The sequence below is a fragment of the Natronorubrum marinum genome (assembly GCF_052040125.1).
Lineage (GTDB): Archaea > Halobacteriota > Halobacteria > Halobacteriales > Natrialbaceae > Natronorubrum.
Genome location: NZ_JBPPFV010000006.1, coordinates 1 through 56,627 on the forward strand (window position 1 = coordinate 1; position 56,627 = coordinate 56,627).

Here is a 56,627-nt window from a genome sequence, read left to right on the forward strand (position 1 = left end):
GCGAGCGTCTGTGCCTCAGTAGAGAACGGCTCCGAATCAACACTGATCAGTTGAACGTCATCGTGGGTGCTAGTAGCGATATCTAAATGATATCGCTCGTTAGAGATCGCCGCAAACAGGGCTACTACTCCTCCACCGAGTGCTCCGAGAATTACAAGCAGTTCGGGGTTGATTACAGCTTCTCCGCCAATTTGCTCAGCACGAATGTATCCAAAGAGAGGCAGTGCTGCAACAACTGCTCCGAGAACACACCACTTTGCGATATCCCACCCATCTTCCTGGGGAACGTGGTTCGCTGCGATCCAATACCCACCATACACAATTGCCGCCGACGGTATACTGACAAGCGCGAGTTCCGTTACCCAGACGATCGCAGGCTCTGGGTGCGTAACAATGTATGCAACCCCGGAGATTCCTAGTAGTGCACCAACGGCCGATATAAGCCACGATGCTGAATCGTACTGTACAGCTGGATTCTCGTATGTGCTATTAGCTCCCATGACTCTTCCACTCATAGTCCGTTATCGTCAGTTATAACTCTTCTATGAAACCCTATGATAACGTTGGGGTATAATTCAACACGGACATTGATATGCTCTATTGCAATCGGTCTACCTCACTACTATATGTAGTATCTATACCATACTGAACCGACTGATTATCTTGGCGTGATCGTCGCTGATTCTGCAGCCACTGTAAGCACCGTCTCGACGACCACCAGGAGCGCGTTACCGATCGTCGGGAGCCACGTGATCGTCGGTATCGAACGATCTAATCGGTGCCACACCCGATCGGTCCAGCCGGCGTCTTCGGTGATCTCGAGTGACTCCAGTTCGCCGTTGCCGTCCGTGTAGGTCATCAACAGGTGTTTCTCGCCGTCGTTTCGCGTGAGCACTTCGCCGTAGCGTGTGTCACCGTCGACGGTGATTGCATCACTGTTTCGCCAATGAACCGCCGAGTCGGGGTCGTAGTTCTCGAGATGGACCGTCACGGCCACGTTGCTGTTGACCGGCATCTCGTCTGGCCCTTCGACGATCGAGATATCGAACTCGTGGTCGTTCCCCGAAAGCACCGGGTCGGGCTGGACGTGCAGCTCACCGAGATTCTCGTCGGGGTCGATGACGGCTGTCACGTCGATACTGTCCCCGTCAGTCTTGAGTCGGGCGTCCGTGAGCGTATCGCCCGTGACTGCGTAGTCGCCCACGGCGGACGTACCCGCTCGGACGGTCGCGTGATCGGGGAGTGCGCGGTCGGACGCGTGTAGGCGTTCGGTGACCGTGAACTCGTGGCCGCTCGCGCTCTCGAGTGTGAGTCGGACGTGATGGACGCCGTCGCCTGTGGCTTCGAACGCAACGCGATCGTCGGTGGCGTCGATCTCCGCGGTGATCGTCTCGTCGTCAGGACCGATCACGTCGGCGTCGATCACGTCGGCCGTGCTATCCGCTGCAGTCCGAACGTCCAGCGAGACGCGTTCGCCCGCTGCGGGGGAGAGCGTCGAAAACGAGAGCGTTTCGAGGTCTGGAATCTCACCGTCGAACGCTGGATTCGGCGCGGAGACGCTGTCCGACCCATAGGACACACCGTCTGCGATATGAATTTCGTAGTTGGCGACTGCCGTCTGGTCATCGAACGGGTGTTCCTCGAGCGTGACTGTCGGATCGTCGAAGAGCCCGCCCGACTCGAGTGTCCAGTACTCGTCGTCGACGGTGTGGGTCTCGCCTGCGTCCGTGTGGGCGACGATGGTCACCTCGTCGGTGATATCATCGGGGAGCGTCCACGAGATATCGAACTCCTGGTCTGACTCGTCGATCACGCCCCCGCCAACGTCGATCGTGTTCTCGAGGTCGTCCAGGCGGTCCAGAATCGTCTCGAGGTCCGGATCATCTCCATTCTCGAGTTCGTCCTCGCTGCCTTCGAGGAGGTCACCGAAGGCGTCCTCGAGTTCCCCACGCCGCTCGTGATCCATCTCCGCGAGATGTTCGTCCCAACCGTCCAGTTCGGAGAGGTTCTGGTTCAGCAGGGCGTCCTCGAGTTCTGCGTGGAGGTCCTCGTACGCCTCGAGTTCGGCGAACGGGAGATCGGGCGTCCGATAGACAGTGAGTTCGAGGTCGTCCTCGGGTGGGGCGTACGTCTGTGCGGTGGGTGTCGGGAGGTAGAAGGCCCCATCGTGGTCCAGTGCTTGGAGATCGGCTACCGTCGGCTCCTCGAGTGTCTCCAACGTTTGGAGTGTGTCACCCGGCGTGCCGAGTGGCTGGACCGTGGCCGTCGCGACCGTTTCGTCTATCTCGAGTTCGAACTCGCCGTTGGCGTCGGCCTGGGTGGTCTCGCGAACCAGCGTCTCGTCGGCTTCGAGGTCGGCGATCCGTTCCGCTCGTTCGGTTAACTGATCGGCGTCGTCCCGAAGGTCGTCTGCGAACCCGCTCGCGATTTCGTCGGGTGACCCAACTGTGAACGGGTAGCCGCCCGCGTCGTTGTCCTCCGGGAAGGCCCGGTAGACGCCCGGCGGCAAGGTGGTTCGGACGCCGTGATGTTCGGTCGTCGAGAGTGGGTTCGCGCCGGTCGTCGACGCGATTGGTTCGGTCTCGAGCGTGCGCGTGTCCGTGATTTCGCCGGTCGGCGACAGTTGCTCGATGACGACCGTTCCCTCGGTGGTCGCCCCGTAGAAACTCTGGTCGACCTGATTTTCGATCCAGCCGCCGTCTTCGGCGGGATCCCACAGCGAGATGACGACCTGCTGATTGTCGTCGACGGTCACGCGTGGGTCGTCGATACTCGACTCGATGATCGTATTCGTCCCGACGCCCCAATCGTTGCTCTCGTGGATCAGCGCGTAGGTGCTGTCGGTGTCCGTGTGGGCGTCGAGATCGTAGCTTTCGTCGAAGGCGTCGGGCAGTGGATCCTCGAGTTCTGCGAGGAGGTCGTCGGCTTCGGACTCCAGGGCGGTGCCATCGAGATCGGGGAACGCTGTCTCCGAAATCCCGTGTGCGGTGACCGTTGCATTCGGGACCGGCTCTCCGCGCTGGTCGGTGACGACCCCCGAGAGCGTGGCAGACGTGGACTCTTCGACCGTGGCGGGGAACCGATACAGGTTCGAATCGAGATCGGAGGGATGGACGTACCAGTCGCCGCCGAGTAGCATTAGCCCCTTCGTCGACTCGTCGTACGTGTCGCCGTAGTCCGGTGGGGCGTCGTACGTGGCGACTTCGTTCCCATCGAGATCGTACTCGTAGACGGTCGGGTCCGTATCGCTGTCCATGAGGAAGAGCCGATCGTCGATTGCATGGAGTCCTTTCGCCGTCTCGAGGTCGGTCTGGATCCGGTCGGTGACCTCGTAGTCGGCGTCGAAGGCGACGATCTCCTCGTGATCGGTGACGTAGAGTTGGCCGTCGGAGCTATCGATGTTCCACGGTGTCGTCGACACTCCGCCCACGTCGTGATCGGCGAGGTCGACCGTCTCGGGGTCTTCGAAGGCGTCGTCATCATAGATATAGAGCTGGTCGGTGTCCCAACTCGAGATCACCCACTGTCCGTCGAAGCGGGTTATTCCGGCGGGATCGTACTCGAGGGCGTGGGTCTCGAGGAGGGTGAAATCCTCGTCGTAGACGTAGACCTGTTCGTTCAGATCACCGATCAGGTAGTAGAGGTCGCCGTGTTCTTCGCCGTCGTAGTGGAAGTATTCCGTGTCGTCAACGTCGAGTTCGACGGGGTCGCCGTCGCCCTCGAAATCGTCGATGTCTTCGTCTGTGTCGGTGGTCGTGATCGACGACTCGAGCGCGGCAGTGGTGGCGCTCTGGTCGGTATCGATGCTGGTTGGTTCGGCCCCAAGGCCGGTTGGAACGACTGTGAGTGCGAACAGTGAGACGACGAGCATGGCCGCGAGCGCGAGTGCTCGAGACTGTGCCCGCCGCTGCGGTGACATGTACATTGCTGGCGGTGCAGGGGTGTTGATTTACGACGTACGGTACACCGCCGGCAGATCCGACGGTCGCTGTCCGATTCGTGAGGACAGTTATTACGATTGTCACAACCAGCGGTAATTAATCTGTCGAACGTCTAAGAAATTGGTTAGGTTATCGGGTGCTACTCGCCTTCGCCGCCCATCACGATATCGTCGATCGTCCGTTCGATCTCCGCGACGGCCGCCGAGACCGTCTCGGCGTCGAAGTGGTCACCGAGTTTGGTCTGTGCGTGTTCGCGAAGCGCGTAATCGTACTCGCCGCGTTCGACCGTCTCGATGAATCCAGCGTCTTCGAGGGCGTTGTTTTTCTTGTTCCGAGCACTCGAGGTCGGCGACCCACCTGCGTACTTGTACGCCTCGGTGCTCGAGTCCGGCCCTTCGATCATGTAGTAGCGCAGCATCCCTCGCTGATAGTCGTCCAGATCATCGACTCGAGATTGCATCTCTCGGACGTAGCGTTTCACCTTCGGATTTTCGAGGGTGTTTGTCTCGAGGCTCTTTGGCTTCGTACGGGCGTTCTCGAGATCGTCGATCCGCTCCCGTGCTTGCTCGTACTTCCGCCGCCACTTCTCGCCGTCGTCGTCCTCGGAGATCCCGAACGCATCGGCGAGTCGTTCGGTCGCTTCGCGAGCCATTTCGGGATCGTCGACGGTCGGTCGGTCCTCGAGTTCGGACTGTAGCTGTTCGACCTGCGCTTCGAGATCCCCGATTCGACTTTCGCGTTCGGAGAGCTCGCGCTCGAGGCGGTTCTTTTCCTCGATCGTCTCCGAGACGGGTTCGGTTGCTCCACTGTCCCCGCCATGTTGGGCCAGTGCGTCGGCCATTTGTGTTGCGGCGTCTGCGATATCGTCTTGATTCTCGAGGCGCTGTTCCAGTTCCTCGATTCGTTCGTCTTTAGCGTTGACCGTCCGCTCGAGTTGGGTGACCCGATCCTGTCGGCGCTGTTCGCGATCACTTATTTCCTCGAGATCGTCCACGAGGTCCTCCGAGACGGATTTGAGATCCGGGCGTTCGAACTCCTCGAGTCCCGGTGTCGCACCCGCGTCGAACGTGCGCTTGCGTGTGAACTGGACCCGATCGATCGACGCGTTCCAGTCGGCCTGGACGAACGCCTCTCCATCTTGGAGATCGGCAACGCGGTCGCGATACTCGGTGTCGGCGACCCGACCGACGACTTTGGTGTCGTTCTCCCACGTCAGTCGATGCCAGACGAGCCAGTTGGCCTGCGTGATGAAATCCTTCTTGACATCGGCCGGTCGCTGTGAGATCCCGACGATACCGAGTCCGTGTTTGCGTCCACGCTTGCCGATCTTGACGAGCATTTGTCCGGTGTCGTCGAGGCCACTGCTCTCGGGAACGTACTCGTGGATCTCTTCGACGACCAGGAGGAACGGCTTCTTGAGTTTCTTCTCTTTGGTGAATAGGTGGCGGGCCGTCTCCCGGACCAAGGCGTTGGCATCGTCAGTGTTGAGATACCCCGAGACGTCGAGGATGATCGGGATGTTCTGCTCGAGTGCGAGTTCGGCTAGTTTCTCGGCGTGCTCCGGGCCGACCTGCAGGTCACACTCTTCGTCGGCCCCGACGTGGAGCATTTCGAAGCGTTCCTTGAGCCCGTAGTACTCGCCGTCCGTATCGACGATCAGGCAGGGAAAGCCGTTCTCGAGGAGCTGTTCGATTACGACGCTCGCGGTGTTTGACTTCCCGGAGCCGGATTTGCCGGTGATGAATCCCCGGCCCGTGAGTACGTCGACGACCGGGAGATCGTAGCCGTCGACGCCGACCGTGATCCGTTCGGCTTGGTCGTCTGGATTCGGTTCGGTATCCGTACTGCCGGGAGAGGGGTGTGTGCTGTCGCTCATACCTGTAGGCAGACAGTCCGTCGCCAAAGGAGTTCGCTACGCCAACCGCTCGAGGGTCCGGCGAGCGGAGCGAGAGGGGGTTCGGACCCGAAGATTCTTTGGTTAGCACTAAGTGCTAACGTCATGGCGAACCAGATCAAGTCCTCCGGCGCTGACGGTCTCGCGTTGCAGATCACGAAGCCCGCTCGAGCGTCGGGGCTCGTCGAAGAGGACGCCGATGGGGAGGCAACCGCGCTAGCCGACGTTCGCGTGTACGCGTTCGATCACCTCCTACTCGTAGTGGCTCTCGATACGGTGTCGGTCGAAGAGAGAGCAGAACTCGTCGTCGCCGCAGCGGAGGACACTAACAGCGTGTATCGAGCGATGGATGCGACCGTCCGAATCGCCGGCCACGGGTATCAGGTCCAACTGCCGCCTGCGGAGGACGCCGGCTTCAACGAAGGCGATCGAGCGCCCTGTCATCCAGCGCCTGGCATGATCGCGATCTCGAGAGACGACGGCACGTCTGCGGGGGCTAATGCTAGCCGATTGGCTGGTGATCTGGTTGCGATTCGGAAAGAGCAGCAAATCTCGTAATCAGTCGTAGGTTGTTCGACTAAATACCGCGGCCTCGTATGTAATCGTCAGTGTCGTCGATGAGTTTCCGAACCTTGTGTTTGTTCGGTTGCTGTTGATTCGCGTGAGCGCAATCATTTCTGATTTGGCCCAATGTTTCCAGATTACTCAAGGTGGTTTTGGCGATTTCATCACCCTCGTATAATGTTTGAGCGAGGCTGGCAATCCCGTCATTGTGATTATACTTAAGGTCCGATTCATCGCATTCAAGTTGAAGATGGCGTTCTATCGCTACTCCTGCAAGGACTCCTGCTGCTCGGGCAAGACCTTCATCAAGAAGCTCTCGAGCTTGTAATAACTCATCTTTGGAGAAAGTGTCCGAGATTTGGCGTCGGAGGCTCAATTTTTCCGCTTTAATCTTCCCCGGAATCGCTTTGACGAGATTTCGCTGTTCTGAGAAGTGTTCTGTTGCGCTATTAACGTATCTTTCCGGCTTGAATTTTGCATTCACGTCCAATCGAATGTATTCTTTTACTTTTGTCCGCTTCTTTTCGAACTCGTCAAGTCGCTGCGGGAGGTGCGTCGAAACAAGTTCCTCAGCCCTAGCGTACCACGATTCATATTCTTGTTTCAGATTATCTTGGAGTTCTTTGTTTTTTCCTTTTGGATCTTCCCACATTGGTTTTGTGCGGCCTCTGTCTGCTGCTCCCACTGGAAGAGAGTTGCCTACGACTTTGTGACCTTTCTCTGCGTCATTGTAGAGTTGATCTATCTTAGATACAATTTTGTCTGCATCTTCATCTAGTTGTTCGATGTATTTCTCAGTGGTATCAACGGAAGCTGTCATTCAATAACGAGCGTTGCTTCTGTGAACATAAATAGGCTCGTAGGTATTTATCGCTCGAGATCACGCTCCGCCATACGGATCCGTTCGAAGTGGCCGGCGTCACGTTCGGAGTATCGGCTCCCGTACGCTAGCTCGACGTTCTCCCGGCCTTCGAACTCGATTAGTGACTCGACGTCTTCGCCTTCCCGCGCTTCGACGAGCAGTCGGTCCGCGTCGCGAGCGACCAGAGAGACCAGAGACGCTCGTCGAACGGCGAGTATCGAGTCGTCCATATCCTCGGGAGAAATCCAGAGAAAGACCGTCGACTCGAGGTCGTCGGCTGGGTTCTCGAGAACGTCTTCGAGTGTGCGCTCGCGTTCTCGGTCGTCGTTTTCACTACTCGGCATGTTCAGCTACCTCCGGGTCTGGCTCTGGCTCTTGCTCCTGTCGGTCGAGCCGATTCAGCGTCGTGTTCGTGACGTGGTGGGCGTACTGCAGTTGGTTCGCGTCGTGCTCGAGCGCCTCGCCCTCCTCGTCGAAGCCGACGTAGATCGGGTACTGATCATCAGACCCGCCCTCGAGCGCCCCGACCTGTCGGTAGTCCTCGCCGTACCAGGGCATACTCGAGACCGACACCTCATCGAGATGGTTCATCAGCATGTATCGGTAGGCCGCCTCGGTCGCGAACGAGCGCGTTTCGTACAGCAGCGTCCAGCCGACGTGTTCCTCGTCGCTGCTTTTGTCGGTGATCCGGGCTCGCCACAGGGCGTCGTTCGTCATCGGTTCGCGAGTCTTCCGGCGGGCGAACACCTCGAACGCGCCCTCTGAGTTGGTGTGCCGGGAGAGTATCGCCGCGTGGCCGACAGCGTCGTGACGGGTGTCGAAGGTCGTCTCGCCGAACGAATCCGGTCGGTGGGCGACGTACTCGTATCCGCGGTCGCTCATCGCTCACCCTCGTGCGTACCGATTCCGGCTTCGTTCTCCAGCTCGTCGAGGACGTTATCGAACTGAACTTCGATCTCTTCGTCGCAGTGGATCCAGGTCTCGCCTCGAGAGTGAATCCCTGCGACTTTCGTCAGTGAGACACAGACGACGGCACGCCCGGAATGGACGTCCTCGAGATCACGGTCGTTCGCGGCGATTCCGCCCTCGGACGCACCGTGGGCTGTTTCCTTCGGGAGTAGCGGTTCCCCGTCCACAACCCACGCCGTTCGCTGACTCGGACTGGGCCACGGATTCAGCATGATCGTCCACTTGTGTTCGTCGTCGGCATCCGGTCGCAACGGGGCTTCGTGACGGGTGTGGAGTACGTACGGCTCGTCATCGGACGGGATTCGGTGACCGCCGTCGAACTCCGATTTGTCTTCGGTCGCTTCGAAGAGTTCGACGATTCGCTGATAGCGGTCGTTCCAGTCCTCTCGAGTTGTTTTCGCATTGACGATCTGTTCGGCGTCTGCGTTCGGGTCACTCGTCGCCATGATCGTCACCTCCGGGCGTGGACCTGTGCTCCGGGTGGAGCGGTCCGAGTGCGGTGAACTTCTTGCAGAAGTCCGACCGGCGCACGTAGTTGCCAGCGCCTTCGTGATCAGTGAACTGTCGTGCAGTGACGACGTGTTCATAACAGCCGACGCAGTCCTCGAACAGCGCGAACTCGTCGTCGGTGAGTTTCTCGAGGCTCAGGAACCGGACGACGTTCTCGTCTGCTCGGTCGTCATTTTCGTCGAAGATATCGCCCCACGTTTTCTCGGGAACGTCGGTGATCACGACCCACGACCAGTCGTCGACTTCGTACTCGCAGATCGTCCCCATCGTCGCGCCGTTCTTGAGTGCTGTGTACTTACTCGCGCGGGCTTCCTCGGGTGGAAGCCGGTCGCGTCGATCGGCGTCGGGGCGGGTGATCTGTTTATTCATCGAGATCACCGTCCGGCTGCTCCATGTCCGCGTGTAGTGAACGCCCCTCGAGTTCGTTAGCAGCGATTTCTAACGCTGCTTTCGCCACCTCCTCGTTTTGGTCGTGGAGGGCGTCAACAGCCACGGAAAGGCCGATAGCCACGGTTTCATTGGTCCGCTTCGGGAGTAGGTCAACCACTGCGCCCCCACGAGCATCCTCTACCAGATCCTCCATCCCTTCGATTATCTGCTGTTCCGGATTGCTCGACGACATCACGAATCGCCTCCGTCGCCGTCAGTAGCCGCCTGTAGTGAGTGATCGTCGCACTCCTCTACCTCGCCGTTCCAGCACTCGTCGAACGACTCGACGTTGTGCTTCTCGGCGATCTCGTTGAACGTCTCGATGATCTCGTTCAGAACCTCTTTCTCGGTGCTGTCGATGTCTGCACCGAGCCTTTGGAGAACATCGTTCGAATCTACATCTGCGTGAAGGGCGGCGTTGAACTCTCCCCACGCGCGTTCCCACTTGCACTTGTCGTAGTTCCGGTCGTCGCGATAGATATCGCTCGAGGCGTTGCCGCTCGAGTCACTCATCGTCGTGCACACCTCGTTCAAGCCGGAACGACGCCAACTCCGCGGCGAGTAGGGCCTCGAGATATCCCTCGTTCGCGACCGCGGCCGTCTTGAGCGCGTCCGCGAGCGACGCGTCGACGTTCTCGTCGATTTCGAGTTCGTAGCCCGGCTTGCCGGGGACATCCTCGCGAGACATCCGCTCGGTGTGCTGGTTGCGCTCGAGAATCGACGTGATCTGTTCCTGGTCGATCCACTCGGTCTCGTCGGCCCAGTTGATCAGGAGTTGGTGGCCGTCGATCTCCGTGATCCGACCGCGGTTGGGGCTTGTCGAATCTGCCGTCTGGAACTCGACACGGACGCCCTCCGAGAGCCGGTGGTCAGCTGATCCCGAACTCATGGTTCGGCCTCCGTGTCTGCGTCTGTGTCTGGATCCTCGAAGCCGGCACAGACTCGGCACCGATCATTGCCCGATGCTGGATTGTAGCAGACCGATTTCCGCTCTTCGCACTCGTCACACGCCCAGTCGTCGATCGTCGATCGGAGGTCCTCGAGTTCCTGTCGGAGTTCTTTTGCCTCCTGGTAGGAGAGATTCCGTTCGACCTCCTCCGGTTCGACGTGTTCGTAGGGCCACTCTTCCTCGAGCAGTCGGGCCTCGGAGTCAGAGTCAGTGGTCGTCGTCACCGCCGACGGTGACCGTGACCCGGATTCGATCTCCCCAACTGCGTAGCCGAGCGCGTTCGCGAGCGCCCGCACTTTGTCGCGACGGTCACGGGTGGAGTGATCCAACAGTTCGTCGGCGCTGAGTCCGAGTTGCAGTGACCGACACAGGGTGCGTGCGGTGTCCGTTCCGTAGGCAAACGACATGATCGCACCGTCGTCGATCTGTGCGGCGAACGTGATACCCTCTTCGCCGATATTTCGCGTTTGCTGCTCACTCTGCATCGGACTCACCTTGCTCGCTTTCCGCGTGTAGTGAACACTCAGCCCACTCCGAAGGAGTCTCGAACTCACCGTCGCAGAGAGCCTTCCGTTCGGCGTGCTCTTTATCGCGCGGAACCAGCTTATGGATGTCCGAATCGTCGTCGGCGAAAGACTCGAGAGCGGTACGAGAGCCGTCGTAGTCGTAGCCACGAGTCCCTCCGACGAGGAAACAGAGTTCGTCCTTCTCTGGTTCGTGCTCGAACGTGTGAATGGAGTAATCCTCGTCGATGTACATCAGAACTTCATCTGGATGCTCTTCGAGATACTGCTCCCACTCGTCGGCTGTTCGTTCAGTTCCGCTCGAGCGAGGTTCGCTATCGGACATCGATACCAGCCTCCGCGAGCCATTCGTCTGCGCGTGTGTCCGAGACGATCTGATCTCCCTCTGGGTCACGTTCGGCTTTGACCGGGAAAATCGTCGATCCAGCGTTGGTCGTAAAACTCGAGACGGACTTCTCGGTGTGTTTCTTCCCTGGATCCACGACGCCGCCGTACTCGGTTCCGTAGCCCGACAGCGTGTATCGCCAGTAGCCGCTTTCTCTGTCGTCCCACTCTCGAGATTCGACAGTGAACGGCCTGTCGCGTCCGTTGATGTAGACTTCGTCGCCCTCGCGAAGCGAGAGAAGTACGTCTGCAATCCACTCTTCGGGCTGAATGTCGTCGACTGCTGATTTGCACTCCGACATGGTCAGTCCTCCGAGCTGATACGCGGTGCGAGCATTTGCGTGACTTCGCCGTGGAACGCGTCGTCTTTCTCTTCGTCGTCGTCCTCGACATGTTCGAACTGGATGAACACCGGCATCTCGTTGCCGAGTTCGAGGGTTACCTCTGCGTTCGCGGGGATCTCTTTCGAGAGATCCTTGAGGTAGTCCAGCAAGAACAGCGCGTCACCGTCGCCCATCTCGAGGTCGATCACGTCCTCGCGCGTGAGATCAAGGACGACGTCGTCGGTGTCGCCTTGGGCGCTGACGACAAATGCGTCCTCCCCAGCGTCGTTCTGCCGGGTCTCGAATCGCATGTGATCGGAGACCATATCGGCGGCTTTGACCGCCCGGTGGATGTCCTTGCCCTCGAGTGTCACCGACGCGGGCAACTCGAGATCCGGGATGTCCGGTTCCTGCCGGATGCTATCGGGGTCGATCAGCGCGAGCGTGTACTCGAGCCCGTCGATTACGATCTCGAGTTTGCGCGTCTCCTGGTCGAGTTCCAGCGACACCGGGTCGCTGGCCTCGCCGAGACTCAGGATGTCCGTGATCCGGGAGAGATCCAGCCCGATCAGTCCGCCCGTACTCGAGTAGTGGTCGAACGCGGCCGCGTCGAGTTGTTGGTCGACCATCCCGACGTTCGCCGGATCGACGCCACGCCCTTCCAGGCCGTCGGACTCGAGATGGAGTTTCATCTCGTCGAGAATCGGCGTGTACTGCTCGAAAAACGCGAGCAGGTCGCCGGCAGTTGCCTTGCACGCGAACCCGCCACTCTCGGTTGCGAGATCCGGCGTTGGGTCGGCTTCCTCTTCGTTTTCTTTTTCTTCAGCTTCCGGCTGCGGTTCTGGTTCTGACTCAGGCTCTGGCTCGTCGACGGACTGCGTCTCGTCGGCTTTGGACTCGGTACTCATTCGAGATCGACCTCCTCGATCTCGACTCCGTTGTCGAGCCCTTCGATTTCGACCGACTCGTCTGTGAGGTCGGTCTCGGTCCAGTCTTCGGGCAGCTCGAGCGGCTCGATCGCCTCGTCAATCTCGTCGACGGCGAACCGGTCGCCCTCGGAGGAGACGTTCTGCAGGTCGGTTGGCTGGTCGCTACTATCACTGTTCATCTCGGTCGTACAGTCGCCGATCGCTCGGTCGACTGCTGCCTGTGTTGCGTCCATAGCAGGGGTGTTGTGCCGTTTGGCACGATGGTACGCCGCGGAATCGAACCGCGTCACACTGTCATGTGAGACCGTCGCGCACGTTGCGTCGACTGTTCGGACTCCTAACCTATCAACCTTCGTTGGGCAACGTCGATCGGCGCGAGACTTCGTCGGCGTATCGCTCGAGGAGATCGTCTAGTGGAGTCTCGAGCATCGAGTCGCCGTTTTCGCGTGCTAACTCGCCCAGTAGGACCATCGGTGACGCCCCGGTGTGTCCAGAGCGGCTCAGGAGTGTGCCAGCCGGCGCTTTCAGGCCGTGTTCGACGAGCCAGTGACGAATCGTCTCGCCGGACACCTCGCCGTCGAAGACCTCGCGAGCGATACGCTCGGCAGCCATCCCGCGCTCGTTGTGGAAGTAATCGAGGACGCCCGAATGCTGGTAGTCCTCATTGTCGGCCGAGAGCTTGTCGGGGTCGTACGACCGCGTTTCGGCGTCGTCCACGCCGAAGCTATCGAAATCCGCCTGGACGGACATCTAGGCCACCTCGTATAGATCGACGACGGCATTCGCGTCGGCTTCGATCCACGCAGCACCGTCGTGGCCGGCTTCGGCCAGACACAGCGCGTTCGCGTCCGGGTGCTCGAGTGTGAGTGTCTCGAGTGCCGGGCGCTGGTCGAACTCGTCGCTCGAGTCCGAGTCGGCGTCAGCGAGTTGTTCGTCCGCCCGATTCGCCCGTTTGACCGTTTCCGGTAGTGGGTTTCTCGGCATAGGTGGTCACCGTTGCGCCGTTTTCCCGGCGCATACTACTCCATTCGTCGGGGGCTACTTAGTAGTTACTATTATATATGCACATCTCACAAATTGATACTCGAGGCGACGACCGGGACAGTGTTGTCACTTCGGAAAAATGAACTCCGGTTGTTCTATCTTTAAACAGCGAGGGAATCTTGCTCTTTAGAGCGGGCGTGGATCGCGTCAATCGACCACGCAGCCACCGTTAATCGGCTGAACTGGATTCCATACGTTCGTCGATACAGCCTCTTACGAGGCTGGATAGGTTGATGTGATTTTCGTCGATCCATTCGACCTGATCCTCTCGAATCGTTATCTGCTTCCGTTGCATCACGTCATGCTACAACTCCGCAATGTATAAGTGTGGTGAATGTGTATAAATGTGTATGGCAGAGGAGGTGACGAAAACACTCGAGGCAACGCTTGCCCCACCGACACAAGGGAAAGCGGTGCGAATCCGTCGTCTTCTCTCCACCTACCGCGAGGCGTTGCACGATGCGTTCAACTCCGGTGCCGATACGATGAACGGCGTATCCGACGTAGTAACGCCGTTCGACCTACCGTATCAGGCGAAGGCCGCACTGTGTAGCTACGTCCCAAAGCTCCGGAAAACGTACAACGCCCGCGAACTCGACGACGAACACCCGCTCAGGCTCACGAACCAAGCCGCGAAGTTCGACCGGGACGAATCTCGACACCACGAGATTTGCTGGAACGTTCCCTTACCGGGCTACGGAACGAACTTTTGGATTCCGCTTCGGATCAACCCCGAGCAGGAACCGCTGTGGCACGACCTCCTCGGCGAGGATGCCAAGGTCGGACAGATTCGGCTTCACCAGAACCGGAGTAGCTGGCTGTTGCACGTCACCGTCACGTACTCGGTCGAAGAACCAGGGGCGGACGGCGACGAGACATACATCGGCTTCGATATCGGCGAATCCGCGTTGATTACGGGCTGTGCCCTCAAGCGCAACACGCCGACGAAACCGATGCTCGAAAGCGGCAGTCGTGCGCGAAATCTCCGCAAAGAGATGTTTACGACCCTGAAGCGCCTTCAGGAACGAAACGCCGCCGAATGGCGTGTTGACGAACGCTTCAACCATTACCAGAACGCCTTAACAGATATCGTTGAGAAGGCGTCTCGAAAGGCGGTCGAATATGTCGAGTCTTTTGACGACCCGGTAATCGTAATGGAGGACTTGTCGTACATCCGTGAGAACTTGGACTACGGCAAGTACATGAACCGACGCCTGCACTCGTGGGCGTTCGCCCGTCTTCAGGGTCGAATCGAAGACAAGGCCACCGAAGCCGGTATTCTGGTCGAGTTCGTGAACCCGCGCTACACATCCCAAACTTGCCACGCCTGCGGTCACATCGGGCGTCGTGGATCGCAAGCGGAGTTCAAGTGTACGAACGACGACTGTCACATCACAAAGTTTCAAGCAGATATCAACGCGGCCGCGAATATCGCCGGTCGCGTAGATCCATGGGGAGAGAGCGTTCCTTGGGAACCGGAATGCGATGACTCACCACGGAACGGGAGCGCCAGTGACAGCGCCACAGTCCACCGCGAGACGAGCGAGAAAACCTCGCAGATGACGCTCGCGGCCTACTCGGACTGAAACCTACGGCACAGCCGGAATCCCACTGTTGTGGGAAGCCTCGCCGTAAACGGCGAGGAGGATGTCACGCGACGGGCTTTACTCACCGACGGCGAGCGGGCCGCAATCCGCGGCGACGAGAGCGTCGACGACGATACGCGCTCTACGCACCGATCTCGAGTCAAACAAAAACTAGAGCGACGAATGCGGGAAGACGCCCGATTGCTCCGCGAGCACGACCCTGAACTCTTCGATATTCTCCAGACCGAAGTCTGCGAAGAATCGCTGGTCGAGCGTGTCGATCGCCTCGAGCGCGAACTCGAGGGCATGAAAGAACAGTTGGACGACTCGGAGTGACTTCTAATCGGGCAGCTCGTCCGGCCCGATCTCGCCGTCGACGTACTCGATTCCGGTCTCGGAGATTCGATATTCGCCGCGCTCGAGTTTCTCGAGTAGATCAACGTCGGCGAGCGTCAGCATCCGCTGGTTGATGTAATCGCCATTGTAGGAATCGCCGTCCGTTCGTCGGATGTTCTTCGCGACCGTAGACGGACCATATATGTCCGGATTGCGGTTGTAGTAGTACGCGAGAATTTTCAAATCAACGGCCGCCATCCAGTCGGCACGCTCTATATCCGCAGCATCCATGTATTTCGTCAGTCTCACCGAACGGCTATAATCCTTATTGCATACAGAGACGATGCAACAGAAATGCAACGAACCCAGCGTCTCCTACTATTGGAATGTAGATAGGAATCTAAGTGAGTCTTGAGAAAACTATAAGTGCCAAGGGTTGTATGCCTAGCCTAACGACTGCTCAACACGTTGCCCTCCGAAAAACCCGAACTGGGCCTAACAGTCCGGGACCCCTTACGAATGTCACACGAGAACACGCAGACGCCGACGGACGGAACGCCCATCGTGAATGTCGCGTGTCCAGTTCATTCTACCGGCGCAACCGCCAAAAACCTTAGTGTCGCCAACCCTCGCGGCGGTTCTGGTCTGGTTGACTCGAGTAACCTTCGCCTACACAATACGGTTCAATCTGGCGACAGACCTAAATATCAGTGGGCCTGTGGTTCTGGGTATACGAAATACGTACGTCGCCCAACCGGTTTCGGTTGCGCTCGAGAACGCCTCCGCTCGTCGGTCTTCTGTTGCAGCGCAGAAGTCGACCACGCCGGGCCGATCCCGAGCGTTCGACCGGTTGTCAGACAACACCCCTTAACGATGACAGACACATGCCTGCCACCAAGTGAGTCTCACAACGACGTTCATACGTACGCGTCCGTGTGGCATAAGTTTTGTGCTCTAGACAGGTTCCAATCCCTGTGTAGTCATGCGGTTCTGTCATCGATCGGCCTCCAAAGCCGACAGGTGTTCCGACCGACGTGGACCGTTGGGCGAGCTGGTCCACCGCCACCGCCCACCTGACGTTTTTCACGTCACAAATCGTCGCTCGCTCATCAAAAACTAACGCACAACACCCCTTCGGAACATGTCGACCTCAAACATAAAATCGCAGTCACCGAACGCAGACACGACGAATCGCTCACCCGATCACAGCCAACAGACGAACGCAGTTCCCCTCGAGATCGAATCCAACCTTGACATCGGCTTCGGCGACGACGGCTCGACGAAAGTCTCCGTCGGGACGGATCCACTCGAGAAACAGATCATCGAGGCGCTGTGCTACGAATTTTTGGACACCTCGCAGTCGGCTGGCCTCAAACACGCGGCGTTCCAAGCGTACTTCGAGAACGCAGGGAACATCCACCCCGGCGCAATCCTGTCGGATGAACTCGAGGAAATTTCCGCCGACGCGATTTTGGCCGGCGAGATCGCTGCCGACGATCTCCCCGACGAGTACACGCTCGAGGGCGAGACTGACGCCTTCGATCTCGACGACCAGGACAACCGCGGGCGGGCGAACAGCTACACGCCGACGTTCACGCCAGACGATCTGGCAAACGAAGGCCGCTCGCTGACCTGGTCCGAACTCAAAGATGCTGTTGACCGCCACTGGGGGCCGGATCTCGAGATTCACCCTGACCGCGTCAAGGCCGAACGACTCAAACGAAATCGGAAGTTCAACGCGAAAGTCATTGCTGGCGTGCTCCGATCACAGGTCGACGTCGTCCCACACGCGTTGATTGACGACCGTATCGAGGAGTACCTCGGTCACCAGATCGAACGTGCTGACTACGACGATGGTCTTCGGTACAAGATCAGCAAGCACAAAGACCTCGTGATCGACCACCTCGAAGCCCACCCGAACGTCACGATCGAGTCCTATTACGCGTCTCAGGACGCCCTCGAGACTGAACTGCCCAGCTATTTCGATCAGGTTCTCGAGGACCTAGAAGAGAGCTACGCACCGACTCCCGAAGCATGGCGAAAGCGCAACCTCGTCATGGAGGGGTCGCTCACCAACGAGTTCGAACCGATGGACGACTGGTTGACGGCGCTTGCTGAGTTCCGGAAGAACCTCGCAAAGCTGCCCGCGTTTATCGGCCACGGCAAGTACATGCCCGTTCTCGAGGACCACATCGAGTACGACGAAGAGCAATTCGAAGATGTCGGCCGGTACATCCACCACGTCTTCGAGCGTATGAAGGGCATCTACGCGAGTGCGCCCGAGCACGCCCGCTACGTTGTCTGGAACGAGTACATCGATTACGACGGTGCTGCTGAACTCTCGTTTGATCAGACCACGCAGTCCGTCTTGGACTTCAAGCCATACGAGAACGACGACGGGCGGATGCCTCTCGAGGACCGATTCAAGGTCGTCGCGAAGAATCTCGACGGCTAACGCGTGAGAGATCCAGTGGTAGCCCTGCGGTGTAGTGTCAACTCTCTCCTTTCCTGTTTGTTCCACAGTCTATTCCCACGTATTCATCGCCCAGGAGTGACGACATCCCGATTACTCTGTTTTGGACGCCGATCGATCACCGTCAACACGACGGACACGTCGTGACGATCGTCGTGACGAGCTGGCTAGCCGAGATTGGACCGCGTACAGCCGCCTCGAGCGACGGGATCGAGTTGTCTGTAGAACAGTGAACCCGACGCCTGCTTGCGATTAATAACAATCGAGATGGTCGACTGCGCATTAATCAGTGGCATTTCTTCTTGGAGAGCGCCGTCGAAAACGTATCTGAGGCGATTCTGTCGATGGAGGGATCGGATAATGAGGACTGCTGAGGCGCGAAAACCGAAGATCCGGAGAACTCCACGGAGAGCAGCCGCCGAGACCGGCTGCGGTATCACTCCGTTCTACCTTGCCTCAAAGAACGTATTGCGGATTAGTAGGATAGTATAGGTTAAAAGTGTTCTGGTAGAACACGGCTCTTGGTATGTCACGACATCCCTAGTAACGCTCGAGTCGGTCCGGCCATCTATCCTTCCCGGTGTCTTCTCCGTTCTCGGCGTTCTCACGCCGTTCTCTCTACGTCCCTCTCCGTTTCCGTATCGTTCCGTCCCGTGGCTGTTCTCACCCCGTCCCCGACGCTCGAGCACCCGATTAGGAAGAAATAATCTTTCCCTCAGTCTTGCGCAGTCACTTCGATCCATCACTCGTCGGCTGTAGTCCCTCTCGACCAAGGCCGATCGTCCACAGCTCACCCACCACAGCAACGCCTCTCTACCGCCCGATAACTGACGTTCACACGCAAATATCGTTCAAGAGACTAAAATCTCAGCATTTACTTAGATTATCCCACAGGATAGACAAACTTAACACAGTCCTTCTCATTCGTACAGGTACGCCCACCCGAGATAGCCCTCAGGTTAGAGCGACGTACACACTTAAGGGGTGTTGTGCTGACCTTTCCTGGGGGCCTTGTAAGGTTGCCCCGTCGTGGTCAGGTGTGTCAACCGCGGGCTTCAGGGCGTTTCACACCGTTTCCAGTGTCACACCGATCAGCCCCATCTCTACCAAACCCCGCTGATCGGATAAAGAACGGATCGCGAAGTCCGTGTTCCGATAGTTGCGCGTCCCACAAAGCCCGATTCCGACACCATTCAGTGTTCCCAGACAGCCTGTACACCGTTTGCAGCCAATCCAACACTGTTTGCACCCGTTCCGTTACAGAGTTTCCAACCCAACCAACAACGACTGCAGAGACCCACCAACGCCTCCAAACAACCGCTACAGCGACAACGAGGAAGACAACCCAACCAGGTTCCGTTAGTTCGGTAGACCGTCCTCGAGCGCGGACGCGTAGGTCCGCCCGCACTTTTGGCTGTGTCGCTCGACGAGATCGTAGTCGGCCATTCCCGTGGACTGTATCTGTTCATAGCTAGCGATACCACACTGGTCTCTTTGCACACCAGTGTATATCGGGCTGATGATGTAAACTCGACATTCTTATATGATGATAGAACAACGTACCGATATGTACGATTTAACTGCCTTTCAGCGTGATTTGCTGTACACAATCGCCGGCAAAGAAGACCCGCACGGCCTTGCAATCAAAGACGAACTCGAGAATTATTACGAGAACGAGATCCATCACGGACGGCTCTATCCCAATCTCGACACGATCGTTGACAAGGGCCTTGTCGAAAAAGGCGAAGCAGATCGACGAACGAATTTCTATACACTGACCGCTCGTGGAAAGCGTGAACTCAAGGCGCGTCGAGAGTGGGAAAATCAGTATGTCGACGAGTTGCTGACAGAGTAACTGCGGAAAACCACTTCTCATGTAGAGAGACAATTTGCTGAACGTGATGGCCACTTGAAACTGTGACTGAGTGTTTCACTAACACGGCAAAACTGCACTAGAACTGCCTACAACGGCCAGCAGGCTTAATCCGAACTGCTCGAATGGTATACTCGACGGGGGTAAGGGGTACTGTCATTGCTGACAGGTTCCGTTCGACGTGAGACATCTGAAACCCACCGTCATCGATCGAGATCGTTCCAACGTCACCAGCCACCGACGCCTGATCTCAGATCGCCCCGTCCGATTCCGAAACCACCAGCGGATGGGGAGCTTGGATGTCGGCCTATCACCGGCATCTTTTGATGCAGAAACACGTTGATTTTGTTGAAACCTCTGTAGATGAGTCTGGAACCCCATAGCGACACGAGTAGGTAGCAATTCGGGTGGCGTTTCTATCTCACACAGAAGTCAGCTTCTGGCAGCAAGAAACGGACTCTGTTTCCGTGAGGCGAATTCTCCTCAAAGAGGAGTTCTCCGCCGAGAGAATCAACACACCACTGCATCACCCATAGACCAACACCCGACCCGTGATAGGTAGTACTCGCCATTGCATCGTCTTTGAGAACGTCAATTTCGACCTCTGGAATGACTGAATTTGTATCGATTATCTCAATCACCCCTCGTCCAGTGTCAGTCGCCTTGGTGACTACTATCTCAACAGCAGGAGTCTGATCATCGCTGTGAACGATTGCATTTTCGAGAGCGTGTTTAGTAGCGTACTGGAGGCCCTTATCGGCGTTTACAGAAACGTCCGTCTGTATATCGACAGTTAGTTCAACTTCTGGAAACTCGCATCGGATCTCCGTGGCGACTTCTTTGACCAACTTTCCGAGTTTTGTCGGAGATCGTTCTGTTGCGTCGGGTTCTGCAATCTCCTCGACCTGGCGAATCGAGTCACTCAATGTTCCAATCTCTGTGGCGATATCCAAAATGGTTTCAACTTCTTTCTCCAGTGTCTCCTCTTCAACAGCACTTCGAAGACGATCGGCATATCCAATGAGTATGTTTGTCTCATTTCGGAGGTTGTGTCGGATAACCCGATTAAGAAGGCGTAACCGTCTCTCTCGAGCTTTGTATCCAGTGATATCCCGAATTTCTGCAATGACACATACAGTTTCATCAATAGTTGTACGGTTGAGGCGAACACGAACCCAGACTAACTCTCCAGTTGCACGTTCAATTTGCCATTCGAATACTTGGTCATCCCCGTCAGCGGCTGCCTGAATTCGGCGAACTGCCTTCTCTTGTGTAAACCTCCTTGATGATGCTGTATAATCCTCCACATCCATTTCCCGTAGCTCTGCTCGGGTGTAGCCGTATAATTGCTCCAGTTGGGTGTTCACGTCAAGGATTTCGCCTGTCTCTGGATCATGCAACGTGATTCCGATTTTCAAATCGTCAAGAACCCTAGGTAATTTAATAGCCTTTGTACCGCCCATATATCTGTCCACTAATTAAACTTATATAAATATCCGATCCGAGGAAGTGGTTGCCTATTGGCTTCCAGCTATCATTAGCCTATTTTCACTTTTAACGGTGAGCCAACACCTTTAACAGATGATCAGTTGTTTTATCGTATACCAGAGTACTTCATGCGAAATGCAAATCCACCTCCACTTGGTGATCGAACTTTAATTAAGAACTTTCCGAATGGTGTGTTAGTATTGTTCGATGCTGATCTTCGCTATCGTATTGTTGGTCCCGAAACGCTCCCGTTCTCAGGAAGAGCGGCAACGGAAATGGTTGGCAGGCAGGTGGACGAACTTTTCCCTGAAGAAACGGTTACTGTGCTCAAACCTAACCTCCGAGCAACGATCGATGGAGGCTCTCGATCATTTGATACAGAATATCAGGGTCAAATCCATCATGTCGAGACGAGATCAGTACAGATTACCGATGAGCCATACGGCATTTTAGTCACACAAGATGTAACCGAAGCCCGCCAGACAGCAGCGGAGCTTGCCAACCAAAATGAGCGCCTCGATCAGTTTGCAAGCATGGTCTCTCACGACCTTCAGAACCCGTTAGCGATTGCCGTCGCTGAACTCGAGCAATACCGCGAGACAGACGACGATATGTACTTAGATGGAGTCGAAGATGCACTGAAACGGGTAGAGGATCTCATCGTCGATCTTACAGCACTCGCTCGAACCAATACTCCATCAAAAAATCGCAAACCAATATCTCTGTCAACGGTCGCACGAGAGGCGTGGAGGCTTATCGATACCCAGACCGCGTCCCTTGAAACGCACGATTGTACCATCAACGGCGATAAGAGCCAACTGCAAGCACTTTTCGAGAATCTATTCCGAAATGCAGTCGGTCATGGTGGACTCGATGTAACTGTCCGAGTCGGCCCGCTTGATGACGGATTCTATGTTGAGGATACTGGAACGGGGATTCCACCAGAAACTCGAGAGGAGGTATTCGAGCATGGGTTTACGACTGGGTACGGTGGCAGTGGGGTCGGACTGACGATCGTGAGTCGTATTGCCGCTGATCACGGTTACGAAGTCTCCCTTACAGAGTCATCAGAGGGAGGCGCTCGGTTCGAATTTCAGTAACGAACCGACGAACACTCCAGTGGCTATTACGTCTCTGTTGCCTACGCCAAGCTAAAACAAATAGACGCTATTCGTCGTCTTTCTCTGCCGTTTCACGGCCGAGGAGTCGCGACAGAAGTTGCGACCCTTTTCCGCTTTTGAGACCTTTTTTGCGGGCCTTCTCGCGGCTTTCAGCACTCATTGTGATCGTGTTACTGTAATAGTTCGCGCCCTAAATAGCTATGGACAGCGTTGCAAAGATGATCCCACCAGTCAACGTTCCGAGTGATACTCCAAGCAGGAGTGCATTCCATCGAATGTCATCTCGGTTTTCAGAAATCATCCCTGCATAGGTCTCTAATAGGTCCTCTTCCCAGGATTCGCCATCAAAATCGTTGTCTGTGAGGGCTTCGATGTATGTCCCCCGTGGTCCAACATACAGATTCGACTCGTTGTAGGTGATGATACCAACCAACGCTGAGATAACGAGTGCAATGATCGCTGCTGCGAACAGCTCTTGCTGAAACATCTCGGGAGCATACTGTAGGGCAGTGACGAGTAACCCAATGAGAACGGCAGTAAATCGAACAGTCCGCACGGCCTTGTCGTCGATATCTGCCATCGTACCGTTTTGCGCATCAATGACTGCTCGGACCTCCTGGTAGGCCACCTCGCGGCGCTTACTGGACCAGTCGTCGTCCGCCATATAATCCGAATCTCATCACTACTTCAATAGTGTTCCCGATTACATCGCCCAAAAAGTTCAAGGTGTAATTTTGAGAGGAAATCACCGTAATGGAACAGCGCGAGGAGATCCGAGAGGAACTATTCGAAATCGACACGAACGAATTCAGCGATTTTGTGGCCGATCTATGGGAGCACCGGGGGTACGATATCGACGACGCCGACGGCCGCCGTGCGACGTTCACAGCAACCAAAGGCGGTGGCGGGCTGCTCCGATCGTCGACGACCGAGTTGGTACAACCGCTCTATCGCGAGGGGTACAAAGTCGACAAATCGGATGTCAACCGGGTGCTCGATCTCCGATGGGACGATGATATCGACGAGATCGTTGTGGTGACGACGACCGAGTTTACCGGTGGGGCGCGAAAGCAAGAGAACCGCGAGGAAGTCACGGTCCTAAACGGGGAGGAACTCGCCGAGCTCATCGTGGACGAAGGTGGACAGCGAGTGTTGAGTACGTACACGCCGAACGGCTCGTTGCTCAAGGGCCTGGTCTGGCTGTTCGTGATCCTGCCGCTCAAGCTGGTGTGGTTCATCTTTGCGCTTCCATTCAAGCTACTCTTTGGATCTGGGAGCGAATCGCAGTCGAATACGTAATTCTGGGAATGTGTGCTGCCAATTGGTCCGTCTCAGTACTGTAGTGTCCCCAACGGGACTGAGCCAAAAAATTACAGCGCCCCGCCCCCACCTCCGCACGCAGATCTCCAGTTGAAGCACATGAAATAGAGGTTTGCCAGAAACTCTTACAATATCGTCTTTCTTAACTACTTGTCTCTATCTTCCACCCACTCTTTTTCTTCCTCAGGCAGAGTATTCCAAAACTCTTCAACCTCTTTTTCGCGTCCGATTGTTCCATCTACTATATAATTTATGAGTTTGAATAATGCTATAGCTGTCTCACTATCATCGTCCATATTCATTTCACCTGGATGTACAGAGTTGTTACCAGTTATTCTCACAGCATCCAACATTTTTCTTACAGTCGGGTGAATTTCGTTTTCCTCAACTAAGTATCCAATATCATGAAATATGCCATCACCAGGAGTCTCAAGATGATTTTCTAATAATCTCTGAATTGCGAGTCGAAGCAATGCTGCCGCTGCTCTTGGTGAATCATTTACAATTTCACGTGCTTCAACATAGTCTCGTCTAACATCTTTTGGCATCTGATTATGAGGTAGTGGTGCAGATGACGATTTTGGATAATACATGGTTGGATTTTGTGACTTTTTCCAGATTGTATTGTCATCGCAGGAGACGCACTTTGACATAAAAAATGACGTAGTGTAATTATTGAAGGCCATCCGATCCCAACTGTGGTGGGCATAAGTGCCACAATGTGGGCAATTAAACTTGCTTTCGCCGAATTCTGGTGGTGTGTAATCACTCGCCATAGTAAGACATTGCCACCGGATCTTTATTGATTTGTAGGTTGTTGGAACTCAACACATACCGTTTTTCAACCACCTTATTAGTGATGTACAATTGACTTTGGCAATTTTATTACCGTCTCTGTGTATTACTTTTCCCAGTAGTTGTACATATCCAAACAAGTTGCTCGAATATACACACGAGGTATGGAAATTCGTGTGTGCGGTAAGTTGGTTATAACCAGCGAGGTACTGACGGGTCTCGTTGAGCGATTGCATCGCCCAAGGTCAATCCGTGCTCCGCGGCGATCTCCTCGGCAAGCATCCAGCAACGTTCACGGGTTGGACCAGGAGGGTAACAGTCACCCATCCAAGTGAGTGCTTCGACGATCAACAAATAGTCTGTGGATGTCGCATCGAAGGTTCTGGCTGCGCCTTCGTACAAGAACCCTAGGACTGGAACCCTCAATAGACTCTAAATCCTCTCTGTTAAACAACCAACCGCGTGGGATTGTACGTCGACAAATCCAGTTTCCCAAATATGCACACAAGATGGGAATACTCGTGTGTACAACGACGCAGCTCCGAACGAGAGACTGTATCGGAATTCCGGAAACCACTCTCCGTTGCTTATCCGTTGTGCGCTCGCTTTGGGGTACATGGGCAAAACGAACCCAACCTACCGCGATACGCTCCGTGAATTCGAAAACGAGTGGTCACCATACCACAGAGCACTTCGACTTGAGTATCAAGATCACTTCGAACGGCTATTCGTCCAGGCGCGGAACTTCGCCGACGCTGGTGGGATTCAGAACCACACCGATCCGACGACTACACACCTCATTTCGATGCTGCTCGCTCAGGAGTGCCGGATTGCCGACCTCGAGGAGCAACTCGACACTATGAACGAGCGTATCAGTATTTCCAGCGAAGACCTCTCCAAAGAGTCCACTGACGGTCAGTAGGTATAATCCACGCTGCTCGAATGGTCCGTACGGATATTTAGGTGTGATAGCGAGGCCACGACAGTCTGTGATGCGCCATCCCCAAGATGACTTGCTGGTCGTATTCGCACTTGTCGAACTCGCTCGCGATCATAAGGGCAGGCCCACTGAGGATCATGCGTTCGACCTGGCTGCCAAGATCGCTGATCAGCACGGGCTCACGATTATCGAGGTGTACCGACAGCTCGAGGAACGGAGTGAGGCTCACTGCTGGGGGGAAGATTGTGGCTAAGGCCAAGGTCACAAACTAACTGTCCGCTCCGCACGGCCGATCCAAGCGGTACGCGAAAATTTTAGCCCTCGTTCAATGCCATTCGTGGTAAATCCAGTCCAGATCGTTGCGATGACCTTCGAGATCATTACCGCACCACACTAAACTGCGGACGGTCGTCCGCCCACTACGTCGAATCTCGCAGTCGAAATCGCAGACCAACAGGGGCTCACAGTTCCCGGGGTGATTCGTCAACTTGAGTGATTATTTCGCTAAGGGTATCAAATCCGGTCGTAAAGAGAATCGACATCATACTTTATCTCCATATACAAGACGGCAAAGGTAAGTAAGAATCCTAACCCCCATAGTACAAATACAATTACCATCCAATTATTCGCAATAAAACCGCTACAAATATGACATATGTTGCGCTCTTCTGCCAAATATGTACCCAATGGGACAACAACTGAAACGGCAACTGAAACCAAAGTTGCATAAAATATTGGCAGCAACTCTTTCGTATCATATGAGCTAAGATCTTGCTCAATATCATTCACTTCTGTCTCTTTCCCCTCAATCTCAATTTCAACCTTTTTCTTCTCTTGCTGTAGATTCTTGTAGCGGTTATCTTCAATATTCGAGGGATCGTTGTAGACCGTTGGGCCAGAGGAGTATCTGGCATCAAATAAGTGCATGTCCATTCCCGGTTTCATTTCTATCTTGAAAATTTCCACTAATGCATTCCTTGAGAAAGAGTATAGGTCCTCAATATTGTGTTCGTCTTTATATGATTCTATGAACGCTTCCTTATCAGCCTTTGTCGTTGTGTCGCTCAGTGGATTAAAAGTGGATGCATAGCTGAAATCATAATCCTTCCTAAAAGATTTAGCTGAGGACCATGCCAGATTTGCCTTTATTTCCGCTGTTCGTTTACGGAGTTCAGATTTGTGTGGGTCTGAGTTGATACCCTCATCAATCCGTTCTGCCTCTCTCCCGATATATTCTGAAAATAGCGAATAAATGTCCTCCTCCGTGGCGATCTCAGGAGGTAATTCTATTTCGGACCTATCTATATATTCAATAAATTCCTCTACGTTTTCACGAGCCTCTCGTTCAGCCTCACTCTCTCGAGTTCGCTCAATAGATTTGATTTCATCAATAATACTCTTCTTTCTCGCTCTCAAATTCTCTAATTGACGACTGATATCCTGTTTGCGTTGATTCAACCGTCGTTTCTCAGATTCGATCCCTACGAGCTGGTTGGATATTAATGCAGTGAGTATTGCGATAAAAACACTCGCAGATGCGGCCAATGAACCGTAGAAAGATTCGACCATAGTGGATTGATTACCCTGTTTTTGCTGGAAATACTTATCTTAAACTACTAGTCACTGTTCGTGGCAAAGGCGTTGTTGGACTTTACTCTCTACTGGCTAGGCCAAAAACAGAGTGTGGGGAGAGTATGATTAATGTTGGATGGTTCTCTATCTCCTCAAGAAATGATTTATAGACAATCAAAGGTGCTGGGGATTGGGGTTCTAATAACAATTATATCTACGCTGGTTTTCACACTCATTTTGGGTAGAATGCTAAATTTAGGTATTGCATTTACCCTTTCTTTTGGGATCAGCCTCGTAGGAACCTCAATGACGGTTTTTAGCATATTTAGAGATGAGAAAAATAGTCCCTCCTCAGTGAATCAGACTAACACAATAAATATGATTGATAATTTTGAGCTACAACAAAAAATGACCAAGAAAGTTGTTGAGAGGCCAGATGGTGGGAGAGATTGGACTAGCATGTCGAAAAAAGAATTAGTAGAGGTAATTGAGAGTAGTCCTAATTGGCGATCCTATCCTGACGAATCTTTCAATTCTTCTAGAGATATGGCTCAGACGTTACATTATATTGGCAATTGGGTCTCTTCACTACCGTATATGGATCGAGAAAAAATCACCATCTCTCTCTATATGATTGCAGCTATTGGCGGAACCATGGCTTTTCTAACGTTTGTGGAGGTGATTGATTCTACATGGACAGGTGATCTCTGGATGACATCCATTTTAAATATATCTCCATTTTCATTAGATCCTATTTCAGGCATGCTCATGATGGTAGTATCGTTGTTTATTTTTGCTAGTCCGTTCATCTATTTACAGACCAAGAAAAGCACTACCTGTCCTGAGTGCAACGAGATCTTCACCATTAGCAGCAGAGGTCGTTTTTTCCGACCAGCTAAAGATGTTCGCCAAACTGAGCAGGGTGAAGTATACCATGGTCTAAGAATCTTAGATTGTGTAAGTTGCGAACATATCGTCATCCAAGAAACTGACTGGGAAGAAGAGTAGTACTTTGAGGCTGTATTTTTTCTCCCTTCGCCCCCCTCCTGGCGGTTGAACGTGGAGAGAAACGGTATCCTCGATATGAACACGAACTGGAGTCAGGCGTGTTCACATCTGGATATTCCTATAACGGTAGTACCGGGGCTCTCCAGTTCTTTTACAGATCATATATGTCTTGTTCGATGCTCTATATTGCAAAATTGAAGAAATCGTGTTCACGAATGGCTCTGCGTAGTAATATTCCGGGAACAAAATACAGCCTCGAGACCACAGCAAAACTATATTCTGACTCCCGATTTTATCCCAACAACCTAATCATACCTGGAACTGCTCCTCGAGCGCAGACGCATAGGTCCGGCCGCGCTTCTTGCCGTGGCGGACTACGAGATCGTAGTCGGCCATCTTCGCGAGGTGCTTGCGCACTGTTCGTTTCACGACCGGCTCGTCGACGGTGCCGTGGGCGCAGTAGCGGTCGTAGAGTTCCGACAGCGATTGCTCGCCGTGGGCCGTGAGCTTGTGAAACAGAATCCGCTGGACCTCCGAGAGTTTCTCGAGCGTCTCCTGTCGAAGCTGGGTTTGGGCTTCCTCAACAGCAGCGATGATGTGCTCGTCGCGAAGATCCTCCCCAGCCTCGCGAACAGCGTTCCGTAAAATCGCAATCGCGAGGCGTGCGTCGCCGTGGGCGTGGCCGGCGATCGAGGCCAGCGCCGACGCTGAGACCGCGTCCGGCCGGAGTGCGGCCCGCGCTCGGTTCTCGAGGATCGATACCAGCTCCTGGTCGCTGTAGTTCCGAAAGTGAACGGCGCTGTACCCGCGCAGCCTGGAGGTCACCCGCTCGTCGAGACCGGCGAAAAAGTCGTGTTTCCGATTGGCGATCAGGATCGGTGTGATCGACTCGTGTTCGTAGCACTGGTAGAGCACCTGATCGTCCTGTAGTTGATCGACCTCGTCGAGGACGACGACGAACTGTGCTCGGTCGCGAAGGCGATCGTCCAGGCCTTCCCATAGCACTGATTTGGCGGTGGTCCCGCGAGTACGCGTGTGTGCGGGTGCGATTTCGTTTAACAGCGTGTGGTAGACGGCCGAACTCGTATTCTGTTGCCAGCAGTCGATCGTCGCGCTTCCGATATCGGCTTCGTCGGCGAGTTGCTCGAGGAGGTACGCGGTCGTGCAACTCTTCCCCGTCCCGGTGGGTCCCCAAATGAAGGCCCCGGCACTGCTGTCGATCTCGCCCTCTGAAATCGGCTGCAACGTCCGCGAGAGCGTGGATATCTCATCATGTCGATGCAGGATCTCTGAGGGTTGAAAATCCGCGGTCAGCACCCGTTCGTCGATTAGCATACGGGATCTGTCGGCCCGCGTGAGGATAGTGTCGACGGGGTAGGTTCCGATAGTTCCGAAAGGAGGCGAAACCGGTGGACTGTTTTCTCGCTGTTGTTCGTGAGATGATGATATAGGCGAGAACCCTGTGAAATTGACCCTGACTATCAATTTTGCCGATATAATTTTCACATGGGCCTCTGTCGGGTGAGGTATGAACAGAAACGGGCTGGTCGTACTCTCGTGCGCTGTGATGCTCGTGCTAGCTGGCTGTGCAGGTGGCGGTGGCGATCCGATGGCGAACAACTCCTCTGATACTGATTCGCCGATCGTCAACGGTGATGTAGAGGCTGACTCGCCGACAACTGAGGACGACGTCCACCACGCTAATCCGTACGGACAGGCGGAGTTAGTCGTCGCACTCAACGATACGGCGACCGACCAGGACGTTGAACCGCTCGTCGAAGAGGCGTTAGCGTACTGGGAAGCTAACAGTGAAGCATACGCGGGCTATCCGATCGAATACGATCTCCAGCCAGACGCGACCAATCCAGACGTGAAAATACACTGGCGTGGGTCGATCACGTCCTGTGGGATACACGGATCGGAAACATTTTTGGGCTGTGCTGATCTCGTGACTGAGGAACCAACTGGAGCAGCTACGATCGAAATCGAAGACGGGTACACCAACGAAAGCACGCTTCAGACGGTCAAACACGAAATCGGGCATACGCTCGGGCTCGAGCACGACGATGAACCCCACGATCTCATGGCCGGCGAGTACGGGGCGCTCCCTGATCCGATCACCGCGGATATCGTCTGGAACACATCGGGCCACGACCGCGACGCGGTGCGCGAACAGATCGAACACGGCCTCGGCTACTACGAATCGTGGTCGAAAGCGCACATGGATCAGAACATTACGATCGGAGAGTTATCCGAACTCGAGGCGTACGAGGACGCTTCCGAGGAACTCGTCATCGTGGTCTCCGATGACGAAGACGCCTGCGGAGAGGAGTATATCTCGTGTACTGATGAGGATCCTGAGACTTTCGACTTCGAGATCACGCTCGCAAACCCGCGCGACGACGTGACGGGCTGGCTCACTGCGGATCTGTTCTCGTACTATCTGTATCTAGAGGGCGATGACCGACCTGCAGCCTTTGACGAACTCGACGCCGATATTGCCGCCAGCGAGTGGTGGACCGATGTACCGAAGTAATCAATAGAATGACTAAACCCGATTAGTCAGATCATCTACGGTCCTTGACTCTGAGATAGTTTTCAATCCTCTATGTTTCCATTGGTTTCCCCTGTGATTCTGGCGGACTCGTCCCTATCGAGATCATATCCGCTTGCCCGTTCCGGTAAGAAGCAGTGCCGTTTCCAAGTGACTGGGAATCGTAAGGGTGTTGATAACGATTGACGCGCTAATCGCTTCTGTCGCGTTGCACCACGCGACAGCGATCCAACCAGCCCACCACGCATCTACTACCGTGGACGTGTCCAGATGTCGTAGCACCTGGATACACCGCTTTTCGAGAGTTTATAGCCCCTAAGCGGATGCTTGAGGAGGTACGCAGTCGTACAACTCTTTCCCGTGCCAGTCGGACCCCAAATGAAGGCCCCGGCACTGCTGTCGATCTCGCCGTCCGAAATCGGCTGTAACGTACGCGAGAGCGTGGATATCTCATCATGTCGATGCAGGATCTCCGACGGTTGAAAATCCGCGGTCAGCACCCGTTCGTCGATTAGCATACGGAATCTGTCGGGCTACGTGAGGATAGTGTCGACGGGGCGGGTTCCGATAGTTCCGAAAGCCGTGTCCGAGGGCGAGCAGCTGCGACGGTCGCGCGTGACGGACATTCCCAGTTAATTCTGTCCGGTGCTGAAGTCGTCGATCGGGCTGAATAGACGCGGCACTTCTTTTTCGCGCGGCAATCGACGCAATTTTGACATATCGATCCGACGGACTATCTGGCGATGAACGCCGTTCGGATCGACGCGCTCGGGGTTCTCGTCTCGGCCGTTCTGGTGAGCGTTATCTTCGCGCCGCTTGTCGGCTCCCGATCGGGGTAACGCCGTCGAATGGCGGTTCGATGGGCGACGCCGGCCCAACGCTGAATATCTAGGTCGACGGCGAACTGGAGATCGGCGATGTTGTGGTCTACGATACGGGCGACTGGGGCGGGCACAATTACGCCGTCCATCGGATTGTAGGCGAGACCGAGCACGGACTCGAGGCCAAAGGTGACGCAAACGGCTTCGTCGATCAGGATCAGGGGGAGCTCCGTACGTGACTGAAGAGAATATAGTCGACGTTGTCCAAATCTGGATACCACTCATCGAACTCTTCCCAACACTTCTGCGAATTCCCACACCCGTTCTAATAAAAAGAATTACTGCCGATATTCTATGTGTCGACTTCGAAGGTCGCGATGGTGTTACTTCCAGAATCATCCTCGAAAACGGCAACTACGGAGAATGAATCTCCTGATGATGGAACAGTACTCAAGTCGTTATCTCCAGAGGTCGTTGAGGCGTCAACTGATTGGCCAACTGAGTCCATTTCTGCTTGTACTCCACCGCTACTATCGCGGATTTCAACCTTGTCGGCGTTAGATAGCGACTCGACCGTCACTGTGACTGGGTCTCCACCATCATTATCTACACTCGCACCAGCTTGCGCACTGTCTTGGAGTCCACTACCGAGATCCAGCACGAACGCCGCGATCACGGCTGCCAGAATTACTGTGATCGCAACCATAAGTATGACCCCTATGACAGGTGAAACCGCTCTTTCCTGCTCGTTACCAACCAACTTCTTCCGGTATTGCTTCAAATCCATGTGTTCACGCACCGCAAACGGTCGGAAAGCTTATTCTTGGTGGCATGATACCACCGCGTGACGCACAGGGGGATTGGGTTTGCACAACCATCCCGACGCGTCCCTTCCCTGCCGTTCGATTTTGGTGCTGATAGCAACCAGTTTACTGTACCCATATATACCTATAGGATCGTGAACCTCCTGACTGCTGATATCGGTTTCAGCTTTGATATTCAACGCCCGACAGAGGCCTTCCAGTGGGTGCTTGAAACCACTGAGGCGTCCGATTTCGGCTATCTCGCCGAAACCGGAAACTGTTATCCCGATTCAGTAACATCACGCCACTATGTCTGAACCGTCGCTGGTCTCCGAGCGCGCTCTCGCGCGCACCTACAACACACCAGCTTACGCCGACCCGTTTGATGCTGTCGAGGATTACCGACGCGTGGCGAAATATGCGAGCAAACACCCCAACAAGGGCTCGAGCGCGGTTGCCTCTGCCCTGGAACTCCCGCGAAGTCGTATTCGCTTGTGGGTCGACGGTGATGGCCGACCCGACGCAGTGCGGGCGATCGACGCCGCACGCGAGTACGGGTGGCTCGAGTGTACGTATGGCTCCCCCGAGTTCACCGCATTGAATACACTCGTCTCGAACGTGTTTTCGGGAGGGTCGATTGCTGAGCGCGACTACCGACCGTCGTTTGCGCTGAACCACCGGGGCGAAGATAGCCACGTCATCGACGCCCTCGAACTGGCCGGCGTCGACTACCAGGTGGTCGGCGATCGCGACGGCCGGGCCGACGAAGCGCGACCCACCGAACACGGGACGGTACTCGGTCGTGTGCTGTCGGTACTCGGCGCTCCCGTTGGCCCGAAAGCCGACCAGCACCTCACACTGCCGCCGTATCTCGACGACGCACCGACGGACGTTCGCGAACAGTTCGTCTATTCGTATCTCGAGAATCGAACAATCGAACACGAAGGGAAGGACACGCTCCATATTCAAGAGGTACGGAACCGGTCCTATCTCGAGGAATTGTCGAGGTTGATCGAGTCAGTCGCTGGTGGTGGCGTCACACTCGGAGAGCGCCACATCGTGATCTCGGCGGACGCGGCTCGCGCACTTGGGACGGTTCGGTAACTGCGAAACTGATCGATTTCAGACTCGATTCTCCAACTGCCGAACACCAAAGAGACACTCTGAGAGCAATAATTCGGGCTCAAACACGTTGGCATCCATTACTTTCATAACACATGACCGCGTATATGCGTTTAACAGGTCACACGTCGGTAAGGCAACCTCGTAACGTCGGCTAGGACCCGATCTGTGCTGGGTGGCCGGGCTTTATTCAGGGCGGCCGTCACGTGTGACAAAACAAATAGCTACGCTTCTCACGTTCGGCAATCAACGGGAGTAGCCACAGCAGGACTAGCAGTCAAAAAACGGGATCGCCCCGGTACGTCGCGAAACAGCACACACCCCTATGTCAGCCCACGTTCGTCAGACCGAGGAGTCGACAGACCGTCGGTCACCGGAGAATGCGCAGTATAGCCCGTACAATTGGCACGAGGAAGACACAGACGAAGACGATGAAGGTGATTCTGAAACGGAGATGCAGTCGGGCCACACCGAAACGAGTGGGACGACGAAGGAAGGCTCCCTTTCTCGCCTGGTTTTGAAACAGACCTCCGATCGGATCATCGACCCGATCGCGCTCAATGCACCCCCGGAGGAGGGGATGCACGAGTACGAAGGTCAAGTGATCGATCTCACCGATGAGGAGGTCTACCCACCGACGCGCCGGAGTCTCTACACCGAGCAGACCCACATGCAGAAGAAAGCGCCGTCGACGAAGGCGTGGCGCTACTCCGAAGTCGGCCACGTTACCTTCGGTGGGATCATCCCCGACAGATCGAAACGCGAACTGCGAGAGACGATCGATCTCTTTTTTGCGCTCGTGACGACGCGGCTCCCCTCAAGTACCAAAGATCAGATTCGAGAGGAAGCGATGGACCTGAAATCTGATGGCGACAAGCACGATACCGAAATCATGCGGAAGGTAGCTCGGTGGACGTTCAACCCGAACGAGCTAGAGGCCTGCAACTGAGAACACTTCAATGAGACGCACACAACACACCTCGAGCGACGCGACTAGCCGCTGGTCCCGACTGACTAGCGTGATCAACACATCCATGCCGTCTATCAATCGGGGCCAGCTACGGGCTATTGCGCTCGTCTTCTTGATGGTCGCGAGTCTTCCAGCAATGACTCTCGCATTCTCGGAGTCGCTACCCGGAATCTCGGATCATGGTGGAACGGCTCTCGCACAGGAAGATGACGAATGGGAACTAACCGATACAATAGATGCCTCGTCTGACAGCGTTTCTGAGGTGGAATATTCCCCTGATGGGGAATATATCCTAGTCGGATCTGATGATAGCGTAGGTTATATATTGGATTCTCAAACCAAGACAGTTGTTACTGAAATAACGGAAGGGATGGGAACCGATGGTGTTCGGAGCATTTCTTGGGATGAAGAAATGCGGTATGTGTCATTAGGCGAAGGTGGGGATGCTTATGTCTACGAAGTTGGATCTGATGATGGGACAGGTTGGGATCATATTCAGACTCTCAATGGAGCGGGCCCTTACACATGGGCTCTACAATTTTCACCAGACGGAGAATATCTTTTACACGCCGATCAGGATAGTACCGTTTACGCATATGAGGTCGGGACTTGGAATCAAGAAACCTCTTTCTCAAGCGGGTATACTGTTCGGTCGATTTCTTTCAACCCGGATTCATCGCGGGTTGCGCTACCTATCTCGTCCGGTGGTGATGTTGTTCAGATTAAAGAGGTAGGTGGGGCTTGGGAAACTCTCGAAACGATAGACGCCCACGGGTCGGAAAGGCCCTATCCTCTTGATTGGTCCGCTGACGGGTCATTTATTGCATATGGCACTGGCGACGGGAACACTTTCGTTATAGACGCGGAAACTTACACACACATTGAGACACTTGATTTAGCAGACGGATATAGAATTGAGGATGTTGATTTTGCAGATGGACAACCTCACTTGTCGTCTGTTGTTCGGAACGGCGAAAATCTGGGGACCTATGTTCACACTTCAAACGGATGGTCGAAAGAAAAAACACTCACGGACGGGGGCTATCTTCAAACAACCACTTGGAGCCCGGACGGAGGTGAGTTAATCTCCGGTGGTGGCTCAGGTGATGCCTTTGTCTACTCAACGGGGGACCTATTTTCTGACCCAATCACGGGCACCGTAACCGATCAACACGGCGACCCCGTCTCGAACGCGACCGTTCTCTCCCATTCGATCACGGAACCGGCACTCGACGAGTCCGACGCCCGGTCACTCGAGCGCCAAGCCGAAGACCTCCGTGACGAACTCACGGACCCAGTCCCCGACACGTGGGAGACGTTCAAAGACGACTTCGAGACGGGCAACGGCCTGCTCGACGTCGACGAGTTCACGTCTGGAGTCGACGGCAAATACCCGATGGTCCACCACGACTCGGACTGGAACACTGGCCGGACGACGATTCTTTCCTCCGAAATTGACGACCCACGAATCCAAGTCGACGAGGGCGAATCGCTTGTCTTGTCGGTCTGGGATCTCGAGGAAGACGGCGGCTTAGTCGATACCTCACCAGTTCGAAGCTCGCATCCGGGCGCACCGGTCGAGGACACGATCGTCGTCGAGCAGGTTGGCCCGAGCACCGAGTCACTGAGCACGTCGGAGTACGATACGAGCGTCGAGTTCGTCGAAGATCGAACGCTCCAGTCCGACCGCGAGTGGCACGCCGTCCGCACGCAATTCCCGGTCGGCGTCTATCGGATCTACCCAGAGGGCCAGTCCGGCAAAGCCATCACGGTCGTCTCGGGCGACCCGGACCAACTCTGGCAGTCGTTCGAAAGTGATCTTCGCGACGAGGCCGACCGGCTCACCGATCGCGCCGAACGAATCCGCGACCTACTCGACCAGGAGATGGTCGTCCGCGAGACGACGACGACCGACGAAAACGGGTCGTTCGAAATCGACGCGCCGGCTAACGCAGTCACGACGGATATAACGGCGATGAAAGCTGACGGACAGGTTCTCGAGGCAGTCGAAGACCCATCACTCCAAAACCTTCGGGAAGCCCAAGCGGGCGGCTACAACGGGTCGTTCTACCTGCCGAGCCCCGAACCGAACACGGTCCAGCCACCGGCCGAAGACGTTGAGGTAACGGTCTACAAATCGCCCGAAGTTCCACTTGGTGATCTTGGATCGTTCGCCGACCTCATGCAGTTCTTGGACGAACAGCGCCTTGACGACCGCGTCGACGAACTCCAGAGCGAGTACGATCAGAGATTCGAGGAAATGGAGCGGGGCTCGCTCGAGGACATCTATGAGAACCACCGCACACTCATCGAGACGGTCCCCGAAGCTGAGGACCGATACCTCGAACGATCCGAGTTCGAGGAGGTCCAAGACGCGGAGAATCTCACACAGGACGAACTCAGCGAGGAAACGTCGCGTATGCAGATTGCGGCGGCGAACGTCGCGAACCTCGAGATCCCCGACACCGACGATCCGATCGACATCGAGAACGGCGAAATCTTCGCGGAGATCCCGATTCCGGATGGCATCGACGCAGACACGATTGCTCCAGAAATCCACTGGTCGGACGGCACCTCCCAGACGCTCGACGAGGAGTACTACGAGGTCGAAAGCGGCGGTCTCTTAGCTGGTGACAAGGTCGTCATCTCTGACCTGCCGATCGACGAAGACGATCCACCGAAATTCAACATTCGACTCCAGGGCGCGAACTCTGACGGTATCCTCGACGATCGGGTTGCCGGGCAGAACCCACTGTTCGGCGGCGAGATCCCAGAGATCAACGCCGTCGACTGGAACACGATGACGCCCGGTCCCGATGAGCGCCTTCACGTCGGGCTCAACGCCGACTTCGATAGCGGCTACGACCAGCTCACGGATGTTGAAGCGTTCGGTCCCGACGGTGACCTCCTCGAGTCCTCCATCGACGGGGACCGCGACCGAGCGTCGTTCCGAACCGTTGGCGAAGGCGTCCATCACGTCCGATTGACGTTCGAATCCACGAGCGGTCACGAGTTCGCAATCACCGAACGCGTGCGTGCGGGCGAACAAAGCCGTAGCGACCCAGCGACGATTCGGGCATCACAATCGCCGCTTGGTGCCCACGCTGTTGTTGGCTCGGGACTCGAGAGTGCCCGCGTCGACACTGACGGTGACGGCGTCCGGATCGAGGCACTGATCGGGACGAACGATGACGTGCCGGGTGAACTCCATCTCAAGCCCGATGGCGTTCTCGATGGGACGGATCACACGCTCGACGTGGCTGTATTGAAAGGTGACGACGAGCGCCAAATCCAGAACCACGTCGCCGTGTACGTCCATCTCGACAACTACGGCAAAGACACGATTGCGAGCGTCAACGGTGACTCGATTACGCAAGATGGCGATACCCGCTGGGGAGAGGTCGACTTCCGAGATGACGACGAAAAGGGCGTCCTAATCACGATCACCGACGAGAACGGCGTTGCAGAGATCGAAATCGACCAGTCACCAGGTAGACTCGACCGGTTCTGGCACTGGGTTGATCACGCACTCTGGACGCCGTCGGTGCCATTCTCGGTGCTCGCAACGCTGCTCCAGTCCATGACGACGATCGCCGCAGAGACAACAGCGGTCGCCGAAGCAGCCGCGACGACGATGGCAACGACGACGAGCGCAGCGACACCGGTCACGGCTGGTCCTGAGACCGCCGCGGCCACCGGGGTGATCTCGACATGACACAGATACGGACACGCAGAGAGTTCCTCACGAACATCGGCACCGCAAGCGCAGTCATCCTCGTTCCAGCCACGATCTCTCCGACGACGTCGGGGAGTAGCGTCTGGCCTTGGAGCGCACCCGACGATGCAGTCAGTCACTCCGGTGACCGACTGAGTTGGATCGTTTCGGTCGACACAGACGACGATGACGACGAAGACGGAAGCAGCAAACTCGAGAGCCTCGAGTCGTGGACCGAACGCACTGAGAACGACCGACGCGTCATCGAGCGCACGAAACACGAGGCGTCGGGGACGGCCACCGTCATCGCGACGCCTGCCGATATCGGCGTTCGCGCCCGCGACAACCAGTACCTCAGCGATGGGCTCGCGTTCGAATCGTGGGTCGACTCGGTCGAACTGAATCGCACAGTCCAACTCGCGGAGCCGATCTCCCCGGAGAGCGAGGACGTATGGGACGAAATGTCTCCGGGACGGCTTATGTCTGCGCACATGAGCGCGTTCGGGGGCGACCTGAACGCGTCGGGTGTCGCGTTCGACGCCGATATGGAGTCCGGACCGCTGTACGACACGCGCACGGCGACGGACGCAATCGGCATCGATACGGATACGTCGACGCTCCGCGTCGCGGTCGTGGACTCTGGAATCAACGACGGGTCGGTGTTCGACACTGACGGCGAAGAGGCTGGGACACGGATTCTCGAGTCCTCGTGGAACGTGATCACCGACGAAACGGGCATCGACGCTATTCAGGACGACGACGGCCACGGGACGTGGGTCGCGTCCTGTATCACAGCGAACGATGCTGAGGTCAACTACCGCGGCTACCTCACCCAGTCTGAGGTGCTGGGCGTCAAGGCACTCTCGGACGGTGGCGGTGCAATCGACGAAATCGCAGCGGCGATTCGATACGCAGCCGACCAGGGAGCGGACTTGATCTGTCTCTCACTCGGCAGTCCGCTCTACTCGATGGCGATTGCTGATGCCCTCGAGTACGCCGTCGGGGAGGGTGCAATCCCGGTCGCCGCGGCTGGAAATGACCGACAGGCGACGCGCTGGCTCGCAACGCCGGCGTCGATCGAGCACACGATTGCAGTGGGTGCGACGACGACCGCGCCACCCGAAGAGGCCCAAAGCGCCTACTACTCCAATACAGCTCCACACAACGGGTTTACGGACGACTCGGGAGGGATAACGGCCGGCGCACAGATCGATGTCGGCGCACCCGGCTGTAAGATCACGGCTCGGACACCGACCTTGAGTGGCGGGTCGACGCTGACCGAACTGACCGGGACCAGCATGGCCGCGCCGGTCACCTGTGGCGTGATCGGCCACTACCTCGCGGAGAACCCCGACGCTGATCTCGAGGAGGTCCGCGAGATGCTCGAGAAGACCTGTGAACCGGTCCAGAACGCGGCCGTCGAAGAGGTTGGCTACGGTATGCCGAACGCGGCGAACCTGCTCTCGGGCGACGAACCCGAAGAGACCCAGGAGGAGGCGATGACCGACGATGCAGCGGCCCGTGGACTCGCCTACCGGCAACTGTCCCAATCTCGGACGGCCAAGATGGTCGTCGAGATCAACGAGTTCGTCGACGAGCTGATCTAACATGTCTGATTCTGAGTCGCACCCACCGCCCACCTCGAGACGGCAGTATCTCTCGAAGGCGGCTGTCACCGCGGCCGTACCGGGCGCTGCGCTCACGGCGGCAGTCGGGAAGGCGGCCGCTGAGATCGACGACTACGATTGGTCGGACGACGGCGACTACATCGAGCGCACAGACGATCTGGACGAAATCCGGGCGTACATGCCCTATCTCCGGATCTCACCGGATTCGAGACGACAACTAATCGGTCTCTACGGCTGGAAGGCACAGAGCCCGGATCACGACACGGACGCCTACTATATCTGGGCGCGATACACGCACCAGGATGCAGCCGCAGACGATCTCACACTCTTGGACCGGGCGTTTAGCGTCTTCGCGTCGGATTCCCACCTGTGGGATCACGAACCGTCGATCATCTATGTTGATCCACAGACCGGCGAGATCGAGAAGGCGGTCGTCACGGGCTACCACCACTTCCCACTTGAGATCACGAACCCGACGCTCTCAGAAGGCGAGATAGAGGGCCACGAGACCCACCTCAACCTGAACGTCGTTGATCCGTGGCATCATTACACCCACGATCGTCTCGAGAACGGCGTCGACGTGACGAACTTCGCGCGATTCGAATCGTGGCTCGAGCACCGCGACTCGTGGATCGATAACGGGTTCTACGAGAACAGCAATCCGGTAGCGATTGACAACCCGTGGTCGTTTCTCGAGGATACCCACTCTTGGTGGGCGGAAGGAACGTGGGACTACCGCGCCGGAAAGTGGTGGAACATGCTCGGACTCCGCGGGGCCGACGACGCGACGAACGTTCGGTTCGACTGAAAACACGGAGTGATCGATCAATGACCAAACCACAACCATTCGAGAGCGGAGGCGTCCCGCCACCGTACGGCTGACGCGTCTGACACCCCACGCACGCACTGGCACACGACCAACCCACCGACAACACAACACGATTCATCAATGACATTCAAATCACGAGCAGTGGCGACGATGCTGGCTGCGCTGATGATCTTCTCGGTCATCGGCGTGGCCTTCACCGGCGGCGCAGCGGCAACGATCACAGCAGACGGCGACTTCGCGGGCGACGACACAGACACTGTCGTTGGCTTTGCAGCGGAAGAGGGCGAGAACAACACAGCGGTCTACGAAACGACTCAGACGTTCGACGCCGATGCAATGACGGCTAGTGAGGTCGAGGACCCGACTAACTGGGATACCCTCGAACTCACAGTTGAGTACGAGAACAACTCGCTCGTTACCTACACCGCGACGGCCGACGAGATCACGTTCGATGACACGGCGACGGGCGAGACGCCCGCCGAAGTGACGTTCACGATCGAGGATTCGGACCTCGAGAAACTCCCCGGTGACGCAGGCGAGAACACGACCGCCGACGTGACGGTCACGGAGGCCTTCGAGGACGCCGACCACGTCGACGCCGACGCTGATGGCATGGTCGAAGCGACCGAAGCGTTCACTGTCGACTACGAGTTCGCGACCACCCATGCGGTCCGAACCGTCTTCGACTCGGATGACGAGATCGTCTCGGAGTTCGAAGGTCTCGACGACGAGGAAGACGGCTGGTCGCTCTCGAGCCTGAACTTCCTGAGCTCGAGTAGCGACGAAATCGCGACGATCGAAGACGACATTGGCATCAACGGCTCGGAGACCGACGTGCATGTCTACTCCGAATCGGACAATGTGACGGACGTCTTCGACGCGGATCTCGAAGACGCTGAGGACGGCGACCGCGTCGGCTACCTCATGACCTCGAGTCTCGATAACGGCATCGTCTACGTCTTCGCGAACGAACCCGGCGAGAAGATCGGCGGCGACGAAGTCACTGTTGACGACACGTACATCGTAGCCAACGAGGGCGGCGAGTACGATGTGAACCTCGGCGACAACTACAACGGCGAAGAGACGGCCAGCCTGAGCCTTACGGCGGGCGAGAAGTTCGACCGCTCCGACCTGCAGGATGACCTCGATTACTCCGGATGGCAGGCATACGGCCTGAGTCTCGATGTCTGGTCGCTGAGCGACATCACTGACATGATTCCGTTCGTCGGTAGCATGTCGGTCGGCGGCCTCGGGCTTGCTGGCCTGTTCGCCGTCAGCCACCGTCGACGGACCACGCAGTAACGAACCGCTCCCGAACAACCAAACCCCCTACCCGACCCCGAAATTCTCATTTTTGTAGACGCGACACGTGCCCGCGAGTTCCGACGGCTGTGACGCCTTCCAGACGCGGAAGGAATCCCGGAGTTCGAATCCCGGAGCGGGCAATTATGGCAACCAGATCAGGCCATTACGGCCACGACCAGACAGGCGACAATTCGACCGGCGAAATCATCGCCTGGACGTTTATCCTGACCACCTCGTTCTGTGCCGGGGCGCTGCTCATCGCGAGCGCGGCATACGGATGGGGGATCGGATTCAACGGCATCACCGACCCGACTGTGAACGTCCTCGCGGGCGTCGCGATGCCCACGTGGGCGGTCGCGGCGTTCGCTCGAGAACACCGGCTGGTCCCGTCACTGTAGCTCAGGCGGCCGATCACGACGACTCACAGCAACACCACTTTCCAATACACATGACCACGAAATCAGAGACATCGACGACAGACGATCAGACGCATTCGAGGCGGCGGATCCTTCGAGCGTCGGGCGCAACGGTCGCAACGGTCAGCACTGCTGGCCTTGCAACCACGGCCAGCGCCGACGAAAACGACCCCGAATCGGAGGCAACGAAAGGTATCCTCGCAGACGGTCTCGAGGTCGAAGGCGGCGATACGAGGGCGTTTTTCAGCGGCCTCCTGTCGTCCTTTTCGATCGGCCGCTCGACGGAGGTCGACAAGCTAGCTGATGAGATTCGAAACGAGTTCCGGGCCAACACTGAGGCGTGGATCAGCTACGGGAACTGGGTGATTGACACCTACGACAACGTTGAACCGGCCGGATCCGTCACGGTCCAGGTCGATGTCGTCCAGTCACCCTGGTACTCAGACAAGGAAGAACGCGTTGCGACGACCATCGAGGCGACGTTCGACGACGAGAACTACGAGTACACCGGTCTCGAGTGGCATCTCGGCAAACCCGACAACCCGGACTACACGGTTGAAGTCCGTAACTCGGCCGCCGAAGACGCTAACGACGATCTTCTCGAGTATCGACGAAAACACATCGACGAACACGGCGACGACCATCAGCTCCCCGACGAAGAGTACGTCTCGAAAATGGCTGGCAAGTACTCGCCAAGGTTGGTTTTCGGAGACGACAGCGAGTCCGTGCTCAACGTGCTGATCGGCGATATCACCGGGGAGTGAATCGAACCAGATCAACCATGATCCGGAGAGACGACCACAAACGAGACCGGAACGGACGATTCGCGAAGTACGACTCGGACAAACAGGCCGACCGCGGTCACCGAGCTCACGAAAGCTGGTTTCAGACCCAGTTCCGACGGGTACGGTGGTTCTTCGGCGGCCTGATACCGGGCCGCAGTCGAAAGCGGTCGAAGCGAGGCCCGAGAAAGTGACGGAGTAACAGGCTATGCAACACAGACACGACAGAGACGGACTGAACACGAACAGATCGACGCTCGAGGTGGCCCGATGAGCCTTACAGGAATCCTCGGCCGCGCGTTAGATTCGGTGGACAACGCCGCTGACGCGACCGTTGCTGCGACCGAAGCGAAAGTCGACTTGATAATCAAACTCGTCGCGGTACTGCTTGCGGCGATCGTAGTGCTGATCCTGTTTGCGATTGATGCCACGCTCGCCCTCGCGCTCGTCGGGCTGCTGATCGTCGGGATGTACTTGCTCGGAATTGGTTCGGGCGAATCGAATAACGACGGGCCACGGAGGTAGCCATGTCACGGAAAAAAGGAAAGAACGGACCACGGGGACGTGGCCGGCGGACGGACTTCGCGAACGCTCTTCGACGGGGCGAACGCACGGTCTTCGTCTTCGGGTCACAGATCCTGTTGCTCTTCCTCTTCCTGGTGTTCACGGCGATTTCGGCAAGTCGAAACGCACCTATCATGGCCGCGGTCGGTGGGATCGGCGTGTTCCTCCTTGCACGCGTCCTCTTCCCCCTCGAGCGGATCGTCGACTTTTTCGAGTGGGTTGCCTGCGGAAACGCAGGCGAGTGGCTCCACAATCGCTATCTGAGCCTGATGCCCGGTCGGTCACCGAACGACCGTGGCCGCGGCCAGACCACCGTGAAAACGTTGCTCGCACTCGGGACGGTCGTGTTGCTGGTCTCGAGTCTCGCACTCGGCGGCGTCGGTGGTATCGTCGCTGCTGAGGACGACGAAAATGAGACCAACACGGCGTCGGTCACCCACGACGACTACCTCACCGATCCGGCCCTCGAGTCGGAGTTCAACGATACCTCGAGCGTCGAGTTGATCGACCGGAACGTCCGGACGTCTATTGAAGAGACGGAGGCGTTCGTACGCATTGAAGCCGAGAACCCCAACGCCTACCCAGTCGAGATGACCATGAAAGTCCACCCCGATATCATCCCACCCGCGGAGGTGGGGAAGGTCTCGTCGACGAACGACGAGGTCACCTCGAAGTGGCAGAACACGCACGATTTCGAGCGTGATGAATCCTACACGGAGATCACGTTCGAGATGGACGCCGAGTCCGAAGTGACGTTCGCACCGTCTCGCGTGCGCGTACTCGGTATCGCCTGGAAGGATTCGACGACCAGCGGTGACGGGCTCCTCGACCGCGTTCCAAACCCGTTCTCGAGTGACGATCTCGATGAACGCAACTATCGGATGAACTCGAGTGGCGGGACGATCCAGACGGTGCCACTCGAGAACAGCGAGGGCCAGTCGATCGACGATTGGCACGCGGTCTATCGAACGGGACCCGATGACGACTGGAAGCCGATCTCGACCGACAGCTCGGATCCAGCCTTTTACCGGACGACTGACGGCGGCGAGGCCGTCCAGTTCCACTTCGATTCGAACGATCACGCGGAGGGCGAGGTGGAGGTCGAGTTCACGGCGAACCCGAACCCCCTTGACACTATGAAATACGACATTCGGTCGTTCACGGCTGGCTTGTCGGACATGATCAACCTCGATATCCTGTCGGTCGGCGCACCGACACCGATAGCGGAGGTGACCACACCGTGAACCTCCTGCAAGGATCCGCGGCGGTTCTAATCGGACTGTTCGTCTTCGCGAACCTGTTACATCCCGGCGGGTGGCTCGTTACGGGCATCATCGTGGCTCTGATCCTTGTGGCCTACGTCCTAGCCGAGTTCACGCCGGAGTACATCCTCACGACGAACCAGGGGAAAAACGCCCGTAAGAGCAATCGCCAACGGCGTGCAACGGGACTGAACCCGTTCTCACGAACCTCGAGACGTGACTCCGAGAGCCGACAGCAGACACAGACCTCACAGAACCACGGAGACAACAATGAGTGAAATCGCTACGACCGGCGCGATCGTCGTTGTCGGCCTCTTGGTCGGCTGGCTACTGAGCGTCAAGTTCCACGGCGAGAGCCGAACGCTCGAGTCAGTCGCCCGGATCCCGTTCAATATCGCGTGGATTGCGGTCGCCGTGTTCACGATCCTTGGCGGCTACTACCGGGCCGGCGCTGCACTACTGGTCCTGTGGAGTTACTTCTTCTTCAGTAACGCACGCCGCGTCCGCGAAGGCGATATCGAGATGAGTCCCGGTGGGTGGCGTCGACGCGTCGGGAATTGGAATCCCTACGACCGCTCAGACTAACGATTTCGCTTTCGTCGGCCGTTATAACTTCGCTCCAACAGATGACATGAGCCAATACAGACACTGTACCACAGGCACCGTCACGACGAACAAAGAATCGCTGCAACTGTACTTCGACGTGCTCTTCAGCCGATCTCCGAAGAATCCGCTTCGAGGGTCCGCTGAGTACGCTGCCTTTTGCGATTCGGGCGTCATCGTGGCCTTTCCCGTCGGGGAGGTTCCCGAGTTCCCACTCGAGGTTGACCCGCCGGACGACCACCAGTTCGTCGAGACACGACCAGACGCAGATCAAGACCAATGAGTACGTACATCAACACACGACAGCGCACTAGCACAGGCGATACAGACGATCCAGACCAACAGCGGACGGAACTCTCGGAAGTCCGGCAACGGCTCTTCAACGTCTACGAGTACGTCCGCGAGGACGACCCCGAACTCTACCGGGAGATCGACGCGTGGCTTCGCAAATCAGTCTCGATCCCGGACGGAAGCGTCGGCGAGGCCGTCAAATCCCGCCTTCGGGAGATCAAACGCGGCAACAAGATGCGCAAACATCGGGGCGTCGACGATCCGACCGACGCCTTCCACGACGATTGTGAGGGCTGTCCCCACTACGGCGTGGCCTGCCCGATGATCAAAAGCTACCGCGGGAAGCAGACGATCAAACGAATCCTCGAGACGGCCACGTCCGACGGACAGGTTATCGAGGACCTCTCGGATCTCGCCATCGAGGAGGACTGCGACGTGGTGCTCGAGGAACTGGACGACTACCAGAACTCTCACGCGGAGTTCCTGAAAGCAGGTTACGAGTTGAAGGCTCGAGCGACAGAGATCGTCTCCGGGCCGTTGAACGACTCGGAGTTCGATACTGACGGCGACCCCGTCACGACCGAGTTTTCGGAGGACTCGCCCCCACCGGAGGTCGAAGCAACCGTCGCAGAGACTGTCGACGCAGTGATGAGCGACGAGGAGGACGAAGACGAATGATCGAGACTAACCCACCAACTTTCGAGACGCGAGCGGGTGATCGACGATGGTAGACCTTCAATCGGCGGCGATTGGCGGGGTGGCCTTCCTCGTTCTCCTCGGGGCGTTCTATCTCGTCGTCATGAAGCTGACTTCGGTCGGAGATGACGAACGCGATAGCGAAGAGACCGAAGAGCGCCTTTCAATGGCCGACAGAGAGCGACATCGGCGTGCGGGGTTCAGACACCGCGTCTCGAAACAGACGCCGATGGCGCAGGCGTTCATGGGTGCAGTCCTTGTCTTCCTGCTTTACCTCTCGATTGCACTCTACCAGGTCGCCGCGACTGGTCGACCGAGCGACGCAGTCTACGCAGGCTACCTCGAGCAAGCTGTCTTCGGGATGGTCTGTGTCTCAGGCGGTGTCTGGTTCAAGGCCAAGCAGGACAAGAAAGCCGGCGAACTCCAAATCATGGAAGAGCAAGACGAGGGCAACTCTCGGCGCGTCATCAAGTTCGATCGACGACTCGCTCGTGATACCGGCGATGGGGCGACGATCGTCCCCGAACTCAAATCCACACAAGTGTTCGGGTTGTTCTGGCGACCACGGCTCATAGCGGACGATCCGAACCGACGAGACGCCGATCACCGGCTTCCGGACGATCTCGTGACCTACGAGATTCCGAACGACGACTCGGCCGTCTGGAACGAACTGACTGGCGAGGTGACGGTGCGAGCGAAGCGCGTCGGCGAGGTCAACAACCCCGACCGACCGGTCGACTACGAAATCATTCCCTCCGAACGGAAAAGCAAATCCGAGATCCAGGACCTCAAAAACCAGATCAACGAACTCGAGGAGGAACTGAACGGCCAGAAGGTCACGAACGCGATTCTCTCGGAGAATCTCTCCGAAATCGAGGAGATCCTTACGAACGAGGAGTACAGCGCCCTCAAGCGGGTTACCGAATCCCGAGAGGCGCTGAAAGAAGACGAACCGGATCACTACCACTACGACGAGCATGGCCGCGAGCCCGACCGTCGCGGCCGACGACCCGCCTCGAGCAACTAATCCTACGCAAACGAAAATGAGTACACCAACACACCGAGTAGCGACGCGACTCGCAACGCTGTGCATTGCGCTGTTGCTCATCGGGACAGTCTTTGCGGCCCCCGTCGCGGCCGTTGCAGACGATTCGATGGACAGTCCATCGCCGTCGATCCAGACTGCCGATCCCGATGACGATGCCACGAACGACACGCAGACGAACGACACAGACGCATTCGACACTGACGACGGCCCGTCACAGGCCGATAGCGTCCGGATCACACCCGAAAGCTACGACGAGGACTTCCTCGAGATAGAGACCGAGTCACCGGACGAAGTCTACAACACGTCCGGGCCGTTCGCGACGTTTAGCGTCTCCGAACCCGTCGAATCGGTTCGCGTCGAGCAGTCCAATGCCGACGCCCGAGTGCTGGGTGACGGAAACGTCGTCCGAATCGAGTACGAGGACGACGCTGCCGGACGGAACGCGTCGCTCTACACGGCCGAACTGTTCTTCGCAGACGGCTCTGATCACGCAATCGACCTCTATGCGGCCGACACCGACGTTTCGGTAGCCGGCGCGGAGTACGCCCAGTACAGCAATCTGGTCGATTATGTACTCGAGCAGGCCGAAGACGAAGGCTACGAGGCGACGCCCGCGGGATCGGTCGATTACGTCCAAGACACCGAAGAGCGGGCCGAACTGTTCGACAACCTGCTCACCGAACACGTGTTGATGTTTCTCTCGTTGCTCTTCGCAGCGGCACACAATCCAATCACGTGGTTTGTGCTCCTGTCGATCGTCGCAGGCGCTGCGTACTACTTCGAGAAAAAGCACGGGTGGATCCTTCGACTCCAACAGCGCGTCGAGCCTCGGGGCGTTATCCTCCGGGAAGTGATCCGCCAAGAGTACGAAAAGCGCCGGAACGCGGCAGCAAAACACTCCCTCGAGAACGTCGACGAGATCGGGACGAACGCGGCCCGATACTGGAAAGAGACCGATATCGAGACCGTCGACGACATGGTCGAAGTCGTCGCGAAAGGAATCGTCAAAACCGACCATCAAGGCCAGATCGAGTACGACGAAGACGGAAATCAAATCTACGCCCACCACGGCGTCGACGATCTCCTCGACGTTGATCCACTCACGCTCGAGCAACTCCGTAGCGAGACCTGGCTCGCACCCCTGATTCTCGAGGGGCGGCTGGCACCGACGACCGCACTCTCGAATATCGAATCCGCGCTCTTGGTTGCTGAGAAAGAGTATAATAGAGGGAACGAAGTCAGAGAGGCGAGACGGAAAATCGAGGAACTGAACGCAACCCTCTCCGGGAAGCGACAGCACGAGACGGCCGAAACGTCATCGAACGCTGCCCGACCGAACCGACGCTCTGGATCGACTGGACACGGTGCGACCGGGGCAGGGACGGGGGGTGACTGATCGTGTCGCTCTCGATTATCGACCGAGCTGATCCGGAGACGGACGACTCGGCGTCACTGTGGACACGGCTCTCAAACCGTGCGTTCGGTGACCCGCGAAAGGCTCCCCGGCGACTAGCGATACTGCTGGTCTTTGCCCTATTCTCCCTGATCGGACTCGGTGTCTGGTTGGCTGTCACTGCCCGAATCGATACGTCTGGATCGTCGGCCCCAGTGGTCGGCCCCGCACTCCAGGTTCTGACGAGCATTTGGACCATCCCGGTCGTCGCCGCGTGGCTCACCCGCCGGTGGCTGTTCTTCAAACGCAGTCGGTATGCGAGTATCGCAGCTAGCGTGACCGGGTGGACCGAAGCAACGATCAAACACCTCAGCGAAGAGGTCAAGACGACTGACGGCTGTACGCGGGTTATTGCGTCAACCGACCACGCCCGCGAAGAGATTGCCGAGCGGATCGACGCCGCACTCGATGGCGACTCCGACGATGATACAGTCGATTTCTGGGACGACGCCTGCCATGCTGACGACTTCGACTTTGACCACGACAGCTTCGCGGATGACGATGAAACCGACCGCGTTTCGGAGTTGATCGACCGCGAACACGACCTCATCAAAGAGTACAATCGGAAGACCGAGCGCGTCGATCAGTTGCTCAGTGACGCACTCGAGGGCGAGATCGACCCGGCGAAGGCACTCAACGTCGACGGCGACAGGGCGTCGATGACGGACCTGATGGACGACGAGTCCAGCGGTGACGTCGAGGAAGCCGACCAACTGATCGAGGAGTGCAACGCAATCGACGCGGAGATCGACGCTATTCGCGAGGAAATCGAGGATCTCACCGAACCGGATCCGGACATCTCCAGTGACGCCGAGAGCGTTCGCGAGGATATCCAGGCCGGATTCAACGCGGCGATCGCCCTCTCCGACGAAGTCCACGACGTGATGGGAGACCCCGAGTTCTCGTTCAATTTCGATTCACAGGAAGACGCCACCACATCTGAGCGGGAGGAACGGGAGATCCCGTGGCGGGTTCGCTTCCACGAGGAGATCAAGCATCTCTACCTGGACCTCCAGAGCGGATTCCGAACTGGAGACGCTGCAGTCCGGTTCGGTGTCCCTGCGACCGTGACGTTCGTCCTCCAGTTGTTCGCCGTTGGACTCTGGACACATCCGCTGCTGTACGTGCTGTTCGTCGCGACGAGTTCGCTGGTCGGCCTGGGCTGGTACTCGCTTTCGAACCGACGCCGAAAGCGCCGTCTCAAGAAGTATCGCGCGGACTCGAGTGACTCCTACTGGGTCGACTGCGCAGGGCAGTTCAAAACCGTCGAGACGGCTGACGTAACGGCATATATCGGCTTTATCGCCGGTCGACGGTACGCCTCGTACAACCGGGAGCAGTTCGTCCGCAAAACGAGCGAGACGATGTACCAGCACGTAAACGACGAGTGCGTCGGGCCGTCGGAACTCGAGCACTACGCGCGCTGTCTGGCCCAAATGAAGCCGAACCTGCAGGGCTACCGGGATAACATTCTCGAGCCGGAGATCGAACGTGACCTCGAGCAGACTGTTCGCGAGTCCGAAGACGAGCTGATCACGAAAGCTGGACTCGCCTGGACGGTGATCGAGCAACCCAGTACGTCACGAATCGAGAAACGGCTTGGGAACGACCCCGAGATGGTCGGTGACGAGTACCGATATCTCGTCGAAGACGCACACGTGCTCGACGAGCGGGAGGTCGAGTTCGTCGACGCCTCTGGAGAAGTCCAACAGATCACGCTCGTCTTCCCTGCGGATAAGAATCGACTCCCGGATATGTCCGAACGCCACTCACAGTTCTCCGATCGATTCAGTGACCGGAAGGGCGACCCAGTGTACGAGCTCCCCGAGGTGGACCCACGGGACAGCCTGCAAGGGTTCGTCCCGTCGCCACGGGCTGCAGCACTGTTCGATGGCGCTGATCCTGCCGAAGTCGCAGGCAGCGGAGGTGCGTAACGATGTCAACTGACGAGACACCACACGAGACGGACGTAGAGACAGGTCCAGTAGACGAACGCTGGTCGACAAACAATGTTGTAGGGGCCGCACTCCTATTCGGGATGGCGGCCGTCGCGACGCCGATCGCTGCGTTTCTCGAGGGCGGTATGACGGGTGCAATATTCGTCGTGGCCCCGTTGACGGTTATCTTCGGCTACGAATCAAGGATCATCCCACAGTTGAAGTGGGAAATCGCGAGGCGGATTCGGGGTGAGTGACGTGTTCAGAACCCGACTCGAGCGGTTCAAGACCGCATGCAAGTCCTCCGACGCCTACCTGTTCTATTGGCTGTTCGGCGCTGTGATCCTACTGCTCGTCGCAGGGGCCAGCGGAAACGCCGCTACCGGCTGGCAACTGCACGGCGACCCGAGCTGGTATTTCTGGATACCAGGCAGCGGTTCGATTCGGATCATGCCGCTCCGGTACCAGATCACGACGACAGCCGCCCAGATTCTGACTGTCGCGCTGTTCACGCTCTGGGCCGCCCCATCCAAGCACCGTACTGAATTGCTCGCCGAAGGGATCCATCCTGATCTGAGAGGTGATCGAGACGATGTCAACTGACGACGACGATCAAACACAGACCCAACTCGCACGCTACGACGAGATTCAGGCGCGTGACTCGACGAACATCGAGACGGCGCTGGGCAACCTCCAGCGTAAAGGACTCGAGAAAAGCAAACGCCGCTCGCAGGCCGAACACGAAGCCCTCATTCGGAACCTGATCACGGAGGCGCGTCGGTCGCTGGCCGGCGATGGCGACTATCACGCCGACGACTTGCTGTTGGCACTCCACTGGCTCATCAAACGGGACCCGGATCTCTCGGAGGTCCTCAGTCCCGTGTACGAGGATCTCGACGACCAGACGAAAACCCGATTCCACAGTCACGACCGCGCCCGGTCGAACGGTCGCTCGCCCCCAAGCGCGGAACAGGAACTCCAGGCGCTGACGAAAATCGCGAAGCAACTCGGCTACCTCAACTCCATCGTCGACACGAGTCGGTATGCACCGGTTCGCTTCGCACCGATCGACGAACCCGGCGCTCGAACGACCGTCGACGAACCGACGCCCGTGGGACGCCTGCGGATCGCGAAGGACTCAGCCGTCGATCTCGAGGACCGGGTCGTCGAGATCCCCCACCAGTCGTGCGACCATATCGGAGCGATTGCCCTGCCCCGGCGTGGGAAGGACTCGACGCTCGTCTCGCTCGGAAAGAATCTGCAGAGCGAACACGGCTACTCCTACATCTCGATCATGGACGACGGGCGGATGGAGACGCCGATGATCGGGATTCCGAACGACGAGAAAGTAATTCAGGATAACCTCGAGCGGATGGGCCAAGATCCGGATGCAATGGCTACAGACGTCTTCGTGCCGTCGATGGGCGAGGTTCCCGATCTCCTGCCGTCGAACTTCGAACTCTTTACGATCGGCATCGACACGCTCACACCGCACTTGATCTTGCGACTCGCGGGTGTGACGAAATCCGACGAGACGGTCGAAGCGCGAATCAAGAAAGCACTCGACGTGACACTCGAGAACAGCGGGTCGGTCTCTGAATTAGTATCGCGTCTGCAGGTTTATGCCCGTGAGATGGAAGCGACCATCGAGTGGACCGAAATCGAGGAGAAACAGTCTGGGGGCCACTCGACAGAGACGTATCGGGCGCACTACCAGATGGACGCCGAAAGCGCACTCGAAAAGGCCGCCCAGCGGGTCGCACAACTCGCCGCGGAGGGACTGATCACGTCCCCGGCAGCGGCGACGAACATCGATATGAACGCGATTATCGCCGACCAGGAGCGGGCGGCGGTGCTCTGCTGTAACTTCCTCGGGTCCGGATTAGAGCCCCTAAAGTACGTGATCATGGATCTCTGGCTGCGGCTGATCTACAAGGCTCGAGACGAGAATCCACGGTTACCTCGCGTTTGTATCGAAATCCGCGAACTCAAGAATATCGCGCCGTCGAAGATGGCCGACGTTCGGTATAAATCCGACATCAAGACGCTACGGCAGACCATCTTCTTCCTCACAACGCAGGGTGGCTCGAGGCGGATCCTGTTACTCGGTTCGACGCAGAAATGGAACGACGTGTACAAACCCGTTCGATCGAATATCGCTATCAAATTCCTGCTGCAACTCGGGGAAGACGAGATCGACACGCTGGACAAAACGCATCACTTTTCGTGGGAACAACAGCGCCAACTCTCCGAGTTCGATATCGGCTGGGGGATGATCATCTCCGAAGGGAAGCCCGATTACCCGGTCGAACTCCGGGGTGCGCCCTGTGGACTCGGTCTCGGTGACCGGCATTGGCGTGATCGATACGGCGTCGCGTGGGGCGCACGCGTCCGCGAACACGACCGTGACGCGTGGCGGGGCGACGAAGACGACCCTGAATGGTGGGTCAACGTCGTCGACTGCCGTGTTCACGACTTCGATGACTACGGCACACCGGAGATCGGACAGTGGTTCCTCTTGCCCGAAGACCTGGAGGATGTCGACGTGTCGATCTCCGACGGTGCGCCGGTCGCCGGCCGGTTCCTCGAGACACCAGGGGAGAAACGCCGCGAGTGGGTCGACGCCGCACTCGAGGCGCGTCGGGACCACGAGATCCCGAACGACCTCCTCCTCCAACCGAGTGGCCACGAGGGCAAGCAACGCACCGTCACGCTCTCGGTCGACGACGTTGAGTCGAACATCGGCGATATCGCGGAGGACCACGCGGTCCCCGAGCCGATCCACTCGTGGCTCGAGGCTGATACTCGCAAACGCGAGCGGCTGATCGAAGCTATCACCGTACTCGCCGAACACGACGAACTGACGACGATCGCCGACGTTGCCGATCACCTCTCCTACAGCGGGTCGACGCTGCGAAACTACTGGTCGTCCGATGACGATCTCGAGGAGTGTTGGATCAAGAAGGGCAAGGAGTACGTCCTCTCCCCGGTCGGCGAACAGGCGGTGGATCTCGATTGGGAGCTGATCACTGAGAAACTCGAGGAACTGGAGTAACGATGTCTGTAACCTTTGACGAAGAAAACATCGAACAGACGTACCACACGCTCGTACGCGACGTATTCGAGGGAACCGTTCGAAAGGTGAACAGCCACTATCCTGACGAAAAGTCCGTACGATTCGATTGGGAACGAATCAACGACTTCGATGAGAAGACCGGTCGTCAGTCTATCCGAAACCCCAAAACGGTTCGTGGAAAACTCGAGGCGGCAATCTCGGCGTGGGACGATGTCGACATTCCCAGATCCATCGTCCGTGTCCACAATATCCCCGAAAAGCACCACTTTCGCGTCGGGAAGCAGCGAACGACACATCTCGGTCAATTGGTGACGATCGAGGGCGAGGTCGTCGAGATGGAGGGCGTAAAGCCCTTTGCTCGAGAGGCGGCACTCGGCTGTCACCAGTGCGGGACGCTGAACTACGTCCCGCAATCCTACGGCAAGATGATCGAACCGGCAGAGTGCATGGGCTGTGAGAAATCGTCTGGCCCGTTCCTGTTCAAGCGCGAACGGTCGGATCTGATCGACTACCGAAAGATCATCCTTCAGCGGTCGGATACGAATCTCGACGACGACCCACCGACGCTGATCGTCTATCTCACGCAGGATCTCGTCGACCGTGTCGGGCCGGGTGATCACGTCTCACTCGTTGGTTACTACGATACCGGGCGGATTCAGAAGAAATCTATCCTCGAGACGTTCCTCGAGACGTGGGACATCGAGTCCCACCAGGAAGGTGTGCTGGCTGACCAACTCTCACCGGACGAACTCGCCGATCGAATCTTCGAGGAAGTCGAGCAACTGCAAAACGACGATCCGTCGTCGTTCGGTGCCGACCGCGACACGGTACTCGACCGACTCGTCGATGACGGCGTGCGAAGACAGGAAGCACAGTCGGCACTCGAGGGCCTGATCGACGAGAAAGAAGTCAGCGAAGTCGGTGGGGACAAGCTGATGACGACCTAGTGTCCAGTCGGGTCGGTTTGTCCACTCCCGAACGGACAGCGTCTGGGGGCGTGTCCAGAATCTCCCAAACCGGGCTGGACATCGCTGTCCAGAATCGAATTTGGAGAAATCAGGTTATTCGAGCGGTCTAACTGACGAACGTAATCCACTGTCCAGTTGTCCGCGGACACGCGCCGTGTACGCGGGTACAACGTAGCGTCCCCACAGTACAATTGTAGTCCGATCAGTCAGACCGACGCCGTGGTGTCCGGCGGATCGTTTGGACATGTCCACCGAAAAGAAACCTGCAAGGGAGCGGTGAAAACAGAGCCCAGATACAGATACCGGATACAGATACTCGAGACGACCGCCCGCGTTGTACTACTCCCCGTCCTTGTGCTGTTGTACGCGTGCGACGTTCTCCGGATACGATCGGTCGCTGTCGAACAGCGGATCGTCGGGGAACATCCGGTCGCCCTCGGGGACCGTTACAGTCGGCCACTTAGTCTGCTCGAGCATCGTGTCGACGGCGTCGACCCACTCGGCGAAGAACCCATCTCGCCGTTGGGTGTGGAGTTCCTCAAGCGCGTCGTCGATCTCCGAGAGCTGGTCGTTCCACGCCTCGAGCCAGTCCACGAGTTCGTCGACGTGCTCGAGGAAGCCGACCTCTTCGACCTGTTCGTGGATCACAGCACGGAGATCCTCACGCCATTCCTTGAGCGCGAGGTGGTTTTTCTCCTCGAGTCCGGGGTCTCGGTACGGAGCAACGGCATCCCGGACGATCTGTTTGTACAGCGCGGGGATCTGCTCGAGGGTGTTCAACTCACAGGCACCGACGCCCTTCCGTTGTTCCCACTCGTCGACGAGCGTATCGTAGGCTTTCCCGCCCGTACCGGTGTACTCGCTCTCGCTGATCGGCTTCCGTGGGAGGCCGAACGTCTCGACCTGGTCCTGTGTCACGGCGACCTGTTCGATACAAACGCGCTGGGTAAGATCACCGCGTTCGTCCAGCCATGCGACCTTCCCGGCCATCGCCGAACTCATACTGTCGCCGATCGGGTCGAAGTCCGACAGATAGCAGATCACAGCGGGCTTCCCGGCGTCTTCGACGCGCTGGACGAACTCACTCGCAATCGTCAGTGAAAGGTCACCCTCGCCTTCGACGATCACGTTCACGCCCAACTCACGTGCGAGCGCGTGAATGTAGTCCGGCAACCCTTTCTCACACCAAATCTCGAGGTGGAACGGCGACTGCGAGGTAGCATCGAATTCGATCTGCTCCACGAGATCGTCGATCAACTGGTCGGCGAGATAGTCCGCGAACTCGTCGGGCTCCTCGAACTCGAGTTCACCGCGAGCGCCCGCCCGTGGCAGTTGCGGGAGCGAGACGCCGGTCGGCGTCGAAACTGACGACACATCGGCCTGTTCGCGATGCTCGCCGTAGTGGGTGACGACCAACTGACTGTGCTTGTTGTCGTGGATTCCATCCAGCGGGATGTAGCCGAGAATCCGTGCGAGCGTCGCTGCTTCCTCGAGATAGTCATAACACTTGTCGATGTTCGCGTACTCGTTCCACGAACAGTTCGTCGGCGGACGAACCGGTCCCTCGAGTTGCTCGAGTTCGTCCGGATCGTACTCGACGGGGAGTTGCTCGACGTTCAGCGTCGTTCCCTCGTCGGTCGACATCACGATATAGTAGTGAACACCGCGGACGTGGATACTCTGTTCGTCACGCCCAGCGACGGCCTGTTCCCAGAGATCGGCGAACCACTCGGCCTTCTTGTGGTCGCCGCTGGTCCCCTTGAACATCGGATCCCGGCGACGGCTCTGGATCAACAGGTCGTCAACGTCGACGCCGAACGCCTGTGCTTGGCGCTTGATTTCTTCGCGCAGCGACGGACGGGACGGCTCGGTGTCCGACCGTCCGCTGTCCTCAGTCATACGCAGACAGACGGCAGAATCGACCAAAAAGCGCACGCACGCCAACCAAAC

General features: G+C 57.0%; 59 protein-coding genes. 33 read left to right on the plus strand and 26 right to left on the minus strand.

Annotated features, from left to right (window positions below):
• The 3 genes from ACSFC5_RS22550 to ACSFC5_RS22560 all read right to left on the minus strand — a co-directional run.
• Positions 1-500 (minus strand): hypothetical protein (locus ACSFC5_RS22550; protein WP_440767459.1); only part of this gene is annotated, 500 nt, incomplete at its 3' end.
• A gap of 158 nt (positions 501-658) precedes the next feature.
• A complete protein-coding gene (locus ACSFC5_RS22555; RefSeq protein WP_440767460.1) occupies positions 659-3,925 on the minus strand; it encodes a hypothetical protein in 3,267 nt (1,088 codons plus the stop codon).
• Positions 3,926-4,080: 155 nt separating this feature from the next.
• Positions 4,081-5,817, minus strand: a complete 1,737-nt coding sequence (locus ACSFC5_RS22560) for an ATP-binding protein (protein ID WP_440767461.1) — start codon at positions 5,815-5,817, stop codon at positions 4,081-4,083.
• 123 nt (positions 5,818-5,940) lie between these two features.
• Between ACSFC5_RS22560 and ACSFC5_RS22565 the strand changes: the two genes are divergently transcribed.
• Positions 5,941-6,393 (plus strand): hypothetical protein, encoded by a 453-nt coding sequence (locus tag ACSFC5_RS22565; protein ID WP_440767462.1) that lies wholly within the window; start codon positions 5,941-5,943, stop codon positions 6,391-6,393.
• Positions 6,394-6,412: 19 nt separating this feature from the next.
• Here ACSFC5_RS22565 and ACSFC5_RS22570 read toward each other — a convergent pair whose 3' ends face one another.
• The 15 genes from ACSFC5_RS22570 to ACSFC5_RS22640 form a co-directional block, all read right to left on the minus strand.
• Entirely contained in the window at positions 6,413-7,219 is an 807-nt protein-coding gene (locus ACSFC5_RS22570) for a hypothetical protein (protein WP_440767463.1), read from the minus strand.
• A 47-nt stretch (positions 7,220-7,266) separates the two neighbouring features.
• A complete protein-coding gene (locus ACSFC5_RS22575; RefSeq protein WP_440767464.1) occupies positions 7,267-7,605 on the minus strand; it encodes a hypothetical protein in 339 nt (112 codons plus the stop codon).
• Positions 7,595-8,143 carry a hypothetical protein gene (locus ACSFC5_RS22580; protein WP_440767465.1) on the minus strand — a complete coding sequence of 183 codons (549 nt, stop codon included), beginning with the start codon at positions 8,141-8,143 and terminating at the stop codon, positions 7,595-7,597. Before ACSFC5_RS22580 ends, ACSFC5_RS22575 begins: the two co-directional genes overlap by 11 nt.
• Positions 8,140-8,676: a hypothetical protein gene (locus tag ACSFC5_RS22585; RefSeq protein ID WP_440767466.1), complete on the minus strand. Its 537-nt coding sequence runs from the start codon at positions 8,674-8,676 to the stop codon at positions 8,140-8,142. The genes ACSFC5_RS22580 and ACSFC5_RS22585 overlap by 4 nt, the downstream gene beginning before the upstream one ends.
• Entirely contained in the window at positions 8,663-9,109 is a 447-nt protein-coding gene (locus ACSFC5_RS22590; protein WP_440767467.1) for a hypothetical protein, read from the minus strand. Before ACSFC5_RS22590 ends, ACSFC5_RS22585 begins: the two co-directional genes overlap by 14 nt.
• Positions 9,102-9,362, minus strand: a complete 261-nt coding sequence (locus tag ACSFC5_RS22595) for a hypothetical protein (RefSeq protein WP_440767468.1) — start codon at positions 9,360-9,362, stop codon at positions 9,102-9,104. Before ACSFC5_RS22595 ends, ACSFC5_RS22590 begins: the two co-directional genes overlap by 8 nt.
• On the minus strand, positions 9,362-9,682 hold the full coding sequence (locus ACSFC5_RS22600) for a hypothetical protein (RefSeq protein WP_440767469.1): 321 nt from the start codon (positions 9,680-9,682) through the stop codon (positions 9,362-9,364). The genes ACSFC5_RS22595 and ACSFC5_RS22600 overlap by 1 nt, the downstream gene beginning before the upstream one ends.
• Positions 9,675-10,058, minus strand: a complete 384-nt coding sequence (locus tag ACSFC5_RS22605) for a hypothetical protein (protein ID WP_440767470.1) — start codon at positions 10,056-10,058, stop codon at positions 9,675-9,677. Before ACSFC5_RS22605 ends, ACSFC5_RS22600 begins: the two co-directional genes overlap by 8 nt.
• Entirely contained in the window at positions 10,055-10,603 is a 549-nt protein-coding gene (locus ACSFC5_RS22610) for a hypothetical protein (protein WP_440767471.1), read from the minus strand. Before ACSFC5_RS22610 ends, ACSFC5_RS22605 begins: the two co-directional genes overlap by 4 nt.
• Positions 10,593-10,967 carry a hypothetical protein gene (locus ACSFC5_RS22615; protein WP_440767472.1) on the minus strand — a complete coding sequence of 125 codons (375 nt, stop codon included), beginning with the start codon at positions 10,965-10,967 and terminating at the stop codon, positions 10,593-10,595. The genes ACSFC5_RS22610 and ACSFC5_RS22615 overlap by 11 nt, the downstream gene beginning before the upstream one ends.
• Positions 10,957-11,328: a hypothetical protein gene (locus ACSFC5_RS22620; RefSeq protein ID WP_440767473.1), complete on the minus strand. Its 372-nt coding sequence runs from the start codon at positions 11,326-11,328 to the stop codon at positions 10,957-10,959. The genes ACSFC5_RS22615 and ACSFC5_RS22620 overlap by 11 nt, the downstream gene beginning before the upstream one ends.
• Positions 11,329-11,330: 2 nt before the next feature.
• The gene (locus tag ACSFC5_RS22625) at positions 11,331-12,257 is read right to left on the minus strand and encodes a DNA polymerase sliding clamp (protein ID WP_440767474.1); all 927 of its coding nucleotides are present in this window, start codon (positions 12,255-12,257) and stop codon (positions 11,331-11,333) included.
• Positions 12,254-12,511 carry a hypothetical protein gene (locus ACSFC5_RS22630; protein WP_440767475.1) on the minus strand — a complete coding sequence of 86 codons (258 nt, stop codon included), beginning with the start codon at positions 12,509-12,511 and terminating at the stop codon, positions 12,254-12,256. The genes ACSFC5_RS22625 and ACSFC5_RS22630 overlap by 4 nt, the downstream gene beginning before the upstream one ends.
• A gap of 112 nt (positions 12,512-12,623) precedes the next feature.
• Positions 12,624-13,028 carry a hypothetical protein gene (locus ACSFC5_RS22635; protein WP_440767476.1) on the minus strand — a complete coding sequence of 135 codons (405 nt, stop codon included), beginning with the start codon at positions 13,026-13,028 and terminating at the stop codon, positions 12,624-12,626.
• Positions 13,029-13,262, minus strand: coding sequence for a hypothetical protein (locus ACSFC5_RS22640; RefSeq protein WP_440767477.1), 234 nt, complete (start codon positions 13,260-13,262; stop codon positions 13,029-13,031).
• A gap of 410 nt (positions 13,263-13,672) precedes the next feature.
• On the opposite strand from ACSFC5_RS22640, the gene ACSFC5_RS22645 reads away from it, so the two are divergent.
• Entirely contained in the window at positions 13,673-14,908 is a 1,236-nt protein-coding gene (locus ACSFC5_RS22645; RefSeq protein WP_440767478.1) for an RNA-guided endonuclease TnpB family protein, read from the plus strand.
• A 30-nt stretch (positions 14,909-14,938) separates the two neighbouring features.
• Positions 14,939-15,244 (plus strand): hypothetical protein, encoded by a 306-nt coding sequence (locus tag ACSFC5_RS22650; RefSeq protein ID WP_440767479.1) that lies wholly within the window; start codon positions 14,939-14,941, stop codon positions 15,242-15,244.
• A gap of 3 nt (positions 15,245-15,247) precedes the next feature.
• Here the strand turns inward: ACSFC5_RS22650 and ACSFC5_RS22655 are convergent, their stop codons facing one another.
• Positions 15,248-15,535 (minus strand): winged helix-turn-helix domain-containing protein, encoded by a 288-nt coding sequence (locus tag ACSFC5_RS22655; RefSeq protein ID WP_440767480.1) that lies wholly within the window; start codon positions 15,533-15,535, stop codon positions 15,248-15,250.
• An 850-nt stretch (positions 15,536-16,385) separates the two neighbouring features.
• On the opposite strand from ACSFC5_RS22655, the gene ACSFC5_RS22660 reads away from it, so the two are divergent.
• Positions 16,386-17,699: a hypothetical protein gene (locus ACSFC5_RS22660; protein ID WP_440767481.1), complete on the plus strand. Its 1,314-nt coding sequence runs from the start codon at positions 16,386-16,388 to the stop codon at positions 17,697-17,699.
• A gap of 1,585 nt (positions 17,700-19,284) precedes the next feature.
• Positions 19,285-19,572 (plus strand): PadR family transcriptional regulator, encoded by a 288-nt coding sequence (locus ACSFC5_RS22665; RefSeq protein WP_440767482.1) that lies wholly within the window; start codon positions 19,285-19,287, stop codon positions 19,570-19,572.
• Between the two features lie 434 nt (positions 19,573-20,006).
• On the opposite strand, the gene ACSFC5_RS22670 is transcribed toward ACSFC5_RS22665, so the two are convergent.
• Positions 20,007-21,053 (minus strand): sensor histidine kinase, encoded by a 1,047-nt coding sequence (locus ACSFC5_RS22670; RefSeq protein WP_440767483.1) that lies wholly within the window; start codon positions 21,051-21,053, stop codon positions 20,007-20,009.
• A 153-nt stretch (positions 21,054-21,206) separates the two neighbouring features.
• Here ACSFC5_RS22670 and ACSFC5_RS22675 point away from each other — a divergent pair, with 153 nt between their 5' ends.
• Positions 21,207-22,178, plus strand: a complete 972-nt coding sequence (locus ACSFC5_RS22675; RefSeq protein WP_440767484.1) for an ATP-binding protein — start codon at positions 21,207-21,209, stop codon at positions 22,176-22,178.
• A 211-nt stretch (positions 22,179-22,389) separates the two neighbouring features.
• On the opposite strand, the gene ACSFC5_RS22680 is transcribed toward ACSFC5_RS22675, so the two are convergent.
• Entirely contained in the window at positions 22,390-22,863 is a 474-nt protein-coding gene (locus ACSFC5_RS22680; RefSeq protein ID WP_440767485.1) for a hypothetical protein, read from the minus strand.
• An 89-nt stretch (positions 22,864-22,952) separates the two neighbouring features.
• Here ACSFC5_RS22680 and ACSFC5_RS22685 point away from each other — a divergent pair, with 89 nt between their 5' ends.
• Positions 22,953-23,498, plus strand: coding sequence for a restriction endonuclease (locus ACSFC5_RS22685; protein ID WP_440767486.1), 546 nt, complete (start codon positions 22,953-22,955; stop codon positions 23,496-23,498).
• Between the two features lie 167 nt (positions 23,499-23,665).
• On the opposite strand, the gene ACSFC5_RS22690 is transcribed toward ACSFC5_RS22685, so the two are convergent.
• A complete protein-coding gene (locus ACSFC5_RS22690; protein WP_440767487.1) occupies positions 23,666-24,295 on the minus strand; it encodes a DUF4145 domain-containing protein in 630 nt (209 codons plus the stop codon).
• A 542-nt stretch (positions 24,296-24,837) separates the two neighbouring features.
• On the opposite strand from ACSFC5_RS22690, the gene ACSFC5_RS22695 reads away from it, so the two are divergent.
• On the plus strand, positions 24,838-25,236 hold the full coding sequence (locus ACSFC5_RS22695; RefSeq protein WP_440767488.1) for a DUF8156 family protein: 399 nt from the start codon (positions 24,838-24,840) through the stop codon (positions 25,234-25,236).
• Positions 25,237-25,767: 531 nt separating this feature from the next.
• Here ACSFC5_RS22695 and ACSFC5_RS22700 read toward each other — a convergent pair.
• On the minus strand, positions 25,768-26,823 hold the full coding sequence (locus tag ACSFC5_RS22700) for a hypothetical protein (protein WP_440767489.1): 1,056 nt from the start codon (positions 26,821-26,823) through the stop codon (positions 25,768-25,770).
• Positions 26,824-26,955: 132 nt separating this feature from the next.
• On the opposite strand from ACSFC5_RS22700, the gene ACSFC5_RS22705 reads away from it, so the two are divergent.
• Entirely contained in the window at positions 26,956-27,834 is an 879-nt protein-coding gene (locus ACSFC5_RS22705) for a hypothetical protein (protein ID WP_440767490.1), read from the plus strand.
• A 309-nt stretch (positions 27,835-28,143) separates the two neighbouring features.
• On the opposite strand, the gene ACSFC5_RS22710 is transcribed toward ACSFC5_RS22705, so the two are convergent.
• Complete coding sequence (locus ACSFC5_RS22710) at positions 28,144-29,169, minus strand: Cdc6/Cdc18 family protein (RefSeq protein ID WP_440767491.1); 1,026 nt, start codon at positions 29,167-29,169, stop codon at positions 28,144-28,146.
• A 193-nt stretch (positions 29,170-29,362) separates the two neighbouring features.
• Between ACSFC5_RS22710 and ACSFC5_RS22715 the strand changes: the two genes are divergently transcribed.
• Positions 29,363-30,370: a matrixin family metalloprotease gene (locus tag ACSFC5_RS22715; protein WP_440767492.1), complete on the plus strand. Its 1,008-nt coding sequence runs from the start codon at positions 29,363-29,365 to the stop codon at positions 30,368-30,370.
• Positions 30,371-31,310: 940 nt separating this feature from the next.
• Positions 31,311-31,448, plus strand: coding sequence for a hypothetical protein (locus ACSFC5_RS22720; RefSeq protein WP_440767493.1), 138 nt, complete (start codon positions 31,311-31,313; stop codon positions 31,446-31,448).
• Positions 31,449-31,561: 113 nt separating this feature from the next.
• Here the strand turns inward: ACSFC5_RS22720 and ACSFC5_RS22725 are convergent, their stop codons facing one another.
• The gene (locus ACSFC5_RS22725) at positions 31,562-31,996 is read right to left on the minus strand and encodes a type IV pilin domain-containing protein (protein WP_440767494.1); all 435 of its coding nucleotides are present in this window, start codon (positions 31,994-31,996) and stop codon (positions 31,562-31,564) included.
• A 171-nt stretch (positions 31,997-32,167) separates the two neighbouring features.
• Between ACSFC5_RS22725 and ACSFC5_RS22730 the strand changes: the two genes are divergently transcribed.
• From ACSFC5_RS22730 to ACSFC5_RS22835, 22 genes are all read left to right on the plus strand, one after another.
• Positions 32,168-32,329: a hypothetical protein gene (locus ACSFC5_RS22730; protein WP_440767495.1), complete on the plus strand. Its 162-nt coding sequence runs from the start codon at positions 32,168-32,170 to the stop codon at positions 32,327-32,329.
• Positions 32,322-33,116, plus strand: a complete 795-nt coding sequence (locus ACSFC5_RS22735; RefSeq protein WP_440767496.1) for a hypothetical protein — start codon at positions 32,322-32,324, stop codon at positions 33,114-33,116. Before ACSFC5_RS22730 ends, ACSFC5_RS22735 begins: the two co-directional genes overlap by 8 nt.
• 343 nt (positions 33,117-33,459) lie before the next feature.
• Positions 33,460-34,083, plus strand: coding sequence for a hypothetical protein (locus ACSFC5_RS22740; RefSeq protein WP_440767497.1), 624 nt, complete (start codon positions 33,460-33,462; stop codon positions 34,081-34,083).
• Positions 34,084-34,240: 157 nt separating this feature from the next.
• Positions 34,241-37,819, plus strand: a complete 3,579-nt coding sequence (locus ACSFC5_RS22745; RefSeq protein WP_440767498.1) for a WD40 repeat domain-containing protein — start codon at positions 34,241-34,243, stop codon at positions 37,817-37,819.
• Positions 37,816-39,426, plus strand: coding sequence for a S8 family peptidase (locus tag ACSFC5_RS22750; RefSeq protein ID WP_440767499.1), 1,611 nt, complete (start codon positions 37,816-37,818; stop codon positions 39,424-39,426). The genes ACSFC5_RS22745 and ACSFC5_RS22750 overlap by 4 nt, the downstream gene beginning before the upstream one ends.
• 1 nt (position 39,427) lies before the next feature.
• Positions 39,428-40,255: a hypothetical protein gene (locus tag ACSFC5_RS22755; RefSeq protein ID WP_440767500.1), complete on the plus strand. Its 828-nt coding sequence runs from the start codon at positions 39,428-39,430 to the stop codon at positions 40,253-40,255.
• A gap of 141 nt (positions 40,256-40,396) precedes the next feature.
• Positions 40,397-41,578 (plus strand): surface glycoprotein, encoded by a 1,182-nt coding sequence (locus tag ACSFC5_RS22760; protein ID WP_440767501.1) that lies wholly within the window; start codon positions 40,397-40,399, stop codon positions 41,576-41,578.
• Between the two features lie 146 nt (positions 41,579-41,724).
• The gene (locus ACSFC5_RS22765) at positions 41,725-41,979 is read left to right on the plus strand and encodes a hypothetical protein (protein ID WP_440767502.1); all 255 of its coding nucleotides are present in this window, start codon (positions 41,725-41,727) and stop codon (positions 41,977-41,979) included.
• 50 nt (positions 41,980-42,029) lie between these two features.
• Positions 42,030-42,761 carry a hypothetical protein gene (locus ACSFC5_RS22770; protein WP_440767503.1) on the plus strand — a complete coding sequence of 244 codons (732 nt, stop codon included), beginning with the start codon at positions 42,030-42,032 and terminating at the stop codon, positions 42,759-42,761.
• Between the two features lie 288 nt (positions 42,762-43,049).
• Positions 43,050-43,304: a hypothetical protein gene (locus ACSFC5_RS22775; protein WP_440767504.1), complete on the plus strand. Its 255-nt coding sequence runs from the start codon at positions 43,050-43,052 to the stop codon at positions 43,302-43,304.
• 2 nt (positions 43,305-43,306) lie between these two features.
• The gene (locus ACSFC5_RS22780; protein ID WP_440767505.1) at positions 43,307-44,587 is read left to right on the plus strand and encodes a hypothetical protein; all 1,281 of its coding nucleotides are present in this window, start codon (positions 43,307-43,309) and stop codon (positions 44,585-44,587) included.
• A complete protein-coding gene (locus tag ACSFC5_RS22785) occupies positions 44,584-44,883 on the plus strand; it encodes a hypothetical protein (RefSeq protein ID WP_440767506.1) in 300 nt (99 codons plus the stop codon). Before ACSFC5_RS22780 ends, ACSFC5_RS22785 begins: the two co-directional genes overlap by 4 nt.
• Positions 44,876-45,190 (plus strand): hypothetical protein, encoded by a 315-nt coding sequence (locus ACSFC5_RS22790; protein ID WP_440767507.1) that lies wholly within the window; start codon positions 44,876-44,878, stop codon positions 45,188-45,190. The genes ACSFC5_RS22785 and ACSFC5_RS22790 overlap by 8 nt, the downstream gene beginning before the upstream one ends.
• A gap of 46 nt (positions 45,191-45,236) precedes the next feature.
• On the plus strand, positions 45,237-45,491 hold the full coding sequence (locus ACSFC5_RS22795; RefSeq protein WP_440767508.1) for a hypothetical protein: 255 nt from the start codon (positions 45,237-45,239) through the stop codon (positions 45,489-45,491).
• Positions 45,488-46,177, plus strand: a complete 690-nt coding sequence (locus tag ACSFC5_RS22800; protein ID WP_440767509.1) for a hypothetical protein — start codon at positions 45,488-45,490, stop codon at positions 46,175-46,177. Before ACSFC5_RS22795 ends, ACSFC5_RS22800 begins: the two co-directional genes overlap by 4 nt.
• Positions 46,178-46,223: 46 nt before the next feature.
• On the plus strand, positions 46,224-47,222 hold the full coding sequence (locus ACSFC5_RS22805; RefSeq protein ID WP_440767510.1) for a hypothetical protein: 999 nt from the start codon (positions 46,224-46,226) through the stop codon (positions 47,220-47,222).
• Between the two features lie 16 nt (positions 47,223-47,238).
• The gene (locus tag ACSFC5_RS22810; RefSeq protein WP_440767511.1) at positions 47,239-48,639 is read left to right on the plus strand and encodes a hypothetical protein; all 1,401 of its coding nucleotides are present in this window, start codon (positions 47,239-47,241) and stop codon (positions 48,637-48,639) included.
• A gap of 212 nt (positions 48,640-48,851) precedes the next feature.
• A complete protein-coding gene (locus ACSFC5_RS22815) occupies positions 48,852-50,630 on the plus strand; it encodes a hypothetical protein (RefSeq protein WP_440767512.1) in 1,779 nt (592 codons plus the stop codon).
• Between the two features lie 2 nt (positions 50,631-50,632).
• Complete coding sequence (locus ACSFC5_RS22820; protein ID WP_440767513.1) at positions 50,633-50,890, plus strand: hypothetical protein; 258 nt, start codon at positions 50,633-50,635, stop codon at positions 50,888-50,890.
• Positions 50,883-51,236 (plus strand): hypothetical protein, encoded by a 354-nt coding sequence (locus ACSFC5_RS22825; RefSeq protein WP_440767514.1) that lies wholly within the window; start codon positions 50,883-50,885, stop codon positions 51,234-51,236. The genes ACSFC5_RS22820 and ACSFC5_RS22825 overlap by 8 nt, the downstream gene beginning before the upstream one ends.
• Positions 51,226-53,688 carry a hypothetical protein gene (locus ACSFC5_RS22830; protein ID WP_440767515.1) on the plus strand — a complete coding sequence of 821 codons (2,463 nt, stop codon included), beginning with the start codon at positions 51,226-51,228 and terminating at the stop codon, positions 53,686-53,688. Before ACSFC5_RS22825 ends, ACSFC5_RS22830 begins: the two co-directional genes overlap by 11 nt.
• Positions 53,689-53,690: 2 nt before the next feature.
• Positions 53,691-54,656 carry a minichromosome maintenance protein MCM gene (locus ACSFC5_RS22835; RefSeq protein ID WP_440767516.1) on the plus strand — a complete coding sequence of 322 codons (966 nt, stop codon included), beginning with the start codon at positions 53,691-53,693 and terminating at the stop codon, positions 54,654-54,656.
• Between the two features lie 360 nt (positions 54,657-55,016).
• Here the strand turns inward: ACSFC5_RS22835 and ACSFC5_RS22840 are convergent, their stop codons facing one another.
• Entirely contained in the window at positions 55,017-56,576 is a 1,560-nt protein-coding gene (locus tag ACSFC5_RS22840; protein WP_440767517.1) for a hypothetical protein, read from the minus strand.
• Positions 56,577-56,627 lie beyond the last annotated feature (51 nt).

What these genes read in the sequence shown, in the direction of transcription:
- ACSFC5_RS22555 (WP_440767460.1), bottom strand. Translation starts at nt 3,925, where the DNA reads ATGTACATGTCACCGCAGCGGCGGGCACAGTCTCGAGCACTCGCGCTC.
- ACSFC5_RS22560 (WP_440767461.1), bottom strand. Translation starts at nt 5,817, where the DNA reads ATGAGCGACAGCACACACCCCTCTCCCGGCAGTACGGATACCGAACCG.
- ACSFC5_RS22565 (WP_440767462.1), top strand. Translation starts at nt 5,941, where the DNA reads ATGGCGAACCAGATCAAGTCCTCCGGCGCTGACGGTCTCGCGTTGCAG.
- ACSFC5_RS22570 (WP_440767463.1), bottom strand. Translation starts at nt 7,219, where the DNA reads ATGACAGCTTCCGTTGATACCACTGAGAAATACATCGAACAACTAGAT.
- ACSFC5_RS22575 (WP_440767464.1), bottom strand. Translation starts at nt 7,605, where the DNA reads ATGCCGAGTAGTGAAAACGACGACCGAGAACGCGAGCGCACACTCGAA.
- ACSFC5_RS22580 (WP_440767465.1), bottom strand. Translation starts at nt 8,143, where the DNA reads ATGAGCGACCGCGGATACGAGTACGTCGCCCACCGACCGGATTCGTTC.
- ACSFC5_RS22585 (WP_440767466.1), bottom strand. Translation starts at nt 8,676, where the DNA reads ATGGCGACGAGTGACCCGAACGCAGACGCCGAACAGATCGTCAATGCG.
- ACSFC5_RS22590 (WP_440767467.1), bottom strand. Translation starts at nt 9,109, where the DNA reads ATGAATAAACAGATCACCCGCCCCGACGCCGATCGACGCGACCGGCTT.
- ACSFC5_RS22595 (WP_440767468.1), bottom strand. Translation starts at nt 9,362, where the DNA reads ATGTCGTCGAGCAATCCGGAACAGCAGATAATCGAAGGGATGGAGGAT.
- ACSFC5_RS22600 (WP_440767469.1), bottom strand. Translation starts at nt 9,682, where the DNA reads ATGAGTGACTCGAGCGGCAACGCCTCGAGCGATATCTATCGCGACGAC.
- ACSFC5_RS22605 (WP_440767470.1), bottom strand. Translation starts at nt 10,058, where the DNA reads ATGAGTTCGGGATCAGCTGACCACCGGCTCTCGGAGGGCGTCCGTGTC.
- ACSFC5_RS22610 (WP_440767471.1), bottom strand. Translation starts at nt 10,603, where the DNA reads ATGCAGAGTGAGCAGCAAACGCGAAATATCGGCGAAGAGGGTATCACG.
- ACSFC5_RS22615 (WP_440767472.1), bottom strand. Translation starts at nt 10,967, where the DNA reads ATGTCCGATAGCGAACCTCGCTCGAGCGGAACTGAACGAACAGCCGAC.
- ACSFC5_RS22620 (WP_440767473.1), bottom strand. Translation starts at nt 11,328, where the DNA reads ATGTCGGAGTGCAAATCAGCAGTCGACGACATTCAGCCCGAAGAGTGG.
- ACSFC5_RS22625 (WP_440767474.1), bottom strand. Translation starts at nt 12,257, where the DNA reads ATGAGTACCGAGTCCAAAGCCGACGAGACGCAGTCCGTCGACGAGCCA.
- ACSFC5_RS22630 (WP_440767475.1), bottom strand. Translation starts at nt 12,511, where the DNA reads ATGGACGCAACACAGGCAGCAGTCGACCGAGCGATCGGCGACTGTACG.
- ACSFC5_RS22635 (WP_440767476.1), bottom strand. Translation starts at nt 13,028, where the DNA reads ATGTCCGTCCAGGCGGATTTCGATAGCTTCGGCGTGGACGACGCCGAA.
- ACSFC5_RS22640 (WP_440767477.1), bottom strand. Translation starts at nt 13,262, where the DNA reads ATGCCGAGAAACCCACTACCGGAAACGGTCAAACGGGCGAATCGGGCG.
- ACSFC5_RS22645 (WP_440767478.1), top strand. Translation starts at nt 13,673, where the DNA reads ATGGCAGAGGAGGTGACGAAAACACTCGAGGCAACGCTTGCCCCACCG.
- ACSFC5_RS22655 (WP_440767480.1), bottom strand. Translation starts at nt 15,535, where the DNA reads ATGGATGCTGCGGATATAGAGCGTGCCGACTGGATGGCGGCCGTTGAT.
- ACSFC5_RS22660 (WP_440767481.1), top strand. Translation starts at nt 16,386, where the DNA reads ATGTCGACCTCAAACATAAAATCGCAGTCACCGAACGCAGACACGACG.
- ACSFC5_RS22665 (WP_440767482.1), top strand. Translation starts at nt 19,285, where the DNA reads ATGTACGATTTAACTGCCTTTCAGCGTGATTTGCTGTACACAATCGCC.
- ACSFC5_RS22670 (WP_440767483.1), bottom strand. Translation starts at nt 21,053, where the DNA reads ATGGGCGGTACAAAGGCTATTAAATTACCTAGGGTTCTTGACGATTTG.
- ACSFC5_RS22675 (WP_440767484.1), top strand. Translation starts at nt 21,207, where the DNA reads ATGCGAAATGCAAATCCACCTCCACTTGGTGATCGAACTTTAATTAAG.
- ACSFC5_RS22680 (WP_440767485.1), bottom strand. Translation starts at nt 22,863, where the DNA reads ATGGCGGACGACGACTGGTCCAGTAAGCGCCGCGAGGTGGCCTACCAG.
- ACSFC5_RS22685 (WP_440767486.1), top strand. Translation starts at nt 22,953, where the DNA reads ATGGAACAGCGCGAGGAGATCCGAGAGGAACTATTCGAAATCGACACG.
- ACSFC5_RS22690 (WP_440767487.1), bottom strand. Translation starts at nt 24,295, where the DNA reads ATGGCGAGTGATTACACACCACCAGAATTCGGCGAAAGCAAGTTTAAT.
- ACSFC5_RS22700 (WP_440767489.1), bottom strand. Translation starts at nt 26,823, where the DNA reads ATGGTCGAATCTTTCTACGGTTCATTGGCCGCATCTGCGAGTGTTTTT.
- ACSFC5_RS22705 (WP_440767490.1), top strand. Translation starts at nt 26,956, where the DNA reads ATGTTGGATGGTTCTCTATCTCCTCAAGAAATGATTTATAGACAATCA.
- ACSFC5_RS22710 (WP_440767491.1), bottom strand. Translation starts at nt 29,169, where the DNA reads ATGCTAATCGACGAACGGGTGCTGACCGCGGATTTTCAACCCTCAGAG.
- ACSFC5_RS22715 (WP_440767492.1), top strand. Translation starts at nt 29,363, where the DNA reads ATGAACAGAAACGGGCTGGTCGTACTCTCGTGCGCTGTGATGCTCGTG.
- ACSFC5_RS22725 (WP_440767494.1), bottom strand. Translation starts at nt 31,996, where the DNA reads ATGGATTTGAAGCAATACCGGAAGAAGTTGGTTGGTAACGAGCAGGAA.
- ACSFC5_RS22735 (WP_440767496.1), top strand. Translation starts at nt 32,322, where the DNA reads ATGTCTGAACCGTCGCTGGTCTCCGAGCGCGCTCTCGCGCGCACCTAC.
- ACSFC5_RS22740 (WP_440767497.1), top strand. Translation starts at nt 33,460, where the DNA reads ATGTCAGCCCACGTTCGTCAGACCGAGGAGTCGACAGACCGTCGGTCA.
- ACSFC5_RS22745 (WP_440767498.1), top strand. Translation starts at nt 34,241, where the DNA reads ATGACTCTCGCATTCTCGGAGTCGCTACCCGGAATCTCGGATCATGGT.
- ACSFC5_RS22750 (WP_440767499.1), top strand. Translation starts at nt 37,816, where the DNA reads ATGACACAGATACGGACACGCAGAGAGTTCCTCACGAACATCGGCACC.
- ACSFC5_RS22755 (WP_440767500.1), top strand. Translation starts at nt 39,428, where the DNA reads ATGTCTGATTCTGAGTCGCACCCACCGCCCACCTCGAGACGGCAGTAT.
- ACSFC5_RS22760 (WP_440767501.1), top strand. Translation starts at nt 40,397, where the DNA reads ATGACATTCAAATCACGAGCAGTGGCGACGATGCTGGCTGCGCTGATG.
- ACSFC5_RS22765 (WP_440767502.1), top strand. Translation starts at nt 41,725, where the DNA reads ATGGCAACCAGATCAGGCCATTACGGCCACGACCAGACAGGCGACAAT.
- ACSFC5_RS22770 (WP_440767503.1), top strand. Translation starts at nt 42,030, where the DNA reads ATGACCACGAAATCAGAGACATCGACGACAGACGATCAGACGCATTCG.
- ACSFC5_RS22775 (WP_440767504.1), top strand. Translation starts at nt 43,050, where the DNA reads ATGAGCCTTACAGGAATCCTCGGCCGCGCGTTAGATTCGGTGGACAAC.
- ACSFC5_RS22780 (WP_440767505.1), top strand. Translation starts at nt 43,307, where the DNA reads ATGTCACGGAAAAAAGGAAAGAACGGACCACGGGGACGTGGCCGGCGG.
- ACSFC5_RS22790 (WP_440767507.1), top strand. Translation starts at nt 44,876, where the DNA reads ATGAGTGAAATCGCTACGACCGGCGCGATCGTCGTTGTCGGCCTCTTG.
- ACSFC5_RS22795 (WP_440767508.1), top strand. Translation starts at nt 45,237, where the DNA reads ATGAGCCAATACAGACACTGTACCACAGGCACCGTCACGACGAACAAA.
- ACSFC5_RS22800 (WP_440767509.1), top strand. Translation starts at nt 45,488, where the DNA reads ATGAGTACGTACATCAACACACGACAGCGCACTAGCACAGGCGATACA.
- ACSFC5_RS22805 (WP_440767510.1), top strand. Translation starts at nt 46,224, where the DNA reads ATGGTAGACCTTCAATCGGCGGCGATTGGCGGGGTGGCCTTCCTCGTT.
- ACSFC5_RS22810 (WP_440767511.1), top strand. Translation starts at nt 47,239, where the DNA reads ATGAGTACACCAACACACCGAGTAGCGACGCGACTCGCAACGCTGTGC.
- ACSFC5_RS22820 (WP_440767513.1), top strand. Translation starts at nt 50,633, where the DNA reads ATGTCAACTGACGAGACACCACACGAGACGGACGTAGAGACAGGTCCA.
- ACSFC5_RS22830 (WP_440767515.1), top strand. Translation starts at nt 51,226, where the DNA reads ATGTCAACTGACGACGACGATCAAACACAGACCCAACTCGCACGCTAC.
- ACSFC5_RS22835 (WP_440767516.1), top strand. Translation starts at nt 53,691, where the DNA reads ATGTCTGTAACCTTTGACGAAGAAAACATCGAACAGACGTACCACACG.
- ACSFC5_RS22840 (WP_440767517.1), bottom strand. Translation starts at nt 56,576, where the DNA reads ATGACTGAGGACAGCGGACGGTCGGACACCGAGCCGTCCCGTCCGTCG.